This is a genomic window from Mycobacterium paraintracellulare (genome assembly GCF_000276825.1).
Classification (GTDB): domain Bacteria; phylum Actinomycetota; class Actinomycetes; order Mycobacteriales; family Mycobacteriaceae; genus Mycobacterium; species Mycobacterium intracellulare.
In genome coordinates this window covers 1,650,144-1,707,814 of the sequence record NC_016948.1, presented here as the reverse complement: position 1 = coordinate 1,707,814, position 57,671 = coordinate 1,650,144, and the positions used below count along the sequence as shown (strand labels likewise).

General features: G+C 67.0%; 45 protein-coding genes and 1 pseudogene (2 of these 46 cut by a window edge). 22 read left to right on the top strand and 24 right to left on the bottom strand.

Annotated elements, in window-relative coordinates; all coding sequences use genetic code 11:
- Positions 1–422 (top strand): IS3 family transposase gene (locus tag OCQ_RS08040; protein ID WP_085978335.1); it begins 738 nt to the left of the window's first position. Within the gene, positions 1–422 belong to an annotated coding region that runs on past the window's edge; the region does not span the whole gene.
- Positions 423–463: 41 nt separating this feature from the next.
- On the opposite strand, the pseudogene OCQ_RS08035 reads toward OCQ_RS08040, so the two are convergent.
- Positions 464–1,521: pseudogene (locus OCQ_RS08035) on the bottom strand (IS3 family transposase); the annotation flags it as partial.
- Positions 1,522–1,722: 201 nt separating this feature from the next.
- Here OCQ_RS08035 and OCQ_RS08025 point away from each other — a divergent pair.
- Positions 1,723–1,905 carry an antitoxin VbhA family protein gene (locus OCQ_RS08025; RefSeq protein ID WP_014384205.1) on the top strand — a complete coding sequence of 61 codons (183 nt, stop codon included), beginning with the start codon at positions 1,723–1,725 and terminating at the stop codon, positions 1,903–1,905.
- Positions 1,906–2,330: 425 nt separating this feature from the next.
- Here OCQ_RS08025 and OCQ_RS08020 read toward each other — a convergent pair whose 3' ends face one another.
- The 3 genes from OCQ_RS08020 to OCQ_RS08010 all read right to left on the bottom strand — a co-directional run bounded on the left by OCQ_RS08020 (position 2,331) and on the right by OCQ_RS08010 (position 5,854).
- On the bottom strand, positions 2,331–3,371 hold the full coding sequence (locus OCQ_RS08020; RefSeq protein ID WP_014384204.1) for a HEPN domain-containing protein: 1,041 nt from the start codon (positions 3,369–3,371) through the stop codon (positions 2,331–2,333).
- Positions 3,368–4,666, bottom strand: a complete 1,299-nt coding sequence (locus OCQ_RS08015) for a GmrSD restriction endonuclease domain-containing protein (RefSeq protein WP_014384203.1) — start codon at positions 4,664–4,666, stop codon at positions 3,368–3,370. Before OCQ_RS08015 ends, OCQ_RS08020 begins: the two co-directional genes overlap by 4 nt.
- 69 nt (positions 4,667–4,735) lie before the next feature.
- Positions 4,736–5,854, bottom strand: a complete 1,119-nt coding sequence (locus OCQ_RS08010; RefSeq protein ID WP_232065570.1) for a site-specific DNA-methyltransferase — start codon at positions 5,852–5,854, stop codon at positions 4,736–4,738.
- Between the two features lie 625 nt (positions 5,855–6,479).
- Here OCQ_RS08010 and OCQ_RS08005 point away from each other — a divergent pair.
- From OCQ_RS08005 to OCQ_RS07985, 5 genes are read left to right on the top strand one after another with little or no spacing between them, the layout of a single operon-like run.
- Positions 6,480–7,484 carry an alpha/beta hydrolase gene (locus OCQ_RS08005; protein ID WP_080587993.1) on the top strand — a complete coding sequence of 335 codons (1,005 nt, stop codon included), beginning with the start codon at positions 6,480–6,482 and terminating at the stop codon, positions 7,482–7,484.
- 2 nt (positions 7,485–7,486) lie between these two features.
- Complete coding sequence (locus OCQ_RS08000) at positions 7,487–8,326, top strand: SDR family NAD(P)-dependent oxidoreductase (RefSeq protein WP_014384200.1); 840 nt, start codon at positions 7,487–7,489, stop codon at positions 8,324–8,326.
- A gap of 25 nt (positions 8,327–8,351) precedes the next feature.
- Complete coding sequence (locus tag OCQ_RS07995; RefSeq protein ID WP_009956563.1) at positions 8,352–9,272, top strand: hypothetical protein; 921 nt, start codon at positions 8,352–8,354, stop codon at positions 9,270–9,272.
- Positions 9,269–10,771, top strand: a complete 1,503-nt coding sequence (locus OCQ_RS07990) for a flavin-containing monooxygenase (RefSeq protein ID WP_009956564.1) — start codon at positions 9,269–9,271, stop codon at positions 10,769–10,771. The genes OCQ_RS07995 and OCQ_RS07990 overlap by 4 nt, the downstream gene beginning before the upstream one ends.
- Positions 10,772–10,785: 14 nt before the next feature.
- On the top strand, positions 10,786–11,703 hold the full coding sequence (locus OCQ_RS07985; RefSeq protein WP_009956565.1) for a MerR family transcriptional regulator: 918 nt from the start codon (positions 10,786–10,788) through the stop codon (positions 11,701–11,703).
- A gap of 443 nt (positions 11,704–12,146) precedes the next feature.
- Here the strand turns inward: OCQ_RS07985 and OCQ_RS07980 are convergent, their stop codons facing one another.
- Positions 12,147–13,499: a salicylate synthase gene (locus OCQ_RS07980; RefSeq protein WP_009956566.1), complete on the bottom strand. Its 1,353-nt coding sequence runs from the start codon at positions 13,497–13,499 to the stop codon at positions 12,147–12,149.
- 346 nt (positions 13,500–13,845) lie between these two features.
- Between OCQ_RS07980 and OCQ_RS07975 the strand changes: the two genes are divergently transcribed.
- The gene (locus OCQ_RS07975) at positions 13,846–14,058 is read left to right on the top strand and encodes a hypothetical protein (RefSeq protein ID WP_009956568.1); all 213 of its coding nucleotides are present in this window, start codon (positions 13,846–13,848) and stop codon (positions 14,056–14,058) included.
- Positions 14,059–14,340: 282 nt separating this feature from the next.
- Positions 14,341–15,552: a sodium-dependent bicarbonate transport family permease gene (locus tag OCQ_RS07970; protein ID WP_014384199.1), complete on the top strand. Its 1,212-nt coding sequence runs from the start codon at positions 14,341–14,343 to the stop codon at positions 15,550–15,552.
- Between the two features lie 8 nt (positions 15,553–15,560).
- On the opposite strand, the gene hemW is transcribed toward OCQ_RS07970, so the two are convergent.
- Positions 15,561–16,733 (bottom strand): radical SAM family heme chaperone HemW, encoded by a 1,173-nt coding sequence (hemW, locus tag OCQ_RS07965; protein ID WP_014711149.1) that lies wholly within the window; start codon positions 16,731–16,733, stop codon positions 15,561–15,563.
- Positions 16,734–16,985: 252 nt separating this feature from the next.
- On the opposite strand from hemW, the gene OCQ_RS27315 reads away from it, so the two are divergent.
- From OCQ_RS27315 to OCQ_RS07955, 3 genes are all read left to right on the top strand, one after another.
- Positions 16,986–17,078 (top strand): Ms4527A family Cys-rich leader peptide, encoded by a 93-nt coding sequence (locus tag OCQ_RS27315; RefSeq protein WP_350494745.1) that lies wholly within the window; start codon positions 16,986–16,988, stop codon positions 17,076–17,078.
- 112 nt (positions 17,079–17,190) lie between these two features.
- Positions 17,191–18,858, top strand: a complete 1,668-nt coding sequence (locus OCQ_RS07960; protein WP_008255305.1) for a nitrite/sulfite reductase — start codon at positions 17,191–17,193, stop codon at positions 18,856–18,858.
- Entirely contained in the window at positions 18,855–19,598 is a 744-nt protein-coding gene (locus OCQ_RS07955; RefSeq protein WP_014384197.1) for a phosphoadenylyl-sulfate reductase, read from the top strand. The genes OCQ_RS07960 and OCQ_RS07955 overlap by 4 nt, the downstream gene beginning before the upstream one ends.
- Positions 19,599–19,602: 4 nt before the next feature.
- Here OCQ_RS07955 and OCQ_RS07950 read toward each other — a convergent pair whose 3' ends face one another.
- The 5 genes from OCQ_RS07950 to OCQ_RS07930 form a co-directional block, all read right to left on the bottom strand.
- Positions 19,603–20,685, bottom strand: a complete 1,083-nt coding sequence (locus OCQ_RS07950; protein ID WP_008255301.1) for a sulfate/molybdate ABC transporter ATP-binding protein — start codon at positions 20,683–20,685, stop codon at positions 19,603–19,605.
- A 13-nt stretch (positions 20,686–20,698) separates the two neighbouring features.
- Complete coding sequence (cysW, locus tag OCQ_RS07945) at positions 20,699–21,517, bottom strand: sulfate ABC transporter permease subunit CysW (RefSeq protein WP_008255299.1); 819 nt, start codon at positions 21,515–21,517, stop codon at positions 20,699–20,701.
- Positions 21,514–22,386, bottom strand: a complete 873-nt coding sequence (gene cysT, locus OCQ_RS07940; protein ID WP_009952316.1) for a sulfate ABC transporter permease subunit CysT — start codon at positions 22,384–22,386, stop codon at positions 21,514–21,516. The genes cysW and cysT overlap by 4 nt, the downstream gene beginning before the upstream one ends.
- Positions 22,383–23,423: a sulfate ABC transporter substrate-binding protein gene (locus OCQ_RS07935; protein WP_050989374.1), complete on the bottom strand. Its 1,041-nt coding sequence runs from the start codon at positions 23,421–23,423 to the stop codon at positions 22,383–22,385. The genes cysT and OCQ_RS07935 overlap by 4 nt, the downstream gene beginning before the upstream one ends.
- 335 nt (positions 23,424–23,758) lie before the next feature.
- Positions 23,759–23,953: a hypothetical protein gene (locus tag OCQ_RS07930; RefSeq protein WP_009952319.1), complete on the bottom strand. Its 195-nt coding sequence runs from the start codon at positions 23,951–23,953 to the stop codon at positions 23,759–23,761.
- Positions 23,954–24,170: 217 nt separating this feature from the next.
- Here OCQ_RS07930 and OCQ_RS07925 point away from each other — a divergent pair, with 217 nt between their 5' ends.
- Positions 24,171–26,129 carry a glycoside hydrolase family 15 protein gene (locus OCQ_RS07925; RefSeq protein WP_172417567.1) on the top strand — a complete coding sequence of 653 codons (1,959 nt, stop codon included), beginning with the start codon at positions 24,171–24,173 and terminating at the stop codon, positions 26,127–26,129.
- 17 nt (positions 26,130–26,146) lie between these two features.
- On the opposite strand, the gene OCQ_RS07920 is transcribed toward OCQ_RS07925, so the two are convergent.
- The 3 genes from OCQ_RS07920 to lepA are packed head-to-tail and all read right to left on the bottom strand — an operon-like array spanning position 26,147 to position 29,539.
- Positions 26,147–26,890 carry a sensor domain-containing protein gene (locus tag OCQ_RS07920; RefSeq protein ID WP_014384191.1) on the bottom strand — a complete coding sequence of 248 codons (744 nt, stop codon included), beginning with the start codon at positions 26,888–26,890 and terminating at the stop codon, positions 26,147–26,149.
- Between the two features lie 16 nt (positions 26,891–26,906).
- Complete coding sequence (locus OCQ_RS07915) at positions 26,907–27,665, bottom strand: sensor domain-containing protein (RefSeq protein ID WP_009952323.1); 759 nt, start codon at positions 27,663–27,665, stop codon at positions 26,907–26,909.
- A 2-nt stretch (positions 27,666–27,667) separates the two neighbouring features.
- Positions 27,668–29,539: a translation elongation factor 4 gene (gene lepA, locus OCQ_RS07910; RefSeq protein ID WP_080587992.1), complete on the bottom strand. Its 1,872-nt coding sequence runs from the start codon at positions 29,537–29,539 to the stop codon at positions 27,668–27,670.
- 117 nt (positions 29,540–29,656) lie between these two features.
- On the opposite strand from lepA, the gene OCQ_RS07905 reads away from it, so the two are divergent.
- Positions 29,657–30,259, top strand: coding sequence for a type II toxin-antitoxin system PemK/MazF family toxin (locus OCQ_RS07905; RefSeq protein ID WP_008255287.1), 603 nt, complete (start codon positions 29,657–29,659; stop codon positions 30,257–30,259).
- Positions 30,260–30,385: 126 nt separating this feature from the next.
- On the opposite strand, the gene OCQ_RS07900 is transcribed toward OCQ_RS07905, so the two are convergent.
- Positions 30,386–30,814, bottom strand: coding sequence for a CBS domain-containing protein (locus OCQ_RS07900; RefSeq protein WP_008255284.1), 429 nt, complete (start codon positions 30,812–30,814; stop codon positions 30,386–30,388).
- A 168-nt stretch (positions 30,815–30,982) separates the two neighbouring features.
- Between OCQ_RS07900 and OCQ_RS07895 the strand changes: the two genes are divergently transcribed.
- Positions 30,983–31,825, top strand: coding sequence for a ribonuclease Z (locus OCQ_RS07895; protein ID WP_014384189.1), 843 nt, complete (start codon positions 30,983–30,985; stop codon positions 31,823–31,825).
- A gap of 4 nt (positions 31,826–31,829) precedes the next feature.
- Here OCQ_RS07895 and OCQ_RS07890 read toward each other — a convergent pair whose 3' ends face one another.
- Positions 31,830–32,528 (bottom strand): hypothetical protein, encoded by a 699-nt coding sequence (locus OCQ_RS07890; protein ID WP_014384188.1) that lies wholly within the window; start codon positions 32,526–32,528, stop codon positions 31,830–31,832.
- 96 nt (positions 32,529–32,624) lie between these two features.
- Positions 32,625–32,993: a DoxX family protein gene (locus OCQ_RS07885; protein WP_041785440.1), complete on the bottom strand. Its 369-nt coding sequence runs from the start codon at positions 32,991–32,993 to the stop codon at positions 32,625–32,627.
- A 105-nt stretch (positions 32,994–33,098) separates the two neighbouring features.
- Here OCQ_RS07885 and OCQ_RS07880 point away from each other — a divergent pair, with 105 nt between their 5' ends.
- Entirely contained in the window at positions 33,099–33,458 is a 360-nt protein-coding gene (locus tag OCQ_RS07880; protein ID WP_014384186.1) for a winged helix-turn-helix transcriptional regulator, read from the top strand.
- Positions 33,459–33,474: 16 nt separating this feature from the next.
- Here the strand turns inward: OCQ_RS07880 and OCQ_RS07875 are convergent, their stop codons facing one another.
- From OCQ_RS07875 to OCQ_RS07865, 3 genes are read right to left on the bottom strand one after another with little or no spacing between them, the layout of a single operon-like run.
- Positions 33,475–34,314 (bottom strand): transglutaminase family protein, encoded by an 840-nt coding sequence (locus OCQ_RS07875; protein WP_009953606.1) that lies wholly within the window; start codon positions 34,312–34,314, stop codon positions 33,475–33,477.
- Complete coding sequence (locus tag OCQ_RS07870; protein ID WP_014382198.1) at positions 34,314–35,291, bottom strand: alpha-E domain-containing protein; 978 nt, start codon at positions 35,289–35,291, stop codon at positions 34,314–34,316. Before OCQ_RS07870 ends, OCQ_RS07875 begins: the two co-directional genes overlap by 1 nt.
- Positions 35,278–36,966, bottom strand: a complete 1,689-nt coding sequence (locus OCQ_RS07865) for a circularly permuted type 2 ATP-grasp protein (RefSeq protein ID WP_014379700.1) — start codon at positions 36,964–36,966, stop codon at positions 35,278–35,280. The genes OCQ_RS07870 and OCQ_RS07865 overlap by 14 nt, the downstream gene beginning before the upstream one ends.
- Before the next feature lie 145 nt (positions 36,967–37,111).
- Between OCQ_RS07865 and rpsT the strand changes: the two genes are divergently transcribed.
- The gene (gene rpsT, locus OCQ_RS07860) at positions 37,112–37,372 is read left to right on the top strand and encodes a 30S ribosomal protein S20 (RefSeq protein ID WP_008255272.1); all 261 of its coding nucleotides are present in this window, start codon (positions 37,112–37,114) and stop codon (positions 37,370–37,372) included.
- 9 nt (positions 37,373–37,381) lie between these two features.
- On the opposite strand, the gene holA is transcribed toward rpsT, so the two are convergent.
- Genes holA through OCQ_RS07845 form a run of 3 tightly spaced genes read right to left on the bottom strand, consistent with a single transcriptional unit; the run spans position 37,382 to position 40,782 of the window.
- Positions 37,382–38,335: a DNA polymerase III subunit delta gene (holA, locus tag OCQ_RS07855; RefSeq protein ID WP_085977676.1), complete on the bottom strand. Its 954-nt coding sequence runs from the start codon at positions 38,333–38,335 to the stop codon at positions 37,382–37,384.
- A 30-nt stretch (positions 38,336–38,365) separates the two neighbouring features.
- Positions 38,366–39,871 (bottom strand): ComEC/Rec2 family competence protein, encoded by a 1,506-nt coding sequence (locus OCQ_RS07850; RefSeq protein WP_014384185.1) that lies wholly within the window; start codon positions 39,869–39,871, stop codon positions 38,366–38,368.
- Positions 39,872–39,918: 47 nt separating this feature from the next.
- Positions 39,919–40,782: a ComEA family DNA-binding protein gene (locus OCQ_RS07845; protein ID WP_014384184.1), complete on the bottom strand. Its 864-nt coding sequence runs from the start codon at positions 40,780–40,782 to the stop codon at positions 39,919–39,921.
- 199 nt (positions 40,783–40,981) lie between these two features.
- Here OCQ_RS07845 and OCQ_RS07840 point away from each other — a divergent pair, with 199 nt between their 5' ends.
- Genes OCQ_RS07840 through OCQ_RS07830 form a run of 3 tightly spaced genes read left to right on the top strand, consistent with a single transcriptional unit; the run spans position 40,982 to position 43,691 of the window.
- Positions 40,982–42,142: an acyl-CoA dehydrogenase family protein gene (locus tag OCQ_RS07840; RefSeq protein ID WP_008255257.1), complete on the top strand. Its 1,161-nt coding sequence runs from the start codon at positions 40,982–40,984 to the stop codon at positions 42,140–42,142.
- A gap of 7 nt (positions 42,143–42,149) precedes the next feature.
- Positions 42,150–43,265: an acyl-CoA dehydrogenase family protein gene (locus OCQ_RS07835; protein ID WP_014379697.1), complete on the top strand. Its 1,116-nt coding sequence runs from the start codon at positions 42,150–42,152 to the stop codon at positions 43,263–43,265.
- Positions 43,266–43,268: 3 nt separating this feature from the next.
- The gene (locus tag OCQ_RS07830; RefSeq protein WP_008255252.1) at positions 43,269–43,691 is read left to right on the top strand and encodes a PPOX class F420-dependent oxidoreductase; all 423 of its coding nucleotides are present in this window, start codon (positions 43,269–43,271) and stop codon (positions 43,689–43,691) included.
- 93 nt (positions 43,692–43,784) lie between these two features.
- Here the strand turns inward: OCQ_RS07830 and OCQ_RS07825 are convergent, their stop codons facing one another.
- Positions 43,785–54,809 carry a type I polyketide synthase gene (locus OCQ_RS07825; protein WP_014379696.1) on the bottom strand — a complete coding sequence of 3,675 codons (11,025 nt, stop codon included), beginning with the start codon at positions 54,807–54,809 and terminating at the stop codon, positions 43,785–43,787.
- A 320-nt stretch (positions 54,810–55,129) separates the two neighbouring features.
- Between OCQ_RS07825 and OCQ_RS07820 the strand changes: the two genes are divergently transcribed.
- Positions 55,130–56,551, top strand: a complete 1,422-nt coding sequence (locus OCQ_RS07820) for a condensation domain-containing protein (RefSeq protein ID WP_014384183.1) — start codon at positions 55,130–55,132, stop codon at positions 56,549–56,551.
- Positions 56,552–56,648: 97 nt separating this feature from the next.
- A protein-coding gene (locus OCQ_RS07815) for an MMPL/RND family transporter (protein WP_014384182.1) crosses the window boundary here: on the top strand, positions 56,649–57,671 show its beginning. Its footprint extends 1,986 nt past the window's final position; the window shows 1,023 of its 3,009 coding nt (coding positions 1–1,023); it begins with the start codon at positions 56,649–56,651; its stop codon lies off the right edge, out of view.

Here is a 57,671-nt window from a genome sequence, read left to right as displayed (position 1 = left end):
ACGTCTATTCCAACCGGATCGTGGGTTACTCGATGGACTCGCGGATGAAGTCCTCGCTGGCAGTGGCCGCCCTCGATCACGCCGTGGCGTTGCGTTCACCTGCCGCGACGATCGTTCATTCGGACAGGGGTAGCCAATTTCGCTCACGAAAGTTCGTCCATGCACTGTCGCACAACGGATTACACGGATCGATGGGTCGTGTCGGCGCGTGCGGTGACAACGCTGCCATGGAGTCGTTCTTCGCCCTTCTGCAACGCAACGTGCTCGACCGGCGACGCTGGTCCACCCGAGCCGAACTACGCCTGGCGATCGTGTCGTGGATCGAGCGGACCTACCACCGACGCCGCCGGCAACGCGCACTCGGCAGACTCACCCCGATAGAGTTCGAACTGCTCCACACACAAGCCGCAACCGCGGCCTGAAAATCCCACCCCGCGAGTCAACTGAATGCGGGGCAGTCCCGTCTGTTGGCGTTGTAGTCGCAGCGCCAGTCTTCGATGATTACGCGGGCTTCCAGCACCGAGTCGAAGCGCCAAGAGTTGAGCAGTTCGTCGCGTAGCCTGCCGTTGAACGATTCGATCCAGGCGTTCTGCCACGGCGAGCCGGGATCGATGAAAAGTGAACCGGCGCTGTTGAATCGGCACCAATCGTGCACGGCGTGCGCCACGAATTCGGGACCGTTGTCGAAGCGCACGTAGTGCGGCGCCCCGTGTTGCACAACCAGGCGGTCCAGGACATCGACGACGCCGTCGGCGTCGATGCCGCGATCAACCTCGATCGCGAGTGCTTCGCGGGTGAACTCGTCGATCACGTTCAACATCTTCATGGTGCGGCCATCGGCGGTCGTGTCGAACTGGAAGTCCATCGCCCAGATCACGTTCGGACGAATCGGTGACATCGCGCCCACTGCGACACCAATACCGGTCAACCGCTTCTTCCTGCGGCGCTGCGGGACCCGCAGGCCCTCCTCCCGCCACAACCGGCGGATGCGCTTGTTGTTGACCAGCCAGCCCGCCCTGCGGGCCATCTTGGCTGCCCGTCGCCACCCCCAGCGCGGCCGGTCAGTGGAGAACCGGCGCAACCAGGCACGCAACTCGGCCTCCTCCGCTGTGATCGGCGGTGGCGTCAGGCGCATCGTGGAACGGTGCAGGCCCACCACCGCGCAGGCGCGGCGTTCAGATACCCCGAACCGGTCGCGCAGCACTTTAACGGCGCTGCGCTTGCGGTTCGGGGTCAGAAGTTTCCCGCCGAGATCTCCTTGAGCATGTCGATATCGAGAGCCTGGTTGGCGACCAGCCTCTTCAACCGGGCGTTCTCGGCCTCGAGTTCCTTGAGTCGTTTGGCCTCATTGGCCTTCATACCGCCGTACTGGGCAAGCCAGCGATGCCACGTCGACTCAGCGATCTCCAGGTGTCGGCACACCTCGCTGAGTTCCTGGCCGGCCCCGAGGTGCTTGTTGCCCTCGGCCAGCTTGCGGATGATCTGATCCGGCGTATGCCGCCGGCGCTTGTTCGACGCCATGTCGTTGTTTGATTCTTCCTTGCCCGAACACCGGGCAACAGAGTCCCACAACGACTGGACCACTACGACGGGCTCACCTCAGATCGTCCGATCATCATCATCATCGGCGCCGAGGCCAGACAATCCGGCGCAAGCTCGCGCCTCACCCGATCCCTGTTGTGTCGACTACCGTGCAGGAAGCCGACCGAAGTTGGTGTTTGCGTGAGCGAGTTGCAGAATGCCAAACGTCGGATCAAGGCCATCAGGGCGATCCGCCACAGCACCGAACTCGAAGGTTCCCTCAGCACCAACGCAACCCGCGCCGACCAGCTTGCCTACGCCCGCGGCAATATCACCGCCGCCGAGCTATGCGATCGCGTGCGGCGCCGGCATAACGTTCAGTAAACCGAGCCAGGGCTGCCCCCTGTCGCGGTTGGGCGATCGAATCAAACGGTGCCTCATCACTCTCAGCAGCGGCGCGGGGTGGCCGAGCATCGGGCCATGGGAACGAGCAACATCATCGCGAAGAGGGTCGAACACCATCGGTCGGATCGGCCATCACGAGCAGCCGCGACACCAGCGACCCCTCCGGCGGCCCGCTCGGCCTTAGCTCACCGCGGCACGCAAGCTTCGAAGCAGTTCGAAAATTGGTTGTAGCGCAGCCTGTTTCGTCACTAATGAATCCGGAACCCGTTCATGGCTAATCGTCATTAGCGTGGTTCCTAATCGGCCCGGCCAGCGGTTAAGCTAGCGGACCCATCATATGCATGGCGCAGCCGCACGTCCCACCGATTCGGCGTTTAGCGCCGGCCTCTGGGTGCCGGCGCGGGTCAGTGGACTTCGGAGGCCAGCGGGCCGCGGTCGCCGAAGATGCCGGCCGGGGGTTCGACAAACTCCGCATCGGGTGTGCGCCACACGTAGAGTGCACTATTTCTGGGCACGGCGAACTCGAGCTTAAGGCCGGCTTCGACCGCCGAGTCAACCCGTGGAACGCTGAGGCCGTCAAGTTGGATTTCCCGGAGTCGGCCCCAACGAGCGACACGGCCATTCGATGCCCAGAGGACGTCGCCTACCCCTACGGGCGCGCCGAGGGTCGGAATGACAACAATACGTCCCCGCTGGTAGTACTCGGTCGGGACGCCCAACGCCTCGCTCTCGTTTCGGCCGCGGGAAGCCTCTAGCACCAGACACGATAGGCTGGCCACTAGTCCCAGGCTCATCGCCTCAATGAAGTCAACCTTGGCCAGCAGCTGCTCTGGGGAGACTATTTCATCGGGTATTGCCCGGTGCGACACCTCGTTTCGGCGCTCTACGAGATCTGCCAGTTCCCTGGCGAGCAGCTCGGTCGGCAACGTCGCGTCGCCGTGGCCCGATTTCACCTGCCAGCTGCGGACCGCATCAGCGTGCTGGATGCGGGTCGGAAGGTCTGGCACTGCCCAGCGGAAGAGGTCGGCCATGGCGTCCCAGCGCAAGTTGGAGTTATGGAGTGCAATCACTTCGAGGCGAAGATCGTAGGGATGCGAATCGCCGAGGCATGAGGCCAAGCTCTTCGCAATGTCAAGTTCGTCGATCTCCTTATACCGGCCCACCCCGAGATTCTTGCCCAGCAAAGCGGATGCGTTCTGCACGTACTTGCTGCGCAGATTCTGCACTTGCAGGGTAGACAAGGCCTTGGGGTCACTGAGCATCAACTGGCCGAATCGGAACGCGAGCTGCTCGGCGAACGTCTCGAACGAGGCGTACAGCGCCGAGATACTGGCGATGTAGGCGAATCGGCGTTGGTCGGTCGTCTGATGGAGTCGTGAGACTGTGTCGAGGTAGCGGCGAATCAAGTCCAGATCCGCCGCGAGCGCATCGTACTTAGGAATCAAGACTGTGTGGCCTGACCTTCGATCTGAATCAGCGCGGCGTTCAACGCTTCGTACGCGTGGTCATTCCGGTTGCGCGCGTCAGCGGCGTTGGTCCTGCGACCACCAAATACCTCCGAGTGTTGGTCGTACATCAAGTCAACAGCGGCTTTCACAATCGTCGGCTGAGTCAGCAACGCCGCTCGCTGCTCGCCGCTCAACGCCGAGCTGGCATACATCAACGCGTCGTAAGCGATCTTGCTGAAGTGTCGATTACTGTTCTTGACTTGGAATGCCACTGGGCCGCCCACTGCATGCCAGAAAGTAATGTTGTCGACGAAGATCTGCTCGTACTCGGCCAGCGTGTCCTGATCGAAGCGGTTGCCTCGTACGAGGAATTCGTCGAGAAACTCGGATATTTTGTTCAGTCCCTGGGTGAACTTATCGAAGTGCCGGTAAGCGAAGAACCGCAGCACTATTTCAACATCTTCCATGGCCTTATACAGCTTCAGCCCAGCAGCGGTCACCTCGACGCCTTGGGCATCGCGACCCAATTGAAGTCCGCCGCCGTCGTCGTCAGATTCCTCGTCGGTGTCAGGGTCCGCGAGGCTATTGGGATCTAGTGGGGTGCCGAGCACCGACCTCAGTTCAGTAATTCGGGACAATCTGAGACACAGGTCGTTTAGGGGGCCGTCGTAGACGGCGTTGCGGGTCTCCTGGCCACTGAGTCGTACTCCTCCGGAGTTCAGACGCTCGAAGACCAGCTTCTTGAGGAAGGCGGCCTGTTCGGGATCTGATGCCGTCTCGTTTAGCAAGATGATCGATGACAAATATCTGCGGTCGATGCCGTCGCGAATTGAGCTTGGCAACGTCGAATAGGTTCTTCCATTCAGTTCCGGCCAATGTTGCAGACCCGTCAAATGGAGCTTGCCTTGGTAGAACTCCATCAATGCAGTTAAACGTTGCCGGCCATCCATGACCTCGAATCGCGCCAGCTCGTACTCGTACAGGAACACCGGCGGGACCGGCACATTCATGAGGAACGACTCGATCAGACGTGACTGGCGCCCTTCGTCCCAACGGTGACGGCGCTGGTATTCCGGATCGCGCTTGTACTTTGCCTCGGTTTCACCCGATTCGGTCACGAAGGTGTCGGTGAACATCGCGAGTATTTGGTTCAACGGATATCGCGCTTGCTCTATCACGATGCGGACGCCCTCCTTGGAGTAGCGCCGGTTCAGATCGGCGTCGCTCACTGGTGGAACGTCCTTGCGCTTCAGGTCGTGAATGGCTTCACCCGGAAGCAGCGAGACTCTCACATCGTCATCCTTCCCATTGTCACGCCGAGCGGTCCTAGGTCCGCCGCAGGCTCTGAGAACAATTCGTATTCAACGTAATTCGGCCACGACGTCGACCTCGCCTATCGCGGAGCCCGCCCTCACAAACTGTTCGGCCTGCCTGGCCTGGTAGGGCGAAGTGCCAGCCGGCGTGACTCCGATGACGACCCAGCCCGACTCCGCCTGCTCAATCGAGTCGAGCAGCAGCCGAGTCGGGTCAGTGCGCGCGGATGGCAGGGCTCCGAAGCGAACGGCCAGCCGGGCCCTGCGATGGCACCGAAGTGCGGTCGCGCGCCACACGCCGGCGAGCGCGGTGACAAAAGCCGCCTGGCTCGGCTGGCGCGCGAGCTGACCCGCCGACCCGTAGGGCACCTCGGGCGCCCCGCCTAGGAACCAGGAGCGCAGCCATTGGTCGGGCAGATAGGTCCGCATTCCGTAGTAGGGCGGGGAAGTGACCACTAGATCGAAAGTGGGACGCAGTGTCTTCAAGACCTCCGCGGAGTCACCTAGGTATACCCTTCCTCCGGACGAAGGGGGCTGCGCCTCGAGGAGTCTCGCGGCTCGTCGTGCGATTACGTCGAGAGTGTCTACCCGAACGGGCCGCAGTGCTCGGGCCTTCCAGAACTTGACGGCGTAGCCCGGCTTGGATGCGTACGTACGTGGCATCTGATTCGAAAGGTAAGAGGGCGCGCCTTTGTTGCGAGGGCCGTGCAGGATACCTAGCATGATTGCTCTTAGCATTGCTGCAGTTGGCGTGTGCAGATTCAGCAACGCTTCGCGCACCGTACTGATCTCTCGCAGCGTTTTTGCTTCGTAGCACAACTGCCAGAATTCGCCCTGCGGCGCAACCGGCTGTAAGCCGTCTTGCAGGATTCGCTTGGCCAAGCGGACGACCGCGGCGGCACTTACCTGCTCCACCTTGGCCTGGGCGATGGCAACGGCGACGGGATTGACGTCGATTCCGACCGACGGGACGCCGACGGCTCGCGCCGCGAACAACGTGGTGCCCCTGCCACAGAAGGGGTCGAGCACCCTCGTCGTCGCCCCATGGGAGGCCAGTTGCTCGAGAGGAAAGTCTAGCGGGAACATCGTGTAATAAGGACACACCGCGTTTAGTCGGAGTAGGTCTCCCGAGAACCCCAGGGCGCGATAGACCCCCGACGACTTCACGACGCTGATCGTACCGCTGCGATGTCGCCGAGCCCTGCGTCAACGCGACCTCGGGCACTCATCACCACAGTTGCAGCGAGCACGCCGCTACGCGGATCGCTCGGTCGAGCCGCCGGCTGTTCACAAGCGGGTCGGTAACGACATATGTCCGCTCCCATGGATAACCGCTGTATCCATCGTCTTGACGGCTTCCACGATCCCCCCGCCTGCAAGCATCGCCGGTGCTGGTTGCGCCACAGAAAGTATCGAGTCCGTCTGCCACGAAGTTACGGCGCTCCCCGGCAACCAGACGCGATAGCTCGCCGGATCTTGCCGACAAAACCGAGCGCATTGGCCCGGGAGTCAGCGACGACAGGGGCAGGAGTAAATGAGTCGCTCGCCGAATAAGGCTTTCTCGCAGTAACTTTCGCCCGAACGACATGAATCAGACTATCCGTCGGACTTCAAGACCATCGGTCAGTTAGACATCAGCGTCTCAGGTTCGTGTCATATATGACATCCATATGACATCTCAACTGAGAATATGACATCGAATCTGAGAACCTACAGTCGTAGGCGACCGGCTCGACACCCCACCGCGAATCTGCCATTGACGAATGTCACCATTTGGTATTGACTGCGTTGTATGACGGACGGTGTTCCGGCTCGCGGGTCGCTGCGATCCCGCGGGGCGGCAGCGGTAAGTGCCTACACCTTGCGGCCGATCACCAGCGTGATCCCGCCCGAGCGGGCATGGGGGCTATGGCTCTCGCGTCAGATCATCGCCAGGATCATGGGCACCTTTGGACCCTCGCTCGCGGGCACGCGCGTCGAACCGGTCGACACCAGGCTGCCCGACGGCCGCCGCGTCAAAGGGGAATGGGTCTACGGGCCGCGCACCCCCACCAGCGAAGCTGAGCGCTCATCGACAACCGCGGGAGCCATCTACTACGTGCACGGCAGCGGGTACGCCGTGTGTTCGCCAAAGACGCACCGCCGGTTGACATCCTGGCTTTCGTCCTTGACCGGCCTTCCGGTGTTCTGCATCGACTACCGACTCGCCCCAAAGCATCGCTTCCCCACCGCGGCCGACGATGTCCGCGCGGGCTGGGACTGGCTGGTCGACACGTGCGGCCTACTGCCCAAACACATTGTGATCGCCGGAGATTCGGCGGGCGGTCACCTGTCCGTCGATCTGCTGCTACAACCCGGGGTCGAGCACCCCGCCGCCATGGTGCTGTTCTCGCCGCTGTACGACCTCTCGTTCGAATTGGCGCTCGCTCGTGAGCGGATTCGCCCCGATCCCGCCACCAGCGCCGCGAACGCGGTGCGGTTGGTCGGCCTCTACCACAGCGGCGTCGAGCTGACCCATCAACGGCTGACACTCGACGTCGCGGGCGGCCCCGCGCTTCCACCCACGCTGATCCAGGCCGGCGGCGCCGAGATGCTGCAAGAAGACGCGCGCCAGCTCGCCGCCGACATCCGAACTGCCGGTGGCAGATGCGAACTGCAGATCTGGCCCCATCAGGTGCACGTCTTTCAGGCGCTGCCACGCATGACACCCGAAGCCGCCAAGGCGATGGCCTATGTCGCGCGCTTCATCGCGCACGCCCTGCAGGATGCGCGCGCCGTCACCGAAGGGGCCCGCTGACGATGTTCGGACTCAATAAGCCCAAAATCAGCCGCGGCGCTTCGGCGGTGGTGACCGGTGCCGGAAGCGGCATCGGCGCCGCCTTCGCCGTCGAACTCGGCCGTCGCGGCGGCGCGGTCGTGTGCAGTGATATCGACCAAACCGCGGCGCAAAAGACCGCCGACGCGATCACCGAGCAGGGCGGCAAGGCGATCGCGATCCGTTGCGACGTATCGCGATTCGACGAGGTGCAGGCGTTGGCCGAGCAATCGCAGGCGTGGTTCCCGGCGGCACCCACGTTGGTGATCAACAACGCCGGTGTCGGTGCCGGCGGCGCCGCGATCGGCGATGCGCCGCTCGACGATTGGGCGTGGACGTTGGGGATCAACCTCTGGGGCCCCATTCACGGCTGCCATGTGTTCACCCCGATCCTGCGCGACGCCGAGTCGCGTGCGAGGCGGGGCATCATCAACGTGGCCTCCGCGGCGGCGTTCGGCGCCGCCCCGGGTATGGCCGCCTATAACGTCAGTAAGGCCGGCGTCCTTTCACTCTCGGAAACCCTGGCCGCCGAACTCGCCGGAACCCCGGTGCGGGTCACCGTGCTGTGCCCGACCTTCGTAAAGACCAACATTCTCGAGTCCGGCCGCATCAGCGAACAATCCAGCGAACTCGCCACCAAATTGATGCGCTGGACCGGATTGTCCGCGGAGAAGGTCGCGCGAACCTGCCTGGACGCACACGACCGCGGCGAGCTCTACTGCATGCCGCAGTTCGACGCCAAGGTCGGCTGGAACATCAAACGCCTGGCCCCGCAGGCCTATACGCGCACGGCCGGCTTGCTCTCCCGCATCAACCTGCCCTGAACACGTCGACGCAAAGGAGTTCCCGATGGCCATCGACATGGAAGTCATGCTCGCCAAGATCAAAGACCGGCAGTGGGCACTCGCCGATATCGACTGGGACGCCCCCGGCGCCGACATGATCAGTGACGAACAGCGGCCCCAGCTCAAGGCGTTCATGGCCGACCTGTGCTGGATCGAGAACATCGGCGCCAGAGGCTTTGCGGCACTGGCGAAGAAGGCCCCCACACCGACCATCGCCGAGATCTACCGCTACTTCCACGCCGAGGAGCAGCGCCACGCCAACGCCGAACTGGCGCTGATGAAGCGCTGGGGCATGCTCACCGACGGTGAGATTCCCGAGCCGAACGTGAACATCCGACTGGCCATCGACTGGCTGGACCGCTGGGCCGACGACATGCCGCTGTCTCTGCTCGGCACCGTCATCCCGATGCTCGAAGTCGCGCTGGACGGCGCCCTGTTGAAATTCCTCCTCGACGAGGTGCACGATCCCGTTTGTCACCAGGTCTTCGAGAAGATCAACAACGACGAATCGCGCCACCTGGTCGTCGATTTCGAAGTTCTCGACATGATCGGGCACGCGAAGATCCGGCGGTTGCTGATCGACTTCGTCGGTCACAATGCCACTCCGGGTCTCATCATCGGTGCGATCATGGGTGCACCGCTGATCAACAGGATCCGCAACGAGATCATCGCCATGGGTATGGAGCCCGAGCGGCTTTACCGGGCCGTGAAACGCTTTAGAGAGCTTGGCGACCGCGGCGATCGCACCAGCCGGGTACCGACTTACCGGTTCCTAAGGCGCTACGCCGGAGTGGTCACGAATCCACGCCACCCGTACCACCTGCTGGCGAATTCGATGGTATGGCTTTCCGACCGGTATCCGCGGCCGCTGCTACCGTCGGTACCGACGTGGGTCAGAGAACTCACCCACGAGCCGGCGGCATGAGCATGGCGAACAACAACGGCGCCCATGCGGCGCTCATCATCGGAGCCGGCTTCACCGGACTGGGCGCGGCAATCCGGTTGGCCGAAGCCGGAGTCGATGACATCGTGATACTCGAGCGCGCGGACCGCGTCGGCGGAACCTGGCGCGACACAACATATCCGGGTGCCAGCTGCGACGTCCCGTCGCTGCTGTACTCCTACTCATTCGTCAAAAATCCGACCTGGTCGCGAACCTACTCCCCCGCCCCGGAAATCTATCGCCACCTCGAGGACATGGCGGACCGCTTCGACATCCGCAACCGCATCAGGTTCGGCCACGAGGTCAAGGGCTTGTCCTTCGACGAGGACGCCGGCGTCTGGACCGCCACCACCAAGAACCGCAAGAAATTTCGCGCCCGCACCGTCGTGCTGGCTTCCGGTCCCCTGTCCGACGTCAGCTTCCCCGACATCCGCGGCCTCGACAGCTACCAGGGGCACAAGATCCACAGCGCCCGCTGGGATCACGATTACGACTTCGCGGGCAAGCGCGTCGCGGTCATCGGGACCGGTGCCAGCGCCATCCAGATCATCCCCGAGCTGGTCAAACGCGCCGAATTCGTCAAGGTTTTCCAGCGCACCCCATGCTGGGTGCTGCCGCGCTTGGACGTCGCCACCCCACCTGCCGTGCAAGCCTTGTTCGCCAAAGTTCCTGCCACCCAACAGCTTGCGCGCCAGACGCTGTACTGGGGGCATGAAGCCAGCGCCACGGCGCTGGTGTGGGACACGCCGCTGACGTCGTTGGTCGCCCGGCTGGGGCGGGCCCACCTGCGCGCTCAGGTGAAGGATCCGTGGCTGCGGCGCCAGCTGACGCCCGACTTCAGGCCGGGGTGCAAGCGCATGCTGGTCTCCAGCGACTACTACCCGGCGCTGCAACGGGACAACTGCAAGCTCATCGACTGGCCGATCGCCACGTTGAGCCCGGCGGGCATCCGCACCAGTGATGGCATCGAGCACCGCCTCGATTGCATCGTGTTCGCCACCGGCTACGACGTGCATCTGACCGGTCCGCCTTTCGCCGTGACCGGACTCGGTGGGCGCTCGCTGGCCGCCGAATGGGCCGACGGCGCACAGGCTTACAAGAGCATCAACGTGCACGGGTATCCGAACCTGTTCGTCATGACCGGCCCCAACTCCGGGCCGGGGCACAACTCGCTGCTGGTCTACATCGAGGGCCAGCTGGACTACGTGGTACGCGGCATCACCACCATCCTCGACGAGGACCTGCGCTATCTCGATGTCCGCGAACAGGTCCAGCGGCGCCACAACGAGGATCTCCAGCGCCGGCTGACCAGGACGACCTGGATGTCGGGATGCCGCAGTTGGTACCTCACCAAGGACGGATTCAACGGGTCGATGTATCCCGGATTCGCCACGCAGTATCTTCGCCAGATGAGGGATTTTCGGTATGAGGACTATCAGGCGGTGGCGCACGCCCGGGCGCGCGCCAGCCGATCCGCCTGAGATCGCGCCCTGACATGGCAACCGAGCGTGCGTCGCGGCCCGAACCCGGCACCATCGCCAGCGTGCTGCACAACGTGCGCCGCGCCCCCAAACGCGTGCGGCGCCAATCGCGGGAATATCGACAACTCATCGAAACGGCGGTGTCCCAGCTGTTCGACGCGGCGGTCCGACACCCGCACGGCGCCGCGAACTCCGGGGAGTACCGCATCGACGACCTGGCCCGGCTGGCCGGCACCACCACCCGCAACATCCGCGTCTACCGCGACCGCGGGCTGTTGCCGCCCCCGCTGCGCGTCGGGCGCATCGCGCTGTTCAACGACACCCACCTGACCCGGTTGCGGCTCATCACCTCGATGCTCGACCGCGGCTACACCATCGCGCACGTACGAGAAATGCTCAGCGCGTGGGAGGAAGGCAAGAACCTCGGTGACGTGCTGGGCCTCGAAACCGCCATCGCGGGCCCGTGGACGACCGAGAAGCCGGAAACCATGCCGCTCGCCGACGCCCAGCGACTCGTCGACGACCCGCAAGCCTTCGAGCGGCTCGTCGCGCTTCAAGTGATTCGGATTGACGGGTCCAACGCGACGATCACCCGCCCGAAACTGATCGAGGCGTTCAATGAAATCCGCGGCTACGGTGTCGAATTCGACAAGCTCATCGACCTGCACGAGCAGATCGTGCCCGAGATCGACAAGATCAGCGACATGCTCGTGCGCGCCGGCGCCGAACACGTGCTGGACCGCATCAGGCCCGGCGAGCCGCTCCCGGCCGACGCCGAGATCGCCGAGCTGATCACCATGCTCGTGCGCTTTCGGACTCAAGCCGTGGCCACGGTCACCGCGACGCTCGCGTCCTCGATCGAATCCAATATCGAGTCGCTCGTGAGCCGCATTCTGGCGGACTATCTCGCCGAGTCGAGCTCTTCGGCCTGAGCGGCGGTGGCTTTCGGGATTGTCCTCGGCCGCCTCATGCCGTGAGCGCGCGACCTAACGGTGGAGCGCTAAAAAGGGACGACAGTGCAGGTTGGGCACGTAAAAGTGCCCGTGCAGGCCGCTGCCGTGGGAAAAGTGAGCGCCAGCATGACGGCAAGAACGACTTTCGACTTGAGACCAGCCACGAATACTCCATCCCGTTGAAGTTGGGACAGATGCTAAACGCAACACCGCGAAAAAACTTGAGAATGACGGATATTCGCTGTCAACCCTTTACCGGCCGTTGAGAATTCACCCGTCGCGCGGCCATAGCCGCCGCTTGCGCTGCATATCACGTTAATCAGTGTCAGTGTTCCTTCTGTTTGAAGGACTTTGCTGGCGGTGATCTTCTCGGCCCTTCGCGCCTCACCTTCGGAGGCGCTTGGACTCGTCGAATTCCTCGCCTAGGCGCGCGCAATCAGATAGGGCGCGAGCGTGGACAGCTTCTCGCACGTCTCTTCGAATTCGCGTTCGGGCGTGGACTCTTCGATGATGCCGGCACCGGCCCGCAACCAGGTCCTGCCGTCACGTTCGTAGGCCGCGCGCAGCGTCAGCGCCGCGTCCAGCCCGCCGTCAGCCGAAATCATCACGACCGCACCCGAATAGAGGCCACGGGGTCCTTCGTCGAGGCGCATGATCGCTTCGACACCGCCCGCTTTCGGGATGCCCGAGGCGGTGACCGCAGGGAACAACGCTTCGAGCGCGTCCATCCGGTCGTTCGACGTGCCCAGGCGCCCGCTGACCGTGGACCCGAGGTGCTGGACACTCCCCCGCTCGCGCACCGTCATGAAATCGGTGACGACCGCAGTGCCGGGCTCGGCGATCTCGGTCATCTCCTGCAGCGAGCTGCGCACCGAAATCGCGTGCTCGACAATCTCTTTGGAGTTCGACTCCAGGTCATCTCGCGCCTCACGGTCACGCGCCTCGCCACGACCGAGCGCCCGGGTGCCCGCCAGCGGCTCGGTCACCACGACACCGTCGCGCCGGACCGCCGCGACCAGTTCGGGGCTGTAGCCCACGGCACGAATCCCACCCAGCGACAACAGAAACGATCGCACCGGGGTGTTGTGCCGGCGCGCCAGCCGGTAGGTGGACGGGAAATCGAGCGCGAAAGGCACTTCGAGAGAACGGGAAAGGATCACCTTGTGGTAGCGGCCCGCCGCGATCTCCGCCACGGCCGACGCGACACGATTGCGGTAGTCGGAGGTGTCGGCGATGACGTCGATCGCGGAGGCCTCGCGCAGCCCGGAGACGCCGTCGCCGAGCACAGCCAGCACTACGTCGCGGTGGTCGGCCGACGCGTCGAACAGACGAATCGCCTCCCGGGACACCACGATGCGGCCCCGCGGCCAAAACACCCGCGCCAGCGGGGTTTCCGGCGCCAGGCGCTGTTGCAGCCCGTAGCGATAGACCCCGAATTCGAAGGCGATCCAGCCGAAGAGTTGGTCTGTTTCCAGCAGCAGCCGGTCGATGGCCTCGCCCAGCGCCGGCCCGGGTCGCCCCGACCACTGCTGGCGCTGCGTGACCCCATCGCGGATCACCCGCAGCTCGTCGCTGTCCAACTCGATCATGGCGTGCACACCGGTGGCCAGCACCCATTCCCCGCTGCGCTCGTAGAGCAGATACTCTTCCCCGACGCGTTCGGAGAGCACCACGGCCAACTCGGCCGCCAGGTCCGCCGGGTCGATATGGGCGGGAAGCGGGATCGATGGCGACGCAGAACCGGCGGAACTTGTCTCGACGCTGACCTCGGTCACGGTTAGTAAATGTAGCCTAACCTATGTAGCTGTGCGCAACCGATCCCATCGAGTTGCCCCCCGCGGGGCGCCTTCGGCTAAAACTCCCTCGGAGTTAAAGCCCGGCCCCGCCCGAGGCTACCCGCCGGAACGCGCCGATTCGTCGCTCCAGCCGTTCCGTTCGCGCAGCTAGGTCGGGGTCGCCGCCGGCGCGGAAGGTCAGGCGCTGCCGATCCGGTGTGAGGCTCGCCACCTGGAACGTTTTCCCACCGTTTACGTCGTGGTCGCGCACCGAACGGCGTGGGCCGCGAGACTCGTCCTAGTGGCACTGGCCCGTCCGCCCGGATTCGCTGATTGGAGGAACGACGTGTTCAGCATTCGCCTCAGCAGTGGCGAGGAGGTCCAGGCGAGCGCAGGCGACGAGCTCGAAATCAATCAAGAGACCGGTGTGCTTTCGGTGTCCCGGGTCGACGGCTTCGAGGAAATCACGACGCACTACTCGCCCTCGGCCTGGCTGTCGGTGACCCACCGGCAAAAGGGAGCCGGGGTCAGGCCGTCGCCCAACTGGCCGCCCCACTGACTCAGATTTTGACTACACAGTAAATAGACAGCATCTTCACACCAATCTCACGGCTGATGGGACGCCTGCCGGCACCGGATTTCGTTCCGCTAGATCGGGCCTGACCAGCGCATTTGCGGCGCTAGGCGGGTCTGGAAGGCCCGTCCTTCCCGCCGTGCTTTCGAGTGGCAGGTCGACCGCCACGGGGATAAATTTCTGACGGTCGTCGGGATGTTTCGTGGTTGCTCCGCGTTTGCGGACGGTGCTTCCCCCTGATCGCGGGTCTACTCAACGGAGGCATCGATGCTGCAAGAGTTTTGGCACAACTTCACCCACAACCTCTTCAAGCCGCTCTTGCTGTTTTTCTACTTCGGCTTTCTGATCCCCATCCTGAAGGTGCGCTTCGAATTCCCCTATGTCATCTATCAGGGGTTGACCATGTATCTGCTGCTGGCCATCGGCTGGCACGGCGGCGAAGAGCTCGCGAAGATCAGCGCCTCGAGCGTCGGCGCCATCGTCGGATTCATGGTCCTGGGCTTCGTGTTGAACTGTGCCATCGGCGGTTTGGCCTACGTGGGCCTGAGCCGACTGAAAACGCTGCGGAAGGTGGACCGCGCGACGATCGCGGGCTATTACGGGTCGGACTCGGCCGGGACCTTTGCCACCTGTGTGGCCGTGCTGGCCGCCGTGAACATCGCCTTCAACGCTTACATGCCGGTGATGCTGGCCGTGATGGAGATCCCGGGCTGCCTGGTCGCGCTGTACTTCGTGGCCCGACTGCGCCACCGGGGCATGGACGCCGGCGGATACATGCCCGACGAGCCCGGCTACACGCCGCCCGTCAAGGTCGGGGTCGGCCCCGGCAGCGCCGCGCGGCCCCCGCAGGGCCAGAGCCTCGAGAGGCAGGAAGCAAGCCTGGAGCACGAGCTGGAGGACTGGGAGCCCGAGCAGAGCCCGGACGACGCCAAGGCCAAGCGGATGCCGATCCTCTCCCGCGAGCTGTTTCAGGAGGTGTTCCTCAATCCGGGGCTAGTCCTGCTGATGGGCGGCATCATCATCGGTCTCGTCAGCGGGCTGCAGGGCCAGAAGGTCGTCGCCGACGACGACAAGTTCTTCGTGCTGGCGTTCCAGGGCGTGCTGTGCCTGTTCCTGCTCGAAATGGGCATGACGGCGTCGCGCAAGCTGAAAGACCTGCGCACGGCGGGCCCCGGATTCATCGTCTTCGGTCTCGTGGCGCCGAATGTCTTTGCAACGCTGGGCATCTTCGTCGCCTGCAGCTACGCCTCGCTGACCCACACCGACTTCAAGACGGGCACCTATGTGCTGTTCGCGGTCCTGTGCGGCGCGGCGTCCTACATCGCCGTCCCGGCGGTGCAGCGGCTCGCCATCCCCGAGGCGAGCCCGACGTTGCCGCTGGCCGCCTCGCTGGGTCTGACGTTCTCCTACAACGTCACCGTCGGAATCCCGCTCTACATCGAGATCGCCCGGGTCTTCGAGCAATGGTTCGGGGTCTGACCGGGCCGCTACCCCAATAGCGTCCGCACCACGGCGTCGGCCAGCAGCCGTCCCCGATCCGTCAGGACGAGCCTGTCACCGGTTGTCACCAGCAACCCGTCGGAGACGACGCCCTCGGCGCGTTCACGCTCTTCGGAATTCAACAGGCCAACCGGAAGGCCTTGGCGCAGGCGGACTTTCAACAGCACGTCTTCGGTGTGCAACGTGTCGGCGTCGAGCCGCTCGAATCCCGCGACCGGCAGCGCGGCCGTGCCCAGCCTCTCGGCATATGCGTTGGGATGCTTGACATTCCACCAGCGCGTGGTGCCGACGTATCCGTGCGCGCCCGGTCCCGCGCCCCACCACTGGCCGCCGTCCCAGTAGCCCAGGTTGTGCCGGCATTCACCCCCTGGCCGCGACCAGTTGGACACCTCGTACCACGACATGCCCGCCTCGCTCAGGCGCGCGTCGACCAATTCGTAGCGGTGGGCCAGCACGTCGTCGTCGGGAGCGGCCAGTTCGCCGCGACGCACCCGCCGGGCCAGGGCGGTGCCTTCCTCGACCACCAGCGCATAGGCCGAGACGTGATCGACGCCGGTCTCGATCGCGGTGTCGACCGATCGCAGCAGGTCGTCGTCGGACTCCCCCGGGGTTCCATAGATCAGATCGAGGCTGACGTGTTCGAAGCCCGCGGCCAGCGCCTCGCGGGCGGCATCGGCCGATCGGTTCGGCGTGTGAATGCGGTCGAGGACACCCAGCACCCGTGGCGCCACCGATTGCATCCCCAGGGACACCCGGGTGTAGCCGGCCGCGCGGATGGCGTCGAAGAGGTCCGGCCACGCCGACTCGGGGTTGGCCTCGGTGGTGATCTCGGCATCCGCTGCCAGCGGAAAGTGCTCGCGCACCATGTCCAGCAGCGTCACCAGGCGCGCACCGCCGAGCAACGAGGGCGTCCCACCACCGACAAACACGGTGCTCACCGGCGGCGCTTCCAGTCGCGCGGCCGCCAGTTCCAATTCGGCCCGCAGCGCACCCAACCAGGCGTCTGGATTGACGCCCCCCAGCTCCGCTGGGGTATAGGTGTTGAAATCGCAATAGCCGCAACGCGTTACGCAGAACGGGACATGCACGTAGATGCCAAACGGCTGCCCGGCGGTCACCCGCACGTCGGGCAGGTCGACCAGCTCCTCGCGAATGGCCATGCCAAATGATCCCACGCAGACGCCCGGCGCCGGCGCCGTCGATCCCGGCTGCCGGGGGCTGCCCGTGCGCCGAGCGTGCGCCGGCTGCGACATTCCGGCCGGATTTTCGCGCTGGGTGCACGCTCGGCGTTGCCGCGCGGTGGATCCCCCGGACTTGATGCCGCGGTGGCCCGTCAGCGGCACTTTTAATCATCGTGAGCCCAGATTTGACCTGCTCGCACGGCCCCCCGGCATCCATGGCACAATGGGGGCGTGACTGTCGCCCAGCCCAGCCCGCACATTGTGCTCGTGGCGCGACGGCACATCGATCTCAAGCGCGTTTGCAGCTGTATCTGTCTGCCTTGACTTGGTAGACCCAGCCCACTGTGTCTCCAGCAGGCCGACGGTTTCGTGCCGCCCATAAGTGCCGGTGAACTGTGCTGGCCGCGCTGGCGATCTTTTTGAAGGAGAACTTCCGATGACCACCGCCCGACCCGCGAAGGCCCGTAACGAGGGCCAATGGGCACTGGGGAATCGTGAGCCGCTGAACCCGAACGAAGAGATGAAGCAGGCCGGCGCCCCACTGGACGTGCGCGAGCGCATCGAGACCATCTACGCCAAGAACGGCTTCGACAGCATCGACAAGAGCGACCTGCGTGGGCGCTTCCGCTGGTGGGGCCTGTACACCCAGCGTGAGCAGGGCTACGACGGCACCTTCACCGGCGACGACAACGCCGAGCTGCTCGAGGCCAGGTACTTCATGATGCGGGTGCGCTGCGACGGCGGTGCGCTGTCGACGGCCGCACTGCGCACCGTCGGCCAGATCTCCACCGAGTTCGGACGCGACACCGCCGACATCACCGACCGGGAAAACATCCAGTACCACTGGATCGAGATCGAGAACGTCCCCGAAATCTGGCGGCGGCTGGCCGACGTCGGATTGCAGACCGCCGAGGCGTGCGGCGACTGCCCCCGCGTGATCCTGGGATCACCGCTGGCCGGCGAGTCGCTCGACGAGGTGCTCGACCCGACCTGGGCGATCGACGAGATCGCCCGCCGCTACATCGGCCAGCCCGACTTCGCCGACCTGCCGCGCAAGTACAAGACCGCCATCTCGGGCCTGCAGGACGTGGTGCACGAGGTCAATGACATCGCGTTCATCGGCGTCAACCACCCCGAGCACGGCCCCGGGCTGGACCTGTGGGTGGGCGGCGGCCTGTCGACCAACCCGATGCTGGCCCAACGGCTGGGTGCCTGGGTGCCGCTCGAGGAAGTGCCCGAGGTTTGGCACGCGGTCACCTCGATCTTCCGTGACTACGGGTACCGGCGGCTGCGCTCCAAGGCGCGGCTGAAGTTCCTGGTCAAGGACTGGGGCGTCGAGAAGTTCCGTGAAGTCCTCGAAACCGAGTACCTCAAGCGTCCGCTGATCGACGGACCGGCGCCGGAGCCGGTCCCGCGTCCGATCGACCACGTCGGTGTGCAACGGCTCAAGAACGGGCTCAACGCCGTGGGTGTCGCCTCGATTGCGGGACGGGTCTCGGGCACCACCCTGTCCGCGGTGGCCGACCTCGCCGAGGCGGCCGGCTCGAACCGGATCCGGTTGACCCCCTACCAAAAGCTGGTGATCCTCGACGTCCCCGACGACAAGCTCGAGGAGCTGATCGCCGGTTTGGAGGCGCTCGGCCTGCAGTCCCAACCGTCACACTGGCGCCGGAATGTGATGGCCTGCACGGGAATTGAATTCTGTAAGCTGTCATTCGCCGAAACACGAGTCAAGGCGCAGTCTTTGGTGCCCGAGCTGGAAAGTCGGCTCGCGGACATCAACCTGCAGCTCGATGTTCCGATCACCGTCAACCTCAACGGCTGCCCCAATTCGTGCGCACGCATTCAGGTCGCCGACATCGGGTTGAAAGGCCAGATGGTCGACGACGGAAACGGCGGCTCGGTCGAGGCTTTCCAGGTACACCTGGGCGGCAGCCTGGGTCAAGACAGCGGCTTCGGCCGAAAACTGCGTCAGCACAAGGTCACCAGCGACGAGCTCGGCGACTACATCGAGCGGGTCGCACGTAACTTCCTGAAATATCGCGGCGAGGGTGAACGTTTCGCACAGTGGGCCATGAGGGCAGACGAGGACGATTTGCGATGAGCGAACGAACAACCAGACATTCCGAGGCCGAGCTGCGCGAGCTCGCCGCCCGGGGAGCGGCCGAGCTCGAGGGCGCCAGCGCCAGCGACGTATTGCGTTGGACCGACGAGACGTTCGGCGGCGTCAACGGACCGCGCGGATGGGCGACCTGCAACTACGTGGTGGCCTCCAGCATGCAAGAGGCGGTGTTGATCGATCTGGCCGCCAAGGTGCGCCCGGGTGTGCCGGTGGTGTTCCTGGACACCGGCTACCACTTCGTGGAGACCATCGGTACACGCGACGCCATCGAGTCCGTTTACGACATCCGGGTGCTCAACGTCACGCCCGAGCAGACCGTCGCCGAGCAGGACAAACTGCTGGGCAAGAACCTGTTCGCGCGTGATCCCGGTGAATGCTGCCGGCTGCGCAAGGTCGCCCCGCTGGGCAAGGCGCTGCGCGGCTACTCGGCCTGGGTGACCGGGCTGCGCCGGGGCGAAACCGCCGCACGCGCCAACGCCCCGGTGGTCGGCTTCGACGAGGGCTTCAAGTTGGTGAAGGTCAACCCGATGGCGACCTGGTCCGACGACGACGTGCAGAACTACATCGACGAGCACAGCGTGCTGGTCAATCCGCTTATCTACGACGGCTATTCGTCGATCGGCTGCGCCCCGTGCACGGCCAAGCCGCTGGCGGGCGCCGACCCGCGCAGTGGGCGCTGGCAGGGGCTGTCCAAGACGGAGTGCGGTCTGCACGCCTCGTGACGAATCACGCTGAGGTCAGCGTGTTCTCATCCTCGTCCGCTTTGTGACCGGGCTCCGCCGCAGTCGGGGCGATCGGTGGGACCCGGGTGGCACGCACGTAGACGGTGTCGCCGTCGCGTAATGCCAGGGCCTCGGCGTCGCCGCGTGTGATCTGCGCCGTGAAGAAGCCGCCGGTGGCCGCGCTGGTCAATTCGACCCGCACCTCGAAACCCAGCGCCACCACCCGGTCAACGGTGGCCCGCACCACCCCGATCGACTCCGCGGTGCCGTCGCCGCCGGCGATCGCCATCTCGGGGTTGCGACCCACCCGGATGTCGTGCGGACGCACCAGGGCGCCGTTGAGGGTGGACACCGCGCCGAGGAACGACATCACGAACGCGTTCGCCGGGGCGTCATAGACGTCGGTCGGGGATCCGATCTGCTCGATGCGACCGTGATTGAGCACCGCAATCCGGTCGGCGACATCCAATGCCTCCGCCTGATCGTGGGTGACCAGCACCGTGGTCACGTGCACCTCGTCGTGCAGGCGGCGCAACCACGCCCGCAAATCCTCACGCACCTTGGCGTCCAGCGCACCGAACGGCTCGTCGAGCAGCAGCACCTGCGGGTCGACCGCCAGCGCTCGAGCCAGCGCCATCCGCTGTCGCTGACCACCGGAGAGCTGATTGGGATAGCGGCTCTGAAAACCGCTGAGCCCCACCACTTCCAGCAGGTTGTCGACCTTGGCTTTGATTTCGGCTTTGGGCCGCTTGCGAACCTTGAGCCCGTAGGCCACGTTGTCGCGGACGGTCAGGTGCTTGAATGCCGCGTAGTGCTGGAAGACGAACCCGATGCCGCGGCGCTGCGGTGGCACCCGGGTCACGTCGCGACCGTAGATCGTGACGGTTCCGCTGTCGGGCTGGTCGAGACCGGCGATGGTGCGCAGCAGCGTCGATTTGCCCGAACCGCTGGGACCCAACAACGCCGTCAGCGACCCGGTCGGCACGACGAAGTCCACGTGGTCCAGCGCGACGAAGTCGCCATAGTGCTTGTAGGCGTCGCGCACGATGATGGCGAGGTCGTCCCGGCCGGTACCGGTGTCTGTCACGTCATCCTCCTCGTCAGGCCTGCTTCGCCGCTCGGGCGCGGCGGGCGTCGAGAACCACCTGGAAAATCAGCACCAGCACCGCAACCCCCATCAGCAAGGTCGACAGCGCATAGGCGCCGTACTCGACGCCGCGGTTGTATCGGTCCGAAACAAGCAATGTCAGTGTTTGCGACTTTCCCGGCAGGTTCGACGACACGATGAGCACCGCACCGTATTCCCCCAGGGTACGTGCGATTGTCAACACGATGCCGTACGTCAGGCCCCACCGGATGGACGGCAGCGTGATCCGCCAAAACGTCTGCCACCAGCCCGAACCCAGCGTCGCCGCCGCCTCCTCCTGGTCGGTTCCCAGCTCGTGCAGCACCGGCTCCACCTCACGCACCACGAACGGCAGGGTGACGAAGATGCTGGCGAGCACGATGCCCGGCAGGCCGAAGATGATCTTGAACCCGAGGTCGTTTTCGACGAATCCCAGCGCACCCGCCGAGCCCCACAACACGATCAACGCCACACCCACGATGACGGGTGAGACCGCGAACGGCAGGTCGATGATCGCCTGCAGCACGCCCTTGCCGCGAAACCTGTTGCGCGCGAGCACCAATGCCGTCGGGATGCCGAAGATTACGTTGAGCGGCACCACGATGGCCACCACCAGCAGGGTCAGGTTCAGCGCCGATATCGCCGCGGGAGTGCTGACCCAGGCGTAGAACTGGCCGAACCCGGGCCGAAACGTCCTCCACAGGATCAACGACACCGGCACGACCAGCAACACGAAGATGTATCCGAGCGCCACGAATCGCAGGGAATAGCGGACTCCGGCGGACGACGTCATGCGGCCAGCTCCTCGCGTTTGGCCGCGTGCCCACCCACGATCCGCAAGATGAGCAGGACCACGAACGAAATCGCCAACAGCACAATGGATATCGCGGCGGCGCCGGTGCGGTCGTCGTTTTCGATCAGGGTCCGTATCCACTGCGATGACACTTCGGTTTTGCCCGGCACCGCGCCGCCGATCAGCACCACCGACCCGAACTCGCCGATCGCGCGCGAGAACGCCAGGCCCGCACCGGACAACAGCGCGGGCAGCAGCGCCGGCAGCACCACCGAGGTGAAGATCTTCGGGCCGCTGGCGCCCAGCGACGCCGCCGCCTCCTCGACTTCGCGATCCAACTCCAGCAGCACCGGCTGAACCGCGCGGACCACGAAGGGCAGCGTCACGAAGGCCAACGCCACCGTCACACCCCACGCGGTGTGCTGCAGGTGCAGACCCACCGGGCTGTTGTTGCCGTACAACGCCAGCATGACCAGGCTGGCGACGATGGTGGGCAGCGCGAACGGCAGGTCGATGATCGCGTCGACCAGTCGCTTCCCGACGAAGTCGTCGCGCACCAGCACCCACGCGATCACCAGACCAAAAATCAGGTTGAGCACAGTCACCCCGGCCGAGATCGTCAGGGTCACTCGGAAGGATTCCAGCGCGGCATTGGAGGTGACCGCGAGCCAGAACGCGTGCCAGCCGCCGCCGGCGGACTGCCAGGCGATCGCCGCCAGCGGCAGCAACACGATCACCGAAAGCCACACCGTTGCCGCCCCGACCCGCAGGGCGGTGGTCCCGCGGCCACGCCCGGGCAGCGGCCCGTGCCCGGGGTCGCCGCTGAGTTCGGGCCGGATTGCCAGCGGGTCCGGCGTGATGGCCGTCATCCGGTGGCCTGCGTGTAGATCTTGGTGATGCTGCCGGTGCTCTTGTCGAACAGCTGCGGATCCGCCGCGCTCCAGCCGCCGAGGTCGGCGATGGTCCACAGCTTCGTCGGCACCGGATATTGGGCGCGGAAGTCGGCGGCGACCGACGGGTCGACCGGCCGGAAACCGGCCTGCGCCCAAACCTTTTGGGCCGCGGCCGTGTACTGGAAGTTCTTGAACGCGACGGCGGCCTGCAGGTGGGGGCTGGTGTTGACGACGGCGACCGGATTGTCGATCTTGAAGGTCTGCGGCGGGTTGACGTGGTCGACGGGCTTGCCCGCCCGCTCGGTCGCGATGGCCTCGTTCTCGTAGCTGATCAGCACGTCACCGCTGCCCTGGATGAAGACGTCGGTGGCTTCGCGTCCCGATCCGGGACGGAGTTTGACGTGCTCGGTCACCAGCTTCTTGATGAAATCCACGCCGGCGGCGCTGTTGGCGCCGCCTTCGCTCTTGACGGCGTACGGCGCCAGCAGATTCCACTTGGCCGACCCCGAACTGAGCGGGCTGGGCGTGATGACCTCAATGCCGGGCCGCAGTAGGTCATCCCAGTCCTTGATGTGCTTCGGATTGCCCTTGCGCACCACCAGCGTGACCACCGAGCCGAACGGGATCCCCTTGGTGGCGTCGGTGTTCCAGTCTTTGGAAACCTTGCCGGCCTTGACCAGTCGCGCGATGTCGGGTTCGACGGAGAAGTTCACGACGTCGGCCGGCTTGCCGTCGACGACACCGCGGGATTGGTCACCGGAGGCCCCATACGAGGTCACCACCTGCACGCCCTTGCCTTCTTCGGAGGCATTGAACGCCGGAATTATCTTGCTCCACCCGGGTTCTGGGACCGAATAGGCGACCAGCGTGATGGAAGTGCGTGCGCCGGCCAGCCCGCCGCCGCCGACGGCATCGCTAGCGCCCCCGTGGCAGCCGGCGATACTTGCGGCCACGCCGGCTGTCGAAACCAGGGCAAGTACAGGCCGCCAACGCAATGCGGTCCTGATGTCCATCGAAGGCCTTCCGGTGGGGGACTTATCGGATCTCGGTCCCGTCTCAGCGGAAAGGCAACTAGAACTTCAGGAGGATTCGAGAACTCCAGAACCAGACCGCACACGGGTTTGGGAGTCAGCGACAACAGTGCACGAAGGCATAGCACCCCGGGATGCCAATCGCCACGCGCATGGCGGGAAGCCTAACAGGAATTGACGGTGCCGCCACCGCAGCCGGCGCACGCCACCGCGGCGGGCGCCTCACCGGTGCATCAGGTGCGTGACCAGCCACGTGCCGATCACCAGCGCCACCAAGATGAGGAGAACCAGCGTCACGTGTGACCGAGGCATGCGCGTCACCCGGAGGTCTCACCGACATGGCGGGCACGGCGCATCAACTCGATGCCCTTGCCGAGGAGGCCGTCGAGCAGGGCCCCCGTCACGTAGGCCACCGCCAGCACGACCGGCATCACCACCATGGCCTGCAGCACGAAAGGGAGCCCCGAAAGCCACAGCTCGTTGCCGTCCCACCAGTTGAGGAACGCGTTCACGGAGCTCACCCTATGTGGCGCCGCCACACAAAACCAATGCGTGAACATCGGCGCCCGGGAAGGGGTACGCCACGCCGCGTCGGCGAAACGTTGGACGCCGGGCCGCCGTGCGGTCGATGATGTCCAGATGGTTCTGCATGTTCAGCCCGACGACCAACCGGCCCAGCCGGACGAAGACATGCCCGAGGAAGCGTTTCCAGCGGCGTCCGCCACGTCGATGTCGTCGTCCATCGACCTGCGCACTCCCGGGCCCCTCGCTCCCAGCGCGGCCCTGCGTAACCCGTTTCCGCCGATCGCCGATTACGCGTTCCTGTCGGACTGGGAAACCACCTGCCTGATCTCGCCGGCCGGGTCGGTGGAATGGCTGTGTGTGCCGCGGCCGGACTCGCCGAGCGTGTTCGGGGCGATCCTGGACCGCAGCGCCGGCCATTTCCGGCTGGGCCCCTACGGCGTCTCGGTGCCCTCGGCCCGCCGGTATCTGCCGGGCAGCCTCATCATGGAGACCACCTGGCAGACGCACACCGGATGGCTGATCGTGCGTGACGCGCTGGTCATGGGGCCCTGGCACGACCTGGACCGCCGGTCGCGGACGCATCGCCGCACCCCGATGGACTGGGACGCCGAGCACATCCTGCTGCGCACCGTGCGCTGCGTCAGCGGCACCGTCGAACTGATGATGAGCTGCGAGCCGGCGTTCGACTACCACCGCGTCGGGGCCACCTGGGAATACTCCGCCAACGCGTACGGCGAGGCCATCGCGCGCGCCACCAGGCAGCCCGACGCCCACCCCACGCTGCGACTCACCACCAACCTGCGGATCGGGCTGGAAGGCCGCGAAGCGCGCGCACGCACCCGGATGAAGGAGGGCGACGACGTGTTCGTGGCCCTGAGCTGGACCAAGCACCCGGCGCCGCAGACCTACCAAGAGGCCGCCGACAAGATGTGGCAGACCACCGAGTGCTGGCGGCAGTGGATCAACATCGGTAACTTCCCCGACCACCCGTGGCGGGCCTACCTGCAGCGCAGCGCGCTCACGCTGAAGGGGTTGACCTACTCGCCTACCGGCGCGCTACTGGCGGCCAGCACCACGTCGCTGCCGGAAACACCGCAGGGCGAACGCAACTGGGACTACCGCTACGCCTGGGTGCGCGACTCCACGTTCGCGTTGTGGGGCCTGTACACGCTCGGGCTCGACCGCGAGGCCGACGACTTCTTCGCGTTCATCGCCGACGTCTCGGGGGCCAACAACAACGAGCGGCACCCGCTGCAGGTGATGTACGGCGTGGGCGGGGAGCGCAGCCTCGTCGAGGAGGAATTGCATCACCTGTCCGGCTACGACCAGGCCCGGCCGGTGCGCATCGGCAACGGCGCCTTCGACCAGGTCCAGCACGACATCTGGGGCTCCATCCTCGACTCCTTCTACCTGCACGCCAAGTCGCGCGAACAGGTCCCGGAGACGTTGTGGCCGGTGCTGAAGAAGCAGGTGGAAGAGGCGATCAAGCACTGGCGCGAGCCCGACCGCGGAATCTGGGAGGTGCGCGGGGAGCCGCAGCACTTCACGTCGTCGAAGGTCATGTGCTGGGTGGCGCTCGACCGCGGGGCGAAGCTGGCCGAACGGCAGGGCGAGAAGAGCTACGCCCAGCAGTGGCGGGCCATCGCCGAGGAGATCAAGGCCGACATCCTGGCGCACGGCGTGGATTCCCGCGGGGTCTTCACCCAGCGCTACGGCAGCGACGCGCTGGACGCCTCGCTGCTGCTGGTGGTGCTGACACGGTTCCTGCCGCCGGACGACCCGCGGGTGCGCAACACCGTCCTGGCGATCGCCGACGAACTCACCCAGGAGGGCCTGGTGCTGCGCTACCGGGTCGAGGAGACCGACGACGGGCTGTCCGGCGAGGAGGGCACGTTCACGATTTGCTCGTTCTGGCTGGTGTCGGCGCTGGTCGAGATCGGGGAGGTGCGCCGCGCCAAACGCCTGTGCGAGCGGTTGCTGTCCTACGCCAGCCCGCTGCACCTGTATGCGGAGGAGATCGAGCCGCGCACCGGCCGCCAGCTGGGCAACTTCCCGCAGGCGTTCACCCACCTGGCGCTGATCAACGCGGTGGTGCACGTCATCCGGGCCGAGGAGGAGGCCGACGGCTCCGGGATGTTCCAGCCCGCCAACGCGCCGATGTAGCCGGAAGGGAGCCCGCGTCAGCTGCGGGCGCCGAGTTTGTCCATGAGCGCGTGGGCGAGGTCGATGGCGGTGGTGTTGATGTTGCCGTTGCCCTGATCTCCCGGACCATAAATGGGAATGAAGTCGACCCTCACCTCGACAACGTAAGGCCCCTTGACGCCGAGGGCCCGGGCCACGGGTGTTGCGTTCAAAACCGAGTACGGGGCGGACCCCATCGAAACCGTAGCCGCGACAACCGAATTCAGGACGCGCACGTCGGAGATGGCATCCGTACCGTAGATATCGGTCGGCGGCGCTATCAGCGTGGTCCCGTCGCACTTCTGCCACCGCGCGACGAACCTGGCGAAGAGCGCGTCGGCGTCAGCGGCCGTCCGCAACGCGACGATGCCTTGCTGGACAATGTCGATCTTCACCGAATCCCTTTTGCCCACCCACATTTCGGCGGCCGTTTCTAGTATCGGCGCCGAGCCATACGGGCCCCGCTGCATCAAATGGACGACGCCGATGCACTCGGCGGGCTTCGCCTTATCCCACGCGGTTCCCAATTTGTCGCCGCCCCCGAACAACGAGTAATGCGGGTATGGCTGGAACGGCTGGTCGAGCAGCTTCGCCAGCGCGGTACCGTCGAACAAGGCCCGCTTGATGGCCGGCACCCGACCCGCGTTCGGCGCCAGAGTGCCTGTGCCGGAGATGGTTTGGGTGCACCCGCTCACCAGCAGCACCGCGACCACAGCGGCCAGCGAGTGCCAGGTGCTTTTCACTTCACCCCTCCCGACCTCAGCTCAGGGCGTTGACCCTGTCCATCATGGCGCGCGCGATGTCGAGCGCGCTGCTGTTGACGTTGGCCGATCCCGGGTCGGTGGATCGCCGCCCGCCGAAGAAGACCACCTCGACCTCCACGAGGCAGTTCGACCGGATACCGATGGCCCGCGCCTGGGGGGTGGGCCGCAGGGCGGGCATGTTGGGCAGCACCGAGGTGGCGGTTTTGGTCGCCGCGATGGTGGTAGCGGTGCCGCGGACATCGCTGATGACGTTCGTCGTGCTGATCGGGCCGGTCTGTTCCGAGGTCGTCATGCCGTTGCATTGCTGCCACTGCTGCGAGAACTGCGCGAACAACGCCTGAGCCTGCGCGGCCGAAGGCAGCGTGACCACGCCCTCCATCACGGTGATCACCTGCGCCGGTTCGCCGTTGTTCCACCACGACACCGAGGCGACGTCCTGGACCTGGGCTGAGCGGTACACGCTCTTTTGCAGCATCGCCGTCACGCCCAGGCAACCGGCCTGCGACGTCGACCGCTTGACCTGGTAGAGCTTCTCGGGGCCGCCGACTTGCGCCGGCTCGCGGGAGATCAGCGTCTGGTCCAGCATCCGCGACAGCATCGCGCCGTCGAGCAGCACCTTGCTGACCGTCGCGCCGCTCAGCGGACGCAGCTTCAGGTTCGGTGCCGGCTTCGCCGTTCCGTTCACGACCGCGCCGCATCCTGTCACCAGCGTGGCCAGCGCTGCGAGCGTCGCCGCCGCTTTGAGTATCCGCATGGCTACTTCTTGCCCTTGTCCCCCGCCGCGTCCGCGGACAGCGCCGCGACGAACGCCTCCTGCGGTACGTCGACCCGCCCGATGGTCTTCATCCGCTTCTTGCCTTCCTTCTGCTTTTCCAGAAGTTTGCGCTTGCGGGTGATGTCACCGCCGTAACATTTGGATAGCACGTCCTTGCGGATGGCTCGGATGTTTTCGCGCGCAATGATTTTCGATCCGATCGCCGCCTGGACCGGCACCTCGAACTGCTGGCGTGGGATCAGCTCTTTGAGCTTGGTGGTCATCTTGTTGCCGTAGGCCGAGGCGCCGTCCTTGTGCACGATCGCGCTGAACGCATCGACCGCCTCGCCCTGCAACAGGATGTCGACCTTGACCAGCTGGGCCTCTTGCTCGCCGGCCTCCTCGTAGTCGAGGCTGGCGTAGCCGCGGGTGCGTGACTTCAGGGAGTCGAAGAAGTCGAAGATGATCTCGCCCAGCGGCATGGTGTAGCGCAGCTCCACGCGTTCGGGTGACAGGTAGTCCATCCCGCCGAGCTCGCCGCGGCGCGACTGGCACAGTTCCATGATGGTGCCGATGAATTCGCTGGGCGCGATGATGGTGGTCTTCACCACCGGCTCGTAGACGGTGCGGACCTTGCCTTCGGGCCAGTCCGACGGGTTGGTCACGACGACTTCGGTGTTGTCCTCTTTGACCACGCGATAGACGACGTTGGGCGACGTCGAGATCAGGTCCAGGTCGAACTCTCGCTCCAGGCGCTCCCGGGTGATCTCCATGTGCAGCAAACCCAAGAAGCCACAACGGAATCCGAAGCCCAGCGCCACCGACGTCTCCGGCTCGTAGGTCAGGGCCGCGTCGTTGAGTTGCAGCCTGTCCAGCGCGTCGCGCAGAACCGGATAGTCCGAACCGTCCACGGGATACAGCCCCGAGTAGACCATCGGCCTGGGCTCGCGGTATCCCGTCAGCGCTTCGGCGGCGCCGCGCTTGGCCGTCGTCACGGTGTCACCCACCTTGGACTGGCGGACGTCCTTGACCCCGGTGATCAGGTAACCCACCTCGCCCACGCCCAGGCCCTCGCTGGCCTTCGGCTCGGGCGAGACGATGCCGACCTCGAGCAGTTCGTGCGTGGCGCCCGTGGACATCATCGCGATGCGTTCGCGCGGTGTGATCTTGCCGTCGACCACCCGGACGTAGGTCACCACGCCGCGGTAGATGTCGTAGACCGAGTCGAAGATCATCGCCCGCAGGGGCGCGTCGGCCTTGCCCTGCGGGGGCGGCACCTGGCGCACCACCTCGTCGAGCAGCTCGGCCACTCCCTCGCCGGTTTTGCCGGACACCCGCAGCACGTCGTCGGGCCCGCAGCCGATGATGTGGGCGAGCTCTCCGGCGTAGCGGTCCGGGTCGGCCGCCGGCAGGTCGATCTTGTTGAGCACCGGGATGATGGTCAGGTCACGGTCCAGCGCCAGGTAGAGGTTGGCCAGGGTCTGCGCCTCGATGCCCTGGGCGGCGTCGACCAGCAGCACCGCGCCCTCGCAGGCCTCCAGCGCGCGCGACACCTCGTAGGTGAAGTCGACGTGGCCCGGGGTGTCGATCAGGTGCAGGACATGGTCTTCGTCGTCGACTTTCCACGGGAGCCGGACGTTCTGCGCCTTGATGGTGATGCCGCGCTCGCGCTCGATGTCCATCCGGTCCAGGTACTGGGCGCGCATCGAGCGCTCATCGACGACGCCGGTGAGCTGCAGCATCCGGTCGGCCAGCGTCGACTTGCCGTGATCGATGTGGGCGATGATGCAGAAATTCCGAATCTGCGCCGGCGCGGTGAAGGTCTTGTCGGCGAAACTGCTGATGGGAATCTCCTGGTCTACTTCAAACGTGATGGGCGCGGCGCGGCCGTTTTACTGGCGGTTCGCGGGCATGTCCAGCGTATCTATGCAGCGTCGCCCGGACCTACTTGGACACAGTCGCGCCCGGTTGCTCGCGTCTATGCTGCGAATATGGCGTCTGCCCGGAAATCGCAGTGGAAGACGTTCCAGCGGTTTGCCGAGAATCTGGTGTTCAACGGGGCCCCGCGGCTGGCCCGGCACGTCCAGAATTCCCAGACCGTCCTGCGCGAGTTGCAACAGGCCGTGCGGATCACCGCGAACGTCATCGCCGCCGCGGCGCCGCCACCGTCCGACACGACGGTCGCGGGCCGGCCGGTGACCAGCAACAGCCGGCCCACCGCGCAGCGGGCCCGCAAACTCGTGTACGCGCCGAGCCTGGACGGCCGGGCCGATCCCGGCGAGATCGTCTGGACGTGGGTGGTTTACGAGGACGATCCCAGCCGGGGCAAGGACCGGCCCGTGCTGGTCGTCGGACGCGACCGCGGCACCCTGCTGGGCTTGATGGTCTCCAGCCAGGAGCGCCACGCCGCCGATCCGGAGTGGGTTGGAATCGGCTCGGGCAGTTGGGATTACGAGGGACGATCCAGTTGGGTTCGGCTGGACCGCGTGCTCGACGTGCCCGAAGAGGGCATCCGCCGCGAGGGCGCGATCCTGGACCGCGAGATCTTCGACGTGGTGGCGGCGCGGCTGCGCGCCGACTACTCCTGGCGCTGAGTCGGCCGTTCCGCCGAGCCCTGGCACTTCGCCGAGCGTGCACTCACGGCGAGAAAACCGCCGAATTTTCGCCCTGATTGCACGTTCGGCGAGCGGGGCCGGCGGGTTGAGCAAGCCGCCGCCGAGTCAGCCCTGGGTGATGTAGGACTGCAGCTGCTGCTGCTCAGCCTCGAGTTCTTCCATCCGGGTCTTCACCACGTCACCAATGCTGACGATGCCGATCAGCTTCTTCCCGTCCAGCACCGGCACGTGGCGCACCCGGTTCTTGGTCATCAGCACGCTGATCGCATCGACGGTGTCGGCCTTCGTGCACGTGGCCAGCATGCTGGTCATGATCTTGGAGACCGGGCGTGACAGCACGCTGGCGCCATGAGTGTGGAGCTGGCGCACGACGTCGCGCTCCGACACGATGCCGACGACCCCCTCGTCGCCGACCACCACCATGGCGCCGATGTTCTGCTCGGTCAGACCCGCCAGCAGCTCACGAACCGTCGCGTCCGGGTTGATGGTCACCACCGCCGCGCCCTTGTTCCGCAAGACGTCCGCAATCCGCATTAAGGCCTCCAGCCGGGTTTGTGATCCGCTTCACATCAGGCTACGGCTAACTCGCGCGGCGGAAAAGCCACCACGAGAACCTGCACACAGATCGTGTCCAAGCGCCGCCGGCCGGCCGGATCGTTCGATCGGGCCACCGCAAACCGAGGGGACCTGCAAGATAGGGCCATGATCGAGGTCACTCTGCTGGGCACCGGAAGTCCGATCCCCGACCCGAACCGGGCCGGGCCGTCGACCCTCGTGCGGGCCGGCGGGCAGGTGTTTTTGGCGGACTGCGGGCGCGGGGTGCTGCAGCGGGCGGCGGCGGTCGGGGTGGGTGCGGCCAGCTTGTCGGCGCTGCTCCTCACCCACCTTCACAGCGATCACGTCGGCGACCTCGGAGACGTCCTCATCACGCGGTGGATCAGCACCTTCACCCCCGATCCCGCGCCGCTGCCCATCATCGGGCCGCCCGGCACCGCGGAACTGGTGGAGGCGACGCTGAAGGCGTTTCACCACGACATCGGCTACCGCATCGCCCATCACGCCGATCTGAATGCGCCGCCGGCCGTCGAGGTCCACGAATACACCGACGGTCCGGTGTGGGACCGCGACGGCGTATCGATCCGGGTGGGCGCCACCGATCACCGGCCGGTGGCCCCGACCATCGGGTTCCGCATCGAATACAAGGGGGCATCGGTGGTGCTGGCCGGCGACACCGTGCCGTGCGCGAGCCTGGACGAGCTCGCGGCCGCGGCCGGCGCCCTGGTGCACACCGTGATCCGCAAGGACATCGTCGCCGCCATCCCGCAGCAGCGGCTCGTCGACATCTGCGATTACCACTCCTCGGTGGAAGAGGCGGCGGCGACCGCCGCCCGCGCGGGCGTCGGCACCCTGGTCATGACGCACTACGTGCCCGCGCTGGTGCCCGGCCAGGAAGAGCAGTGGCGGGCGCTGGCCGCCGAGCAGTTCGGTGGGCGCATCGAGCTCGGCGACGACCTGCACCGGGTTCAGGTCGACGCGCCCACCTGACGCCCTACCGGGACGACGAATCGCGTTGCGCCGCACGGGTAATCGCGACACCCGCCACCACCAGCCAGGTCAGCGCCACCACCCGGGCGACCGGCAACAGCACCCCCAGCGCGGGCCAGATCAAAACGCCGGCCGCCGATTCGGCGAGGACGGCGGTCGCCAGGCCGGCCCGGGCGAGCGGGCCGGGCAGCACTCCCCCGGGCGCCGCCATCGCGGCCACCAACAGGCCCAACGCCACGATGTGGGCCGGGCCGCCGGTGAGAAAGACGAGCAAGTACAGCGCTCTCGCCACGGGGGTGTCGGCGCTGACTTCCGGCCACGACATCGCCCAACCCAGCGCGCCGGCCAAGCCGAGCGCGCCGGCGGCCAAGGCGCCGGCCGTAAGCGCGGTCGCGGCCGCCGCGCGGCCGGCGCCGAGTTGCCTCAGCCGCGCGGCGGCCGTCGCCGCGTAGACCGCCAGCGGGACGGCCGACGCGAACGTCGCAACGGCCATGACGCGCAGGGCGGTTGGCTGGGCCCGCACGTACGCGGCCACCGCGCCGACGGGGCCGTACGGCAACGGCATGACACCGCCGATCCCGACGCCGATCGCGATCCCCCCGAAGAGCAGCCCGACGCACAGCAGAGACAGCGGCGTCAGGGGCGGCCCGCGGTGGGGGCCGTTCGCCTCGGGGTGGGCCCCGGTTTCGCGGATACCGTTCATTGCCAAACGGTATCGCGCACCCGTTCGCCGTTGGCGCCTCTGCGTCGGGCTACCGAGCGCGTCGGGCGAGAGGACAGCGGCACCCTCGCGGAGGGCTCAACTCACGGATCGGCCGACGGCGACGAAAGCCGCGAGCAGCAGGAGAATCACGTTGATGGGCAGAGGTTCTCGCTCGTTACGCGTCAGGTGCACGCGCATCGCGCCGATCTGCACGATGACCAGACCCACCGCAGCGATCGGGGTCAGGATGCGGGCGATGCCGGTGGCCCCGGGCAGGATCACGCCGAGCGCGCCGACGATCTCGACCGCGCCGACAGCCTTGACCGCGGCGTCCGAGTGGTCCTTCATCCAGTCGAGCCGGCCCGACGCTACGAGTTGTTCGCGCGGCCGAACGACTTTGAGCCCGCCCGCGACGAGATAGGCGAATGCGAGTAGACCCTGCACGGCCCACAGCGCAATGTTCACGATGATCCCCAATCCTTACCATTTGTGCGTAGCCACATCGTGTGTCAGCGCTGGGGCGGCCGCATAAGGCACATCGGTGTATGTATCCAGGACGGAGACCTCGCTATGACCAACGTCACACGAAAGACGCCACGGATACCCGAGGGCGGGGCGGTCCGGGAGGTCCTGGATCGCATCGGCGACAAGTGGAGCCTGCTGGTAATCGGCACGTTGCGTGACGGGCCAATGCGGTTCGGTGCGCTGGAGGCGGCCGTGGAAGGCATCTCGCAGCGGATGCTCACCCTGACGCTCAAGCATCTTGTCGTGGATGGCCTGGTCGACCGCACGGCCTACGCCGAGGTGCCACCGCGAGTCGAGTACGAATTGACCGAACTGGGGCGGACATTGCTACCGCTGGTGATCTCGTTGGCCCAATGGGCCATGGCGCACCGCGAGGAGATCAACGCCAACCGCACGTCACGGTAGCGGTGCATACCGGCCCCTAGGCGAGCCGGGTCACCTCCACGATCACGTCGAGATCGGTGGCGCCCTCCCCGGAGTAGATGCCCTTCAATGGGGAAACATCGGCGTAGTCGCGACCCGCACCCACGCCGACGTACTGCTCGGTGATCTCGGTGTCGTTGGTGGGGTCATAACTCCACCAGGCCCCCGTCCACGCCTCGATCCAGGCGTGACTGCGCCCTTCCACGGTGTCCCCGACGACGGCGTCGCGTTTGGGATGCAGGTATCCCGAAACGTAGTGCGCGGGAATCCCCATGCCCCGCAACAACATCAGCGTCAGGTGTACGAAGTCCTGGCAGACACCCTTGCCCGCCTTGAGCGCGTCCAGCCCCGACGAGTGCACGCTGGTTGTTCCCGGCAGATAGTCCAGTTCGTCGCGCACCCAATGGGCTGCGGCGACAACGGCTTCGGCCGGCGCGTGGGTTTTGCTGATCTTCTTGCCCACCGAGGCCACCCGCTTGCTGGCCGGGGTGTGCCCGGTGGGGCGGAGCAGGTCGTCGAAGCGATCGATCACGGCATCCGAGCGCAGGTCGTCCCAGCCCGCCTCGGTGGCCGGCCCCTCGGCGCGTTCGGTCTCCACGACCGAAGAGGACATCACCGTCAGATCGGTGTGCGGCGCGTGCAAATCGAACGCCGTCACCGCGGTACCCCAATAGTCGATGTAGCGGTAGGACCGGGTTGCCGGGATGGTTTCGACGCGGTTGAGGATGACGTTCTGGCGGTTGTTCGACCGCGGCGTCAGCCGGGCTTCGTTGTAGGAGGCGGTCACCGGTGACTGGTAGGCGTACCCCGTGGTGTGCACCACCCGCAGCCGCCACATCAGCCGTCCTCTTTCCTGCTGACCAGTCGGGGGCGCTGACCGGCGTCCGACCACGCCACCCACGGCGCGATGTGAAAGTACTGCAGCGCCAAGGCTTCCCCGACGTCGCGGCAGGTGCGCTGCAGGCCCGCCAGCCGGCCCTCCAGCGTCTCGAGCAGCACCCCCGGCTGGACGAACTCCAACTCGCTGCGGGCCTGCCCCAGCAACCGCTGGGCCTCGGCGGTCGCCCCGATCCGGCTCTGCCGATTGCGGACCAGTTCGTCGAGGTTGTGTTCGGCCAGCCGCAGCGAGTAGAACACCGAACGCGGAAACAGCCGGTCGAGCAACATGAACTCGACCACCCGCCCCGCGTCGAGCACACCGCGATACGTGCGCAGATAGGTGTCGTGCGCGCCCGCCGACCGCAGCAGCGTCACCCAGGCCGGGGACGAGGCGCTGTCTCCGACCCGCGACAGCAACAGGCGCACCGTCATGTCGACGCGCTCGATCGCCCGACCCAAGACCATGAAGCGATACCCGTCGTCGCGCGACAGCGTGGAGTCGGCCAGCCCGGCGAACATCGCCGCCCGCCGTTCCACGAACGACAGGAAGTCATGCGGCCCAAGGCGTTTGGCGGCGCGCTCGCGTTCGGGCAGGGCGTGGTAGGTGGTGTTGAGGCACTCCCAGATCTCGCTGGACGTCACCTCCCGCGCCGACTTCGCGTTTTCGCGGGCCGCGGTGATGGCGTCGACGATCGAGCAGCCGCCCTGGGCGTTTTTGCTGTAGGCCACCAAATCGGTCAACGACCACACGTCGAGTTCATGATCCGGTGGATCGATGCCGAGCACCCGCAGCAGCAGGCGCGAAGCCTGATCGGGGTCGACGCTGGAATCCTCGAGCAACTGGTGCAGGACAACGTCCAGAATCCGCGCGGTGTCGTCGGCGCGTTCGACGTAGCGCCCGATCCAGTAGAGCGCCTCGGCGTTACGTGCCAGCATCGAACACCGCCCGTTGTTGCTGCTGCTGTTCGAGCTGTTCGCGCACGGGCCGTTCGGTGGGTTGCGGCTGTTGCGAGGCCAACCGCGGCGAGTCGTCCAGCATGGGGTCGGGCATGGAGGTCGGCAGCGCCCGCACCACCTCCGCCGCCTCGAGCTCGTGGTCGCCGGCCGATGCCCGCGACGCCAATACCCAGGTGTCCTTCGAGCCGCCACCCTGGCTGGAGTTGACCACCCGTGACCCCTCGACCAGCGCCGTCCGGGTCAGGCCACCGGGCAGCACCCAGACGTCGTTGCCGTCGTTGACCGCGAACGGACGCAAGTCGACGTAGCGGGGGGCAAGCGCGCTGCCGACCTGTGTCGGCACCGTCGAAAGCTCCATCATCGGCTGGGCGATCCAGCTGCGCGGATCGTCGCGGATCTTTTTGGCGACGGCGGCCAACTCCTTCTCGGAGGCCTCCGGGCCGAACACGATGCCGTAGCCGCCGGATCCCTCGACCGGCTTGAGGACCAACTCGTCGATCCGGTCGAGCACCTCTTCGCGTTCGTCGTCGAGCCAGCAGCGCAGCGTCTCGACGTTGGCCAGCAGCGGCTTCTCGCCCAGGTAGTACTCGATCATGGTGGGCACGTAGGTGTAGACGAGTTTGTCGTCGCCGACGCCGTTGCCGATCGCGCTGGAGATGACGACGTTTCCGGCGCGGGCGGCGTTGACCAGGCCGGCCACCCCCAGCACCGAGTCGGCGCGGAACTGCAGCGGGTCCAGGAAGGCGTCGTCGATGCGCCGGTAGATGACGTCGACCTGGCGCTCCCCTTCGGTGGTGCGCATGTACACCTGGTTGTCGCGACAGAACATGTCGCGCCCTTCGACCAGCTCGACACCCATCTGACGGGCCAGCAGCGAATGCTCGAAATACGCCGAGTTGTAGACGCCCGGGGTCAGCACCACCACCGTCGGGTCGGCCTCGTTGGTGGCCGCGGAGTTGCGCAGCGCCCGCAGCAGGTGGGAGGCGTAGTCGTCGACGGAACGCACGCGATGCGTGGCGAACAGGTTCGGGAAGACGCGGGCCATGGTGCGGCGGTTCTCCATTACATAGGAGACGCCCGACGGCGAGCGCAGATTGTCCTCAAGGACCCGGAAATTGCCCTTTTCGTCGCGGATCAGATCGATGCCGGCGACGTGGATCCGGACGCCGTTGGGCGGGACGATGCCCATCGCCTGGCGGTGGAAATGCTCGCACGAGGTGACCAACCGGCGCGGGATCACCCCGTCGTTGAGGATTTCCTGGTCGCCGTAGATGTCGTCGAGGTACATCTCGAGCGCCTTGACCCGCTGGGTGATGCCGCGTTCGAGCCGGGCCCACTCGGCGGCCGAGATGACCCGCGGCACCAAGTCCAGCGGAAAGGGCCGCTCCTGGCCCGACAAAGAGAAGGTGATGCCCTGGTCGAGGAACGCGCGCGAGAGCGCTTCGGCGCGAGCCTTGAGCTCCGAGGCGTCCGACGGCGCAAGTTCGGCGTAGATGCCCTTGTAGGGGCCACGAACGGCGCCCTGGGCGTCGAACATCTCGTCGAAGGCCATGTCGTAGGCGTCCGAGGATGTGTTGTATCCACCGAAAATCCGCTCAGAACGCGCAGCGCGAAAACCCCGCCTGGTCTCCTCAAGCTGGTTCGTCAGACTCACTGTTCAGATGCTGCCTCAAATCGATGTTCTGGCAGCCGACGTGTTCCCGTTTTGGGAGAAATCGTAACTCACTGATAACCTGGGCAATCGCTGTGGTGATTTCCGGCGCCCCAACCAAACGTCTGATCGAAGAAGGAACTCGAGCGTGGCCAACATCAAGTCGCAGCAGAAGCGCAACAAGACGAACGAGCGCGCTCGCCTGCGCAACAAGTCGGTGAAGTCGTCGCTGCGCACCGCCGTCCGCGCGTTCCGCGAGGCCACCAGCGCCGGCGACAAGGAGAAGGCCGCCGAGTTGCTGGTGTCGACCAACCGCAAGCTGGACAAGGCCGCCAGCAAGGGCGTGATTCACAAGAACCAGGCCGCCAACAAGAAGTCGGCGCTGGCGCAGGCCCTCAACAAGCTCTGAGGCCCGGCCTCAGCGGCTGCGCTGGGCGGCTAGCTCGGCAACCTGCCTGACCGCGGATTCCAGGGCGTAGTCGGCGTCCGCCACCGCCCCCTTGACGTTCGCGTTGAGCGCCGCGACAACCTGCATCGCCGCGGCCACCGTGTCGCGCGACCAATGCCGGGCCTGTTTCTGGGCCTTCTGCACCCGCCAGGGCGGCATGCCCAGCTGCGACGCCATCCGGTAGGGATCGCCCGACAGCGGTCCGACGCGGCCGATGGTGTGGATCGCCTCGGCCAGGGCGTCCGCCAGCACCACGAGGGGCTCGCCTCGCATCATCGCCCAGCGCAGCGCCTCGGCTGCTCCCTCGATGTCGCCGGCCACCGCCTTGTCGGCGATGTCGAAGCCTTTCACCTCGGCCTTGCCGCTGTGATAGCGCCGCACCGCGGCGGCGTCGACGGCGCCGCCGGTGTCGGCGACCAATTGGGAGCAGGCGGACGCCAACTCGCGCAGGTCGGAGCCGACCGCGTCCAGCATCGCGGTCACGGTCTGCTCGTCGGCCTTGACGCGCAGGGCGCGGAACTCCTTGCGAACGAAGTCGATGCGTTCGCTGAGCTTGGTGATCCGCGCGCACGGGTGCACCTGGGCGCCGAGCTTCTGCAGGTCGGTGGCCAGCGCCTTGGCCCGCCCGCCGCCCGAGTGCACCACCACCAGCACGACGCCCGCCGGCATGTCGGTCGCGGCCGAAACAATCACTGCGGCAGCGTCTTTGCCCGCTTCGCCGGCGGCCTCCAGCACGACGATGCGTTCGTCGGCGAACAGCGAGGGGCTCAGCAGCTCGGCGAGCTCGTAGGTGCTGACGTCACCCGCTCGCATCCGGTTGACCGGAATGTCCGCGTCGTTGCCGGCCCGTTTCCGCGCCGACCGCAGCACGTCGGCCACCGCCCGCTCGACCAGCAGCTCCTCATCTCCCAGCACCAGGTGCAACGGCGAAACCTCGCTCACCCCATGATGGTGTCACGGCCGACCGACGATCCCGGACAGCGCCCAGGCCAGCCCGGCCAGCGCGGCCACCCCCGAGACGAGGCGGAACGGGCGCCACCGCCACAGCACGATCGCCAGCACGGTCACACCACCGACGAGCATCGTGCCGGGCGTGCCCTCCGGGACCGGCACCGTCGCCCCGGGCAGGCCGGCCGCCCAGCGGGCCACGCCGGCCACCCACCACAACTCGGGGCCGGTGAAGCGAATGAGCAACCGCGCGGCGGCCGGCCATAGCGGGCAGAGTGCCGCGGCCGCGGTGCCCAACACCGTGATCGGCGCGATCACGGCCGCCACGACGAGGTTGGCGGCGGCGGCGACCACGCTGAACCGGCCGGAGATCGCCGCGACCAGCGGCGCGGTCACGATCTGCGCGGCCCAGGCTACGGCCAGCGCATCGGCCAGCGGCTTGGGGCAACCTCGGGCCGTCAGCCGCCGCGACCAGACCGGTGCGACGACGATCAGCGCGGCCGTGGCGAGCGCCGACAGCGCGAACCCGACGTCGACGGCCAGCTGCGGGGCGACGGCAAACAACAGCAGCACCGCGGCGGCAAGGGCCGGAATGGCTTGGCGCCGACGCGAAGACAGCATTCCCGCCAACGCGATGGCGCCCATCACCGCGGCCCGCAACACGCTGGCGGTCGGTTGCACGACGATGACGAAGGCCACCAAAGCCAGCGCGGCAAGGACGACGGCCGTCCGGGGGCCGAGTAATCGGGCCGAGAACAGCACGGCGGCACACACGATCGTCACGTTGGCCCCCGACACCGCCATCAGGTGCGTCATGCCGGCCGCGCGGAAGTCACGGCCCGTGTCGCTGGACACCGCCGAGGTGTCGCCGAGCACCAGCGCGGGCAGCAGCGCGGCCTGCTCGCCGGGCAACGCCTCGCGGACCGCCCCGGAGAACCGGCTGCGCACGCCGTGCGCCACCCGTTGCACGGCGCCCGCGGCGCCCATGGTCGGCCGGCCCGACGCGTTGAGCACCGCGACCGTCAAATCGCGCCGCATCGGGCGGCCGATGCGCGCGCTGAACCGCAGCGGTTGTCCCACCATCAGCCCACCGAAATCCGCGGCGCGCGCGAAAACGACCACCCGCCCGGAGATCTCGTCGTCCCGCAGGCGTTGCAGGGTGGCCCGAAACATCAACCGGGCGCTACCCAACGACACCGGGCTCTCGGTGGGGGTGACCGTGACCGCGGCGGTCATGCCGTACACCGCGGCGATCGGGTGGCGATCGACCGCGTCGGCGCGCAACGCGATCGCGAACCCGAAACCCGCCCCCACGACGCCGATCGCCGCGAGCGCGGCGCTGATCGCCCGTAACCGCGCCCCTGCAGCGGGACGGTCTCGCGCGCGCCACGCCAGCGCCGCCGAGGCGCCGATCAACACGACGCAGCACCAGGCGAGGGCGCGCCCGATCGGCCACCAGATCCCGCCGGCGGTGACCGCCCAGCAGGTCAGCGCCGCCGGCACCAGGCGCACGTCGACTCGGGCGCCGGGCGGGGCACCCAACCCGGGGTGATGCACCCTCAGACACGGACCAGGGCGCGTAGCTTCTCCAGCCGCGCCGGCCCGATGCCCTCGACATCGGCGAGCTGGTCAACGCTGGTGAACCTGCCGTTGGCCTGCCGCCACGCCACGATCGCGGCGGCGGTGACCGGCCCGACGCCCGGCAGCGCGTCGAGTTCCTGGACGGTCGCGGTGTTGAGGTTGACCGCCTCGCCCGCTTTCGGCTTGGCCGACCCTGGCCCCGACCCTGGCCGAGGGGGCGGCGCTTTGGACGTGGGCGGCGATCCGGAGGCCACCGAACTGCCCAGCGCCGTCGGCTGTCCCGGAGCGGGAGCGAGACCGACCACAATCTGCTCACCGTCGCCGAGCGGTCGGGCCATGTTCAGTCCGATGGTGTCGGCGCCGTTCACCGCGCCGCCGGCGGCCTGCAGCGCGTCGGCGATGCGGGCGCCGGGCGCGAGCGTCACCAGCCCAGGGGTGTGCACCAGGCCGACGACGCTGACCACCACCGGGTGGTCCGGTTCGGCGGCGGGGCTCGCCGAGGAGCGCGGGCTCGCCGTCGCCACCTTCTCGACCGGCGGCAGCTTGGCCGACATCACCGGCGCGGGCCGGTCGCGCACCAACGTGAACACCGTGACCAGCACCGCCAGCGCCGCCACGATCGCCAGCCCGATGGCGCCCGCGCGTCCCGGGTCGGCGCGCACCTTCGCCACCCAGCCCCGATCGTCGGACGCGTCGGGCAGCCAGCGCGGCAGCAGCGAGTTCTGGTCGTCGTTCGCGGAGTCCTCGGACGACGTCGTCCCGGAATCCCCGGCGGCCGCATCGGCATCCGGTTCGGCGCGGAGCAGCCGCTGCAGGCGCTCGGCCGGAAGTTCTGTTCGCATGGGCCGACCGTAGGTCCGCCCGCCGCCGCAACCGGCCCGGCGCAGGACGCCTCGGGGCCGATCTGTGGATTAACCCGAGGCTGTGCACAGCGCCCGCAGGGGATGGGTCAAGATGGAGGTTGAGCGAACGACCAGCATCGCCAGAATCGGCTCTGGGTGATGGGTCGCCACGGTCACCCCGACACGACAGGAGGCTGCCATGCAACTGGCGCTCACACCCGAGGAAGCCGCGTTCCGCGACGAACTCCGCAGCATCTACACGACCAAGATCCCCCAGGAGTTGCGCGACCGGGTGCGCCAGGGCTCGGCGGAAGTGAACCGCGACGACATCGTCACCAGCCACAAAATCTTGCACGAACACGGGTTGGCGGTACCGAACTGGCCGGTCGAGTGGGGCGGCAAGGACTGGACGCCGACCCAGCACCAGATCTGGGCCGACGAGATGCAGCTGGCGTGCGTCCCGGAGCCGCTGAACTTCAACACCAAGATGGTGGGCCCGGTGATCGCCGAATTCGGTTCGGAGGAAGTCAAACAACGCTTTCTGCCCCCGACGGCCAGCCTCGACATCTGGTGGTGCCAAGGGTTTTCCGAGCCGGAGGCCGGGTCGGACCTGGCGTCGCTGCGCACCACCGCGGTCCGCGACGGCGACAGCTACGTCGTCAACGGCCAGAAGACCTGGACCACCCTCGGCCAGTACGCGGATTGGATCTTCTGCCTGGTCCGCACCGACCCCCAGGCGCCCAAGCGCCAGGCCGGCATCTCGTTCCTGCTGTTCGACATGAAGACGCCGGGCATCACGCTGCGGCCCATCAAGACGATCGACGGCGGCCACGAGATCAACGAGGTGTTTTTCGAAGACGTCCGCGTGCCGGCCAATCAGCTTGTCGGAGAAGAGAACAAGGGCTGGACGTACGCGAAATTCCTGCTGGGCAACGAGCGCACCGGCATCGCCGGCGTGGGCCGGACCAAGGTGCGCCTCGCCGAGGTGAAGAAGCACGCCGCGGCCACCGGGGTGCTCGACGATCCGTTGTTCGCGGCGCGGCTGGCCGAAGCCGAAAACGAGCTGCTCGCACTGGAACTCACGCAGTCGCGTGTAGTCACCGACTCCGCCAACGGGCAGCCCAACCCGGCCTCGTCGGTGCTCAAACTGCGCGGCAGCCAGTTGCAGCAGATCGCCACCGAACTGCTCGTCGAGGTCGCCGGGCCGGATGCGCTACCGGCCAACGGCGAAGACATCTCGTCGCCGTCCTGGGCGCAGCACAGTGCGCCGCACTACCTCAACTACCGCAAGACGTCGATCTACGGCGGCAGCAGCGAAGTGCAACGCAACATCATCGCGTCCACCATTCTGGGATTGTGAGGCAGCCATGGACTTTCAGTTGAGCGACGAGCAGTCCCTGCTCCGAGACACCACCCGCGACCTACTGGCGCGCACCTATGACCCGGAAAGCCGCAACAAGGTCATCGGCTCCGATCTGGGCTGGAGCCGCGAGGTCTGGAGCCAGCTCGCCGACACCGGGATCCTCGGGCTGGGATTCGAGCCCGACGAGTCCGGCCAGATCGAGATCGCGGTGGTGCTGACCGAGATCGGGCGCCGGCTGGCCCCCGAACCCGTCCTGCACGCCGCGCTGGGACCCGGCGCGCTGGTCGCCGAGCTGGGCAGCCAGGAACAGAAGCAGCTGCTCGACGAGGTCGCGTCCGGGCAGCGGCTGTTGGCCTTCGCCCACCTCGAACCGGGCCAACGCAGGCCGTCCGCCGCGTTGACCACCAAGGCTGCGCAGCAAGGTGATTCGTGGACGGTGAGCGGCCGTAAGAACCCGGTGCTCGCCGGGGACTGCGCCGACACCCTGGTGGTCAGCGCCGCCCTGCCCGACGGCGGCACGGGCCTGTTCCTGGTCGACGCGAGCGTCGAAAAGACTGTGACACGGCACCCGTACCGCACCTTCGACGGGCAGCGCGGCGCCCAGATCGACCTCGACTCCGCCGCCGCCGAACCTCTGGGTGAGGCGGCCGACGCGTCGGGCGCCATCCGCAACGCCATCATCCGCATCCAGTCGGCGCTGTGCGCCGAGGCGCTCGGGGCGATGGAGGAATCGCTGCGCCTGACGACCGATTACCTCAAGACCCGCAAGCAGTTCGGTGTCACGCTCAACAAATTCCAGGCGCTGACACAGCGGGCCGCCGACATGTACGTGTCGCTGGAACTGGCCCGCAGCATGAGCCTGTACGCGGCGATGTCGATCGCCGACGGCAACCTCGATCCGGTGATCGCCTCGCGGGCCAAGCTGCAGATCGGCCGCTCGGGCCGGCACATCGCGCAGGAGTCGATCCAGATGCACGGCGGCATCGGCGTCACCGCGGAATATCCGATCAGCCACTACGCCGCCCGGCTCACCGCCATCGAGCACACCCTGGGCACCTCCGGCGAGCACCTGCACAACCTGATCGACCGGCTCGGCGACTACGAGCTGGTCCGCCTCTGACCCATGGCCGAGCTGTCGGACAGGGTCATCGAGTTTCTGTCGGCCGGCACCCGCACCGGGATGCTGGGGTACGTCGCCGCCGACGGCCGGCCGCTGGTCACCCCGGTGTGGTTCGTCGTCGACGAGGGTCAGCTGGCCTTCAACACCGGCCGTGACACGTCGAAAGGGCGTGCGATAGCGCGTGATTCACGCGTCGTGATCTGCGTCGACGACCCGCACCCGCCCTACTCGTTCGTCCAGGTGCAGGGCGTGGCGACGGTGAGCGAAGACCCCGCGGACGTGCTGGACATCGCCACCCGAACCGGCGCCCGGTACATGGGCGCCGAGCGCGCCGAGGAGTTCGGCCGGCGCAACTCCTCGCCCGGCGAGCTCGTGGTGCGGGTGCGACCGACCAAGATCAACGCGGGATTCGACATCAGCGACTGAGCGCGTAACCGGCCGAACGTCGAGTTGTTGGGCCGACACGCCGGCTTTCCGCGCCACAAGTCCACGTTCGCGCCGGCGCGCCGGCGCCGGATGTTACGACGCCTCCTCGACCGGTTCCGGTTCCGCATCGGGCAGCTGGGCCACGAGATATTCGGCGAGCCCCCCGATGGTCGGATAGTCGAAGACCGCCGTCGCGTTGATGGTGAACTTGCCGCCGAACTGGCTGTGCAGCCGGTTGCGGAGCTCGATGGCCATGAGCGAATCCGTGCCCAGGTCCAAGAACCGGCTGCTCGCGGCGGGCGGCGACGCGAGCCGCAGGAAGTTCTGCACCTCGCGCTGCAGGAATTCGGTCACGAAACCGGCACGCTGGGGCACCGGAATCTCCATCAGCTGCTTGAGCAACTCGCTGTCACCGGTCACCTCCCCGGCGGCACTGGGCAACACCAGATCGAGGATCGGCGGACGCGAACTGCCCAGCACCTTCGCGGCACGCTGCCAGTTGGCCTTGAGGACGGTGGCCTGACCGGTGCCGTTCGCCACGACCTCGGCGAGGGCGCCGAGCGCGGCCGACGGTTCCAGCGGAATCAGGCCCTGCGCACTGATATTGGCGGTCGCGGCGTCCGAAGACGCCATGCCCCCTTGGGCCCAGGGACCGAAGTTGACCCCCGTGGCGGGCAAGCCTTGCGCCCTGCGCTGCGCGACCAGACCGTCGAGCAGCGCGTTGGCAGTCGCGTAGTTGGACTGGCCGGGCGAACCGAACAAACTCGACACCGACGACGACACGATGAAGAAGTCCAGCTCGTCGGCCTTCGTCAGCCTGTCGAGGTGGTAGGCGCCGATCGCCTTGGGCAACAGCGTCGTTCGGAATCGCTCCACGGTCTGCTGCGACAGCAGCGCATCGTCGAGCACGCCCGCCAGGTGCACCACACCGGCCAGCGGCGGCAACTCCGACCGGATGCGCTCCAGCAGACCCGCCACCGCGGACTCGTCGCCGACGTCGGTGGCGAAGACGTGGACGCGGCACTTGTAGCGCTCGGTGATCTCCTCGATCAGCCGTTGCGCGTCCGCACCGGGCTCGCGCCGGCTGGTCAGCACGATGTCTCCGGCACCGAGTTGGGCCAGATGCGACGCTGTGTGCAGACCGATCGCGCCAAGCCCGCCGGTGATCAGGTAGCTCCGATCGGGCCGCGGCTGCAGCGGATTCGGTATCTGGACCACGATCTTCCCGATGTGCCGCGCCTGCTGCATGCGGCGGAACGCGGCCCTCGCCTCGGTCAGGGGATAGATCTCGGCGGGCAGCGGCGTCCACTCGCCGTCGGCCAAGCCTTGCGACACCTCGGTGAGCAAGTCGCGAATGCGATCGGGTTCGGTGAACATCACCGTGTCCAATGCCACGATCTCGTAGGCGATATCGGGACGCGCCTCGGCCATCTGCTCGGGTGTCCAGATGTCGCGCTTGGCGATCTCGGCGAAGCGGCCGTTCTGGGCGGTGGCCTTCAGCGTCGCCTCGATGAACCCCTCGCTGGTCAGGGAGTTGAGGACCACGTCCACGCCGGCACCGCCGGTGTCCGCCAGGATCTGATCGGCGAAATCCGTTGTCCGCGAGTCGTAGACGCGCTTCACGCCGAGCTTGCGCAGCGTCGCACGCTTGAAGGTGCTCGCCGTGGCGAACACTTCGGCACCGAACCGCTGCGCCATTTGCACCGCCGCCAGGCCCACACCGCCGCTCGCGGCGTGGATGAGGACCTTGTCACCAGGTTTCAGCTGCGCCCAGTCGAAGGACAGCCGCACCGTCAGCGCCGCGGCGGGAATGGTGGCCGCCTCGACCGCGCTCACCCCATCGGGGATCGGCGCCAGGAACTGGGCTGGCACATTGAACCGGCTGGAGAACGCGCCCTGCATGGAGCCGTAGACACGTTGTCCCACTTCGACTCCGGTGACGCCGGCGCCCAATTGGGTGACGACGCCGGCGAAGTCGCCGCCGATCGGTCCGGGATCGCCCGGGTAGAGGCCGAGGACGTTGAGCACGTCGCGGAAGTTGAGGCCCGCGGCCTCGACCCGGACCTGCACGTAGCCCTCGTCCGGCGCGGGCACCTCCGCCTCGGTCAGCCGCAGGTTGTCGATCGCGCCGCGTTCGGTGGGCGCCAGGGCAAAGTCGCGCCCGCGTGGCACCGTGAGATGACCGCTGCGCGCCCACGGCAACAACCGCGAGGCCAGCAGCTTTCCTTGCCGCACGGCCAGTTCCGGTTCGTCGACCGGGGTGCCAAGCAGCGCGGCCAGCGCGTGCACGGCCTCGGGTGAGCCGTCGCAATCGACGAGCTTGGCGCGCAGCGCCGGTTCCTCGTTGATCGTGGTGCGGCCGAAGCCCCACAGCGCCGCCTGCACCGGTTCGACGGGCTCGCCGGATTCGGTGGCCACCGCACGCTCGGTGACGATCCACAATCCGCCGGGCAGCTTCACCTCCCCGCGTTGCACGGTGTGCACGGCGCTGAGCAGATTGGCGATCTCGGTCTCGAGGCGCGCCGTGACGTCCGCGCTCGTCTCTTCCCCGTTCGGCGCCGTGCTGCGCCAGACGACACCGGAGAATGGCAACCCGCGCTCGTGGGCTTCAGTCAGCACCTGCCCCAACGGATCCGGATCGTTGGCGCGGTCGAGCGGGATGCACCCGGGGACCTTGGCGGCCAGTTCGTCGAAGCCGGCGATCAGCCAGGTACCGGCGGGCTCGCCGGCTTCTTCGCTCGCCGGTGGCGGCACCTCGTGCCAGCCGAGGGTGTAGAGCAGCCGGGTGGCGTCCCCACCCAGGCCCCGCAGCAACGCCTCGCGCGGTGCGCGCTTGACCGTGAATTCGCGAATTCCGCCCAGGTGACGGCCATCCCGGTCCACGAAATCGAGGTCGAAGACCTGGGTTTCGCTGTTGAGCTCGCTGCTGTGCCACCTCGCGTGGCAGTAGAACCGCCGAGGCATCTTCTCCCGCAACGCCACTTGGCCGTAGCGCAGCGGCAGGAACAGATCGTTGACGCCCTGTTCGGCCGCGAGCAGCGCGGGGAAGGCCGGGAATGCGACACCGGTGCACAGGTCCATCAGCACCGGATGCATCGGTTCGCTGCCGAGTTGTTCGGCGAGTTCTTCGCCGACGAGGATGTCGCCGATCGCCTCACCCTCGCCGAGCCACAGCGACTTCAGCGACCCCGACCAGGTCGGCCCCCACGCCAGCTCCAGGTCGGCGAAGGTCTCGAACAATTCCTGCGGGCGCATGCGGTTCAGGCGCTCGATCGTTTCGTCGATCGGATCACCCTCGGATACCGGCTCGTCATCCGCGCCGGTGCCGACGGTGCCCTCGGCGTTCAGCGACCATTCGGCGCCGCGTTCACCGTACGGGCGGCTGTGCACTTGGAACGTGGACCCACCGCCGTCCTGCAGCGGGTGCAGGGTGAGCTGCACCTCGCGAGAGCTCTTCTCGGGCAGGATGATCGGCTCGTAGAAGAAGACGTCCTTCACCCGCGCCGGGGCGCCGACCGCGGCGAGGGCCATCGCCGCGTAGGTAGCCCCAGGGACGACGACGGTCCCGTAGATGACGTGATCGGACAGCCACGGCTGCGATTTGACGGACAGCCTGCTGGTGTAGACCGAGTCGCCGGAGGCGAGGTCCTTCGCGTTGCCGAGGATGCCCGAGGACGAACCGGCCCCTCCGTCGACGGCGATGCCGGACGTCTTGGGCCAGAAGCGGCGGCGCTGGAAGGGATAGGTGGGCAGCTCGAGCCTGCGACGCGGCTGACCCTGCAGCGCAGCGAAATCGGGGCGAAGCCCGCCGACGTAGGCCGCGGCCAGCGCGTCGGCGATCTGGCGCCGATCGCCAATACCCTTGCGCAGCGAGACGATCGCGCGCGGCGCGGACAGGTGCTCCGGCCAGACCTGCACCGCGGCGCCCGTCAGTACGGGTTGCGGCCCGATCTCCATCAGCACCGAGCAACCCAGGGCCGCCACCGTGCGCACACTTTCGGCGAACTGCACCGGCTGCCGGGAATGCCGACGCCAGTACTGCGCGTCCAGCGGCGTCTGGGTCGTCAGCACGGCGCCGGTGCGGTTGCACACCAGCGGCATCGTCGGGGCGGCGAACCGGAATTGCGCCGCGTACGACTCGAATTCGTCGAGCACCGGATCCAACAGTTCCGAGTGGAAGGCGTGGCTGGTCTGCAGCCACGTGCAGCGGATCCCCTCGTCACCGCACTTGGCGACGATCTGCTCGAGGTCCTCGCCCGGCCCAGACAGCACGGTGTTGGGTCCGTTGTATGCCCCGACCGACACTCGCGGGAATTCGCCGGCGGCCTGCTCGACGTGCTTGGCGTCGGCGAACACCGCCACCATGCGCCCACCTTCGGGCAGGCTGCCGAACATCCGGCCGCGCTCGGCCATCAGCCGGGCGCCGTCCTCGAGGCTGAACACGCCAGCCACACATGCCGCCGCGTACTGGCCCACGCTGTGCCCCAGCACCACATCGGGTTGGATCCCCCACGACTGCCAGAGCCGGGCCAGGCCCATCTCGACGGCGAACAGCGCCGGCTGCGCAAAGGACGTGTGCCGCAGCCTTTCTCCGGCTTCGCCTCCCGTTTCGCGATCGGTGGCGAACAGCACCTCCAGCAACGGATGCGGCAGGATCTCGCCGACCGCGTCGGCACAACGTGTCACGGTGTCGGCGAAAACCGGCTCGGTGTCGAACAATTCACGCGCCATCCCCGGGTACTGGCTGCCCTGGCCGGTGAACAACCAGGCCGTCGTCGGGTGGTGGGTGTGCTCGCCCCGCACGACGCCGGGTCGCAGGCGGTTCTCGGCCAATTCGGCCAGCGCCTCGCGCGCACCCTCGACCGAGTCCACGACCAGCGCGGCGCGGTGTTCAAAGTGCGAGCGGCCCGTTCCGGCGGTGAGGCACACCTCGGCGAGATCCGCGTCCGGGTGGGTGGTCAGCCACTTCTGGTAGCGCCGTGTCAACGCCACCAGCGCTTCCGGTGACCGCGCGGACAGCGCCAGCACGCTCGGCTGTCCATCCCGGGCCCGGTCCGTCGACTCCGTCGCGTCGTCGTCGACAGGGTGCCGGTCGGCGGAGGCGGCTCTCGCCGGCGCCTCCTCGACCAGCACGTGCGCGTTGGTGCCCGTGAACCCGAAGGAACTCACCCCGGCGCGCCGCGGTCTGCCGTTGGCCCGCCACGGCATCGCCGTGTCCACGACCCGCACCGGCAGCGAATCCCACGGGATGTGCGGCGACGGCTCGTCGAAGTGCAGGCTTTGCGGCAGGACCTCGTGCTGCAGCGACAACACGACCTTGATCAAACCGGCTGCGCCGGAAGCCGATTCGGTGTGCCCGATGTTGGTCTTCACCGAGCCCATCAACAGCGGCCGGTCCGCGTCGCGGGCATCCCCGTAGGCGGCCGCGGCCGCCTGTACCTCGATCGGATCACCGAGCGGGGTGCCCGTCCCGTGCGCCTCGAGATAGTCGACGTCCCCGCCCGTCAGGCCGGCGCGAGCCAGCACCGAGCCGATAAGCCGTTGCTGCGCACCGCCATTGGGCACCGTCAGGCCGCTGGACGCCCCGTCCTGGTTGACCGCGCTGGCGGGGATGACCGCGCATATCCGGTCGCCATCGCGCTCCGCGTCGCTCAGCCTCTTCAGTACGAGAATCCCGCAGCCCTCGCTGCGCACGTAACCGTCGGCGGAGGCGTCGAAGGTCTTGCAGCGCCCGACGGGCGAAAGCATCCGCGCGCGGGAGGCCGCGACGACCGTCACCGGACTCAGCAACACGTTCACGCCGCCGGCCAGCGCCATGTCGCAGTCACCGGAATGCAGCGCCTGGCAGGCCTGGTGGACGGCGACCAACGCCGAGCTGCATGCGGTGTCGATCGCCACCGCCGGTCCTTCCAATCCCAGCGCGAAGGCGACCCGGCCGGAGATGGCGTTGAGCGCGTTGCCGGTGATGAAGTGGGGTTCGATCTTGTCGATCGACTCCGAGGACAACAGGTGCGCATATTCGTTGGCCGCCACGCCCACGAAAATCCCGGTTGGGCTGCCGCGCAAGGCGGCCGGCGCGTACCCCGCCCTTTCGAGGCCCTCCCACACCGTTTCGAGCATCAGCCGCTGCTGCGGCTCGATCCAGACGGCCTCGCGGGGTGAGATGCCGAAGAATTCGGGATCGAACCCGTCGATTTCGTCGAGGAAGCCGCCGAACCGCGTGTAGGTCTTGCCCGCTGCGTCCGGATCGGGGTCGTAGAACTCGTCGATGTCGAAGCGGTCCTCGGGGACCTCGCGGATCGCATCGACCCCGTCGGACAGCAACTCCCAGAACGCTTCCGGGTCGGGTGCGCCGGGGAAGCGGCAGGACACCGCGACGATCGCGATCGGTTCATCCGTGCGCGTCGTCACGACCGATGCCGGCTGCGGTCTCGGTTTCGGCGACCCCGGGTCGCCGAGTTCGAGCACGTCGCGCAGCAGGTAGTCGGCCACGTCGGACAGCCGTGGGTGGTCCATCGCCAGGGTGGCCGGGATCTCCTTGCCCACGCCCTGTTCGATGCGGCGCCGCAATTCGACGGCCATCAGCGAATCCATGCCGAGATCGAAAAAGCCTGCGTCCTCCCGGATCTCCGCGGCATCGACGCGCGTCACCTCCGCCACCGCGTCCCGCAGGTAGTCGGTCAGAAGTTTCTTGCGCTGCTGCACCGGGGCGCCGGTGAGCCGCTCCACCAACGGGGTCTTCCCCGCGACGATCGCGGACGGCCCCGCCGTACTCGTCAGCCCGGGCACCTCGCGTTCCAACTCCGCCAGGAACGCCCGCCTGCCCGCCTGCTGATAGAGCGGCAAGAAGCGGGCCCAGTCGATGCGGGCCACCACACCCTGCACGAGGCCCTGCCCCGCCGCAGCGGCCACGGCATCGGCCAGACCCGCGAGCGCATCGGCGGGAGACAACGTCCGGACTCCGCGCTGATCGAGTCGGGCGCGGGATTCCGCGTCGGCCATGCCCGCCGACCACGGCCCGAAGTTGACGCTGACGGCGAAGATGCCCTGCCCGCGCAGGCGCCAGGCCAGCGCGTCGAGGAAGGCGTTCGCGGCGCCGTAGGCGGTCTGGCCGAATCCGCCCCACACCGAGGCGATCGAGGAGGTGCTGATGAAGAAGTCGAGATCGAGGTCGGCCGCCGCCTCGCTCAGATGCCAAGCGCCCCAAACCTTGCCGGCGAAGACGCGATCGATCTCGGCGTCCTGCAGCGCGCTCAGCGGCGTGGTGCCGATCTCGCCCGCGGCGTGCACGATGCCGGCCAGCGGTGGCAGCTCGGCCTGAACGCTTGCCAGCAGGCGTGCCACGTCGTGCGCGTCGGCGACATCGGCGGCCACGACGCGGATTTGGCAGCCGTGCTGTTCGCCCAGGGCGTTGATGCGCTGTTGCGTGGCATCGCTGGGATCGCGCCGGCTGGTCAGAACCAGATGCCGGGCGCCATTCGCGGCCAGGTGGCCGGCGATCTCCAGTCCGATCGCGCCCAGCCCGCCGGTCACCAGATATGTTGCGTCGCCGCGCAGGTGCAGCGGTGTCCCGCTCGGCGGCGCAGAGCGCCGCGCCAACCGGGGTGTGTAGACCGCCCGATCACGCAGCGCGAGCTGGTCTTCCCGGACGGCCGAGCCGTGCGGCGCGGCGATCCGGTCGACGAGCGCAGACCATTCGTCGGCCGCGTTGTCGCCGCCCTCTGACAGGTCCGCGAGTCCGCCCCACACGTGCGGGAGTTCCAGCGAGGCGGCTCGGCCGAATCCCCACAGGCAACTCTGATGCGGCGCCACCGTGTCCGTGTCGGCGACGCGCTGCGCGCCGCGGGTCACGATCCAGATGGGGCCGCGCAGTTCGGCGGCCACCGCCGCCCGAAAGACCCGCCGCGTTCCGCCCAGGATCCGGTGTTGCATCCGCAACAGTGACCGCATCGACGGTGTGGCCCCGGCTTCCAGGGCCGCGACATGCACGATGCGTAACGTCGCATCCTCGGTTGCCGCAGCGCGCAACGTTTCCGCGAGCCGTTCCTCGTCGGCGTCGGACGCCGGCAACCCGACCACTTGGTGCGGTTCGTTGCGCGCGGCCAGCAGGTCGACCAACGGCGGGACCGCGTCGGCATCGTCGGAGACGACGATCCAGCTGCCTGCCTGGTCCACGTCGGCACCGGAGAGCGGAGAGGTTGACCTGTCCCAGCGGATCTCGTAGCGGTCGTCCGCGATGGACCGGGTCGTGCGCTGTTGATTGTGTTGCGCCGCAAGCTTGGTGAGCACCTGCAGGGTGTGCTGGTCGTCGCTCGCACCGCCGAGCAGGGCGGCGAGTTCCTCGATTCGGCCGTCCTCGAGCAGGCGGACGGCTTCGGTTCGCGGTCCGCCGGTGTCCCGGGGTTGCTCGGGGCGCTCGCGAGCGTCCCGGAACCAGTATTGACGGCGCTCGAACGGATAGGTGGGCAGGTCGAGCTTTCGCGCGTGCGGCCGCCGCAAGGCGGCGAAATCGGGCAGGTGGCCCAGCACATACGCGTCGGCGACCGCTTCGGTGATCTGGCGGTGGTCAGCGGTATTGCGCCGCAGCGACGTGATCACCCGGGGCGCGGTGGCCGGGTCGGGCCACGCGCCGAGGGCCGCGGCGGTAAGGACCGGTCGCGGGCCGATCTCGAGCAGCAGTTTGCAGTTCATCTCGGCAAGCGTGCGCACGCTCTTGGCGAATTGCACCGGCTGGCGCGCGTGCCGGCGCCAGTAGGCACCGTCGAGCTTCACGCTGCGACCCAGCGCGGTTCCGGTGCGGTTGTCGATCAAAATCCGTTGCGGCGCAGCGAAGTCGAATCCTCCCGCATACGCCTCGAATTCGTCGAGGATGGGGTCCAGGAGCGCCGAGTGGAACGCGTGACTGGTGTCGAGCCAGTCGCACCGGACACCATCGGCCGACAATGCGGCCACCGCGCGTTCCAAATCGGCTGCCGGACCGGACAATACGGTGTTGGCGCCGTTGTAGGCGGCCACCGACAGGCTGGGAGACTCGTCGGTCAGCCGCTCGACCCGCTCGGCCGCGGTGAACACCGCGACCATCCGGCCACCGGAAGGCAAGCTGCCGAACAGACGGCCGCGTTCGGCCATCAACAGCGCGCCGTCCTCGAGGCTGAGCACGCCCGCGACGCAGGCCGCAGAGTACTGGCCGACGCTGTGGCCCAGCACCACGTCGGGCTCGAAGCCCCACGACTGCCACAGCCGGGCCAGGCCCAGCTCCACGGCGAACAAGGCCGGCTGCGCGTAGGAGGTCTGCTGCAGCGTCGCTTCGCTGTCCGGGCTGTCCACATCGAAAACGACGTCCAGCAACGGCTTTTCGAGAATGTCGGCGACGGCAGCGGCGCAACGATTCAGCGTCTCGGCGAACACCGGCTCGGTGTCGAACAACTCCCGGGCCATGCCGGGGTATTGGCTGCCCTGACCGGTGAACAGCCACGCCGTCTTCGGTGTGTCATGGGATTCTCCGCGATACAAACCGGGCGCCGGGCGCTCCTCGGCGAGCGCGCCCAGCAGCTCCATGGCGGATTCGCGCGAATTGACCACCAACGCGGCCCGGTGCTCCAGGTGCGCCCGCCCCGCCCCGGCGGTAAAGCACACGTCCGCCAGGGTGGCCTCCGGGTTCGCGCCCAGCCAGGCGCGGTATTCATCGGCGAGCCGCATCAATGCGGCGGGCGTTCGGGCCGACAGCGGAAGGATGCTGAACCGCCGGCCCCCGGGCGCATCGACCGGGGCCGGTACCGCGGGGGCCGATACCGCCTGTTCGGGCGCTTCCTCGACAATGACGTGAGCGTTCGTCCCGGCGAAGCCGAATGAGCTGATCCCCGCAATGCGCCGTTGTCCGTTGCGTTTCCAGGGCGTGGCCTCCTTGACGACTTCCACCGCCAGCCGATCCCAGGGGATGTGGGGCGACGGGTTCTGAAAGTGGAGGTGCTGGGGCAGCAGCTCGTTCTCCAGGGACAGGATCACCTTGATCACGCCCGCGATGCCCGCGGCCGCTTCCAGGTGTCCGATGTTGGTCTTCACCGACCCCATCAGCAGGGGCTGGTCGGGTTCGCGCCCGGCCCCCAGCACCGCTCCCGCGGCCTGGGCCTCGATGGGGTCGCCGAGCGATGTCCCGGTGCCGTGCGCTTCCAGGTAGCCGACATCGCGGGGCTCGAGGTCGGCACGCTTGAGCGCGTCGGCGATGACCCGTTGCTGGGCAACCCCGTTCGGAACCGTCAACCCACCCGAAGCGCCATCCTGGTTGATCGCGCTGCCGCGGATCACCGCCCGAATCCGGTCCCCGTCGCGCAACGCGTCCTCGAGGCGCTTGATCACGATGACGCCACATCCCTCGCCGCGCACGTAGCCGTCGGCGGCCGCATCGAATGTCTTGCACCGACCGTCGGGCGCGAGCATGTGTGCGCTGGAGAACGTGATCATGGTGGCCGGGGTGAGCAGGACGTTGGCGCCGCCGGCCAGCGCGAGGTCACATTCGCCGAGGCGCAGGGCCTGGCACGCCTGATGGATGGCCACCAGCGACGAGCTGCACGCGGTGTCGACGGCGACAGAGGGACCCTGCAGCCCCAACCGATAGCTGATCCGCCCGGCCGCGGCGGCGTTGGACGTCCCGATGGCCATGTAGGCCTCGATCTCGGGATAGGTCAGCTCGTCGGAGGCCATTCCGAGGTAGTCGTGCGTGGCCAAACCGACGAAGACACCGGTGTTGCTGTCAGCGAGATCCGTTGGTGCGTAGCCCGAATGCTCGACCGCGCGCCACGCCGTTTCCAGCAAGATCCGGTGCTGCGGGTCCATCAACCTGACCTCGCGCGTCGACAAGCCGAAGAACGGGGCGTCAAACCCCGTTACGTCGTCGACGAAGCCCGCACGGCGGGTGACGACCTTGCCCGGCGCACCAGGCTCGGGGTCGAAGAATTCATCGGCATCCCACCTGTCCTGCGGCACTTCGGATATCGCATCCCGGCCGTGCCGCAAGACGTCCCAGAACTCATCCGCGTCGGCGGCGCCCGGAAATCGCGCCGCATAACCCACGATCGCAAAACCCGATGCCGATTCCCCCAGACCTTCGACGGATGCCATGCGCTTGTCCTCTCTTGGCCGGTCAAGATCGATCCGCGCGGGGGCCCAGTTGCACTCGGAGAATCATGTCCTTTAGGCCAGCACCGCGTGTGCAGCGCCGCACTGCGCAGCGACAGCCGGCGCGGCCGCCGCCCTGCGTCCCCGCCCGGCCGCACGATCGCCACAACTCGATCGCCGCAACTCGGTCGCCAAAGACCGGTCGGATCCGTGAGCGAGTGTAGGCGGTGGCCCGCGCACGGCTGCGACGGCGATCACTTCGAGGGTTATCTTGGTCGCGACGCCAGCGTGCCGCGGCAGTTCAAACCGAGGAGGACGAAGTTTTGCGCATCGGGAAGATAACGATCGGCTCACTCGATGATTGGACGCTGACGCCGGGCTCGGTCACCTCATGGCACCCGACCGCCGCGGCCGCCGAAAAGGCACGACAAGCCCCGGTCAGCTCGGTGCCGGTCAGTTACATGCAGGGCCAACACCTTCGCAACTACCGCGACCGCACGGCCGCCGGGCTGAATTTCTCACGGCAGATCATCGCCACCTGTGAGGTCGCCGGGACGTGCGACATCGCCGCCATGAACCACGCCGTCAACACCTACCTGCGCCGGCACGACACCTTCCGCAGTTGGTTCGAGGACACCGGTGACGGGGAGTTCATCAGGCACACCATCGGCGATCCCGCCGACATCGAATTCGCGCCGGTTGAACACGGCGAGATGACGGCTGAGGAAATTCATGCTCACGTGGTGGCCATACCGAATCCGCTGGAATGGGGCTGCTTCACGTTCGGAATTATCCAGAGCGAGAACCATTTCACGTTCTTTGCGGCCATGGATCATGTCCACGGGGACGCGACATTGATCGGCACCACGATGATGGAGGCCAACGGCATGTACACGGCGTTGAGCGGGGGCGGTGAGGCCCTTACTCTTCCCGATGCCGGCAGCTTCGACGATTTCTGCATCCGCGAACGCGAATACACGTCGACGTTGACTCTTGATTCGCCTGAGGTGCGCGCGTGGATTGACTTCGCCGAGAACAATAATGGGGGCTTTCCCGAATTTCCGCTGCCGCTGGGTAACCCGCAGGAATCCAGTAGGAGCGACATGACGTCCGAACTGTTGATGGACGACGCGCAGACGGAGCGATTCGAATCGGCCTGCGCGGCGGCCGGCGCGCGCTTTGTCGGGGGCCTGTTCGCCTGCCTCGCCCTGGTGGAGCACGAATTCACCGGCGCCCTGACGTATTACGGTCTCACTCCCCGGGATTCACGCAAAGCCACCGACAATTTCATGACGCAGGGTTGGTTTACCGGCTTGATTCCGATCACCGTGCCGATAGCCGCCGCCTCTTTCGGCGACGCCGCATGGGCGGCGCAGGCTTCTTTCGATAACAGCCTGGACATGGCAAAGGTGCCCTACTACCGCGTGTTGGAACTGGCGCCGTGGCTGAGCTGGCCGCAGCCAAACTTTCCGGTGTCGAACTTCTTTCACGGCGGCGCCGCCCCCCTCAACGCCATTCTTGCCGCCGCCGACCTGGGACTCGCAAACAATATCGGGATCTACCCGGACGGCCGGTATTCACATCAGCTGACCATTTACATATTCCGGTACGGCGAGGGCACGGTCATGGCGATTATGCATCCCGACAACCCGGTCGCCCGGAAATCGGTTGTCCGCTATATGGAAGCGATGAAGTCGGTCTGTGTGCGGGTCGCCGGCAGCGGGAGCTGGGGGCGCGTCGCGTAGCGTGGAGCACTTCGATGGCACGTGATGCGAAATCGCGTGGTTTGACCGGGCCCGGTCGAGGGCGGCTGAGTTGCCGCCGACCGGGGGTGAGGGCGGTATGCGACGGCTAGCCGATTTTGTGGTGCGGTGGCCCTGGGCAGTGATCGGGATCTGGGTCGCGATTGCGGTCGCGCTGCCGCTGACCTTCCCATCGCTCGGCGAGATGGCCGAGAAGCACCCGCTCGCCATCCTGCCCAGCGACGCGCCATCGAGCGTCACGGCCCGAAAGATGACCGAGGCGTTTCACGAGGCGGGCTCGGAAAACCTCCTGCTGGTGGTCCTGACCAACGACAAGGGTCTGGGCCCCGCCGACGAAGCCACCTACCGCACACTGGTGGACACGCTGCGGCAGGACACGCGAGATGTGTTGATGCTGCAGGATTTCGTCAGCACACCGGCCCTGCGCTCGGCCGTGACCAGCAAAGACCACAAGGCCTGGGTGCTCCCGGTCGGCGTTGCGGGCGAGCTGGGCACTCCCAGCTCGTATGCCGCGTTCAACCGGATCGACGGCATCGTCCAACGCGTCGTCAGCGGCACGCCGCTGACGGTCAACCTGACCGGCCCCGCGGCGACCGTCGCCGACCTCACGGTCGCCGGCGCTCGGGATCGGATGCCCATCGAGCTGGCGATCGCGGTTCTGGTGCTCGTCGTCCTGCTGATGATCTACCGTAGCGCGGTCACCATGCTGCTGCCGTTGCTGAGCATCGGCACATCCCTGGTCATCGCCCAGGCGGTGGTAGCGGGCTACTCCCAACTGACCGGGTCGGGCGTCTCAAACCAGTCCGTCGTCTTCCTCAGCGCCATAATGGCCGGCGCCGGAACGGATTACGCGGTCTTCCTCATCAGCCGGTATCACGACTATTTGCGGTCGGGTGCGAATTCCGATGAGGCGGTACAGCGTGCGATGTTCTCGATCGGCAAAGTGATCGCCGCATCCGCCGCCACCGTCGGCATCACGTTTCTCCTCATCAGCTTCGCCCGGATGGGCGTGTTCAAAACGGTCGGGGCGTCGGCGGCGATCGGGATCGGTGTGGCATTCCTCGCCGCGGTGACGTTACTGCCGGCGATCCTGGTGCTTGCG

Bases quoted from the DNA above. Each gene is read 5' to 3' on its own strand.
- OCQ_RS07960 (WP_008255305.1), top strand. From the start codon at position 17,191: ATGACCACCGCCCGACCCGCGAAGGCCCGTAACGAGGGCCAATGGGCA.
- OCQ_RS08005 (WP_080587993.1), top strand. From the start codon at position 6,480: ATGACGGACGGTGTTCCGGCTCGCGGGTCGCTGCGATCCCGCGGGGCG.
- OCQ_RS07870 (WP_014382198.1), bottom strand. From the start codon at position 35,291: ATGCTGGCACGTAACGCCGAGGCGCTCTACTGGATCGGGCGCTACGTC.
- OCQ_RS07875 (WP_009953606.1), bottom strand. From the start codon at position 34,314: ATGTGGCGGCTGCGGGTGGTGCACACCACGGGGTACGCCTACCAGTCA.
- OCQ_RS07825 (WP_014379696.1), bottom strand. From the start codon at position 54,809: ATGGCATCCGTCGAAGGTCTGGGGGAATCGGCATCGGGTTTTGCGATC.
- OCQ_RS08000 (WP_014384200.1), top strand. From the start codon at position 7,487: ATGTTCGGACTCAATAAGCCCAAAATCAGCCGCGGCGCTTCGGCGGTG.
- OCQ_RS07840 (WP_008255257.1), top strand. From the start codon at position 40,982: ATGCAACTGGCGCTCACACCCGAGGAAGCCGCGTTCCGCGACGAACTC.
- OCQ_RS07990 (WP_009956564.1), top strand. From the start codon at position 9,269: ATGAGCATGGCGAACAACAACGGCGCCCATGCGGCGCTCATCATCGGA.
- OCQ_RS07970 (WP_014384199.1), top strand. From the start codon at position 14,341: ATGCTGCAAGAGTTTTGGCACAACTTCACCCACAACCTCTTCAAGCCG.
- cysW (WP_008255299.1), bottom strand. From the start codon at position 21,517: ATGACGTCGTCCGCCGGAGTCCGCTATTCCCTGCGATTCGTGGCGCTC.
- OCQ_RS07890 (WP_014384188.1), bottom strand. From the start codon at position 32,528: ATGAACGGTATCCGCGAAACCGGGGCCCACCCCGAGGCGAACGGCCCC.
- OCQ_RS07985 (WP_009956565.1), top strand. From the start codon at position 10,786: ATGGCAACCGAGCGTGCGTCGCGGCCCGAACCCGGCACCATCGCCAGC.
- OCQ_RS07900 (WP_008255284.1), bottom strand. From the start codon at position 30,814: ATGCGGATTGCGGACGTCTTGCGGAACAAGGGCGCGGCGGTGGTGACC.
- OCQ_RS07845 (WP_014384184.1), bottom strand. From the start codon at position 40,782: ATGCGAACAGAACTTCCGGCCGAGCGCCTGCAGCGGCTGCTCCGCGCC.
- cysT (WP_009952316.1), bottom strand. From the start codon at position 22,386: ATGACGGCCATCACGCCGGACCCGCTGGCAATCCGGCCCGAACTCAGC.
- OCQ_RS07955 (WP_014384197.1), top strand. From the start codon at position 18,855: ATGAGCGAACGAACAACCAGACATTCCGAGGCCGAGCTGCGCGAGCTC.
- OCQ_RS07995 (WP_009956563.1), top strand. From the start codon at position 8,352: ATGGCCATCGACATGGAAGTCATGCTCGCCAAGATCAAAGACCGGCAG.
- OCQ_RS07935 (WP_050989374.1), bottom strand. From the start codon at position 23,423: ATGGACATCAGGACCGCATTGCGTTGGCGGCCTGTACTTGCCCTGGTT.
- OCQ_RS07915 (WP_009952323.1), bottom strand. From the start codon at position 27,665: ATGCGGATACTCAAAGCGGCGGCGACGCTCGCAGCGCTGGCCACGCTG.
- OCQ_RS07880 (WP_014384186.1), top strand. From the start codon at position 33,099: ATGACCAACGTCACACGAAAGACGCCACGGATACCCGAGGGCGGGGCG.
- OCQ_RS07925 (WP_172417567.1), top strand. From the start codon at position 24,171: ATGTCGTCGTCCATCGACCTGCGCACTCCCGGGCCCCTCGCTCCCAGC.
- OCQ_RS07835 (WP_014379697.1), top strand. From the start codon at position 42,150: ATGGACTTTCAGTTGAGCGACGAGCAGTCCCTGCTCCGAGACACCACC.
- OCQ_RS07895 (WP_014384189.1), top strand. From the start codon at position 30,983: ATGATCGAGGTCACTCTGCTGGGCACCGGAAGTCCGATCCCCGACCCG.
- hemW (WP_014711149.1), bottom strand. From the start codon at position 16,733: ATGGCCATTCGCGAGGAGCTGGTCGACCTGCCCGACGTGCGGGTGACC.
- OCQ_RS07905 (WP_008255287.1), top strand. From the start codon at position 29,657: ATGGCGTCTGCCCGGAAATCGCAGTGGAAGACGTTCCAGCGGTTTGCC.
- OCQ_RS07830 (WP_008255252.1), top strand. From the start codon at position 43,269: ATGGCCGAGCTGTCGGACAGGGTCATCGAGTTTCTGTCGGCCGGCACC.